Origin of the sequence: Nostoc sp. (assembly GCF_036917135.1) — a bacterium.
Taxonomy (GTDB): domain Bacteria; phylum Cyanobacteriota; class Cyanobacteriia; order Cyanobacteriales; family Nostocaceae; genus Nostoc.
The window spans coordinates 1-56258 of sequence record NZ_JBALEA010000074.1 but is presented as its reverse complement, the minus strand read 5'-3'; the positions used below and the strand labels follow the sequence as shown (position 1 = coordinate 56258).

62 protein-coding genes and 2 pseudogenes (1 of these 64 running past the window's edge) are annotated in these 56258 nt (G+C 42.4%); 32 read left to right on the top strand and 32 right to left on the bottom strand.

Annotated features, from left to right (window positions below; genetic code table 11):
• Both V7K50_RS23275 and pyk read right to left on the bottom strand, forming a co-directional pair.
• A protein-coding gene (locus V7K50_RS23275; RefSeq protein ID WP_334964158.1) for a hypothetical protein crosses the window boundary here: on the bottom strand, nt 1-80 show its 5' end (the start). The gene continues 88 nt to the left of window position 1, outside the view; the window shows 80 of its 168 coding nt (coding positions 1-80); the start codon lies at nt 78-80; the stop codon falls past the left edge of the window.
• A gap of 53 nt (nt 81-133) precedes the next feature.
• A complete protein-coding gene (pyk, locus tag V7K50_RS23270) occupies nt 134-1903 on the bottom strand; it encodes a pyruvate kinase (protein ID WP_334964156.1) in 1770 nt (589 codons plus the stop codon).
• A 379-nt stretch (nt 1904-2282) separates the two neighbouring features.
• Between pyk and crtR the strand changes: the two genes are divergently transcribed.
• Nucleotides 2283-3173, top strand: a complete 891-nt coding sequence (gene crtR, locus V7K50_RS23265) for a beta-carotene hydroxylase (protein WP_334964230.1) — start codon at nt 2283-2285, stop codon at nt 3171-3173.
• Nucleotides 3174-3194: 21 nt separating this feature from the next.
• Here crtR and V7K50_RS23260 read toward each other — a convergent pair whose 3' ends face one another.
• On the bottom strand, nt 3195-3524 hold the full coding sequence (locus V7K50_RS23260; protein ID WP_334964154.1) for a hypothetical protein: 330 nt from the start codon (nt 3522-3524) through the stop codon (nt 3195-3197).
• A gap of 410 nt (nt 3525-3934) precedes the next feature.
• On the opposite strand from V7K50_RS23260, the pseudogene V7K50_RS30810 reads away from it, so the two are divergent.
• Nucleotides 3935-4075 (top strand): annotated as a pseudogene (locus tag V7K50_RS30810) (transposase family protein); the annotation flags it as partial.
• Between the two features lie 56 nt (nt 4076-4131).
• On the top strand, nt 4132-4452 hold the full coding sequence (locus V7K50_RS30805; protein WP_442944656.1) for an ISAs1 family transposase: 321 nt from the start codon (nt 4132-4134) through the stop codon (nt 4450-4452).
• A 591-nt stretch (nt 4453-5043) separates the two neighbouring features.
• On the opposite strand, the gene namA is transcribed toward V7K50_RS30805, so the two are convergent.
• The 15 genes from namA to V7K50_RS23180 all read right to left on the bottom strand — a co-directional run bounded on the left by namA (nt 5044) and on the right by V7K50_RS23180 (nt 17743).
• Nucleotides 5044-6111: an NADPH dehydrogenase NamA gene (gene namA / locus V7K50_RS23250; protein ID WP_334964152.1), complete on the bottom strand. Its 1068-nt coding sequence runs from the start codon at nt 6109-6111 to the stop codon at nt 5044-5046.
• Nucleotides 6112-6378: 267 nt separating this feature from the next.
• A complete protein-coding gene (locus tag V7K50_RS23245; RefSeq protein WP_334964150.1) occupies nt 6379-6600 on the bottom strand; it encodes a hypothetical protein in 222 nt (73 codons plus the stop codon).
• 600 nt (nt 6601-7200) lie between these two features.
• The gene (locus V7K50_RS23240) at nt 7201-7764 is read right to left on the bottom strand and encodes a DUF2808 domain-containing protein (protein WP_334964148.1); all 564 of its coding nucleotides are present in this window, start codon (nt 7762-7764) and stop codon (nt 7201-7203) included.
• A gap of 717 nt (nt 7765-8481) precedes the next feature.
• Nucleotides 8482-8946 carry a CYTH domain-containing protein gene (locus V7K50_RS23235; RefSeq protein WP_334964146.1) on the bottom strand — a complete coding sequence of 155 codons (465 nt, stop codon included), beginning with the start codon at nt 8944-8946 and terminating at the stop codon, nt 8482-8484.
• A gap of 307 nt (nt 8947-9253) precedes the next feature.
• Nucleotides 9254-9940: a DUF6875 domain-containing protein gene (locus V7K50_RS23230; protein ID WP_334964144.1), complete on the bottom strand. Its 687-nt coding sequence runs from the start codon at nt 9938-9940 to the stop codon at nt 9254-9256.
• A gap of 1279 nt (nt 9941-11219) precedes the next feature.
• A complete protein-coding gene (locus tag V7K50_RS23225) occupies nt 11220-11417 on the bottom strand; it encodes a hypothetical protein (RefSeq protein ID WP_334964142.1) in 198 nt (65 codons plus the stop codon).
• Nucleotide 11418: 1 nt separating this feature from the next.
• On the bottom strand, nt 11419-11844 hold the full coding sequence (locus tag V7K50_RS23220) for a hypothetical protein (RefSeq protein ID WP_334964140.1): 426 nt from the start codon (nt 11842-11844) through the stop codon (nt 11419-11421).
• Nucleotides 11841-12221 (bottom strand): hypothetical protein, encoded by a 381-nt coding sequence (locus V7K50_RS23215; RefSeq protein ID WP_334964138.1) that lies wholly within the window; start codon nt 12219-12221, stop codon nt 11841-11843. The genes V7K50_RS23220 and V7K50_RS23215 overlap by 4 nt, the downstream gene beginning before the upstream one ends.
• Nucleotides 12221-12790: a hypothetical protein gene (locus tag V7K50_RS23210; protein WP_334964136.1), complete on the bottom strand. Its 570-nt coding sequence runs from the start codon at nt 12788-12790 to the stop codon at nt 12221-12223. Before V7K50_RS23210 ends, V7K50_RS23215 begins: the two co-directional genes overlap by 1 nt.
• A gap of 126 nt (nt 12791-12916) precedes the next feature.
• A complete protein-coding gene (locus V7K50_RS23205; RefSeq protein ID WP_334964134.1) occupies nt 12917-13774 on the bottom strand; it encodes a hypothetical protein in 858 nt (285 codons plus the stop codon).
• The gene (locus V7K50_RS23200) at nt 13774-15924 is read right to left on the bottom strand and encodes a hypothetical protein (protein WP_334964132.1); all 2151 of its coding nucleotides are present in this window, start codon (nt 15922-15924) and stop codon (nt 13774-13776) included. The genes V7K50_RS23205 and V7K50_RS23200 overlap by 1 nt, the downstream gene beginning before the upstream one ends.
• Nucleotides 15914-16471, bottom strand: a complete 558-nt coding sequence (locus V7K50_RS23195; protein ID WP_334964131.1) for a hypothetical protein — start codon at nt 16469-16471, stop codon at nt 15914-15916. The genes V7K50_RS23200 and V7K50_RS23195 overlap by 11 nt, the downstream gene beginning before the upstream one ends.
• The gene (locus V7K50_RS23190; protein WP_334964130.1) at nt 16472-17068 is read right to left on the bottom strand and encodes a hypothetical protein; all 597 of its coding nucleotides are present in this window, start codon (nt 17066-17068) and stop codon (nt 16472-16474) included.
• Nucleotides 17055-17411 carry a hypothetical protein gene (locus tag V7K50_RS23185; RefSeq protein ID WP_334964128.1) on the bottom strand — a complete coding sequence of 119 codons (357 nt, stop codon included), beginning with the start codon at nt 17409-17411 and terminating at the stop codon, nt 17055-17057. The genes V7K50_RS23190 and V7K50_RS23185 overlap by 14 nt, the downstream gene beginning before the upstream one ends.
• A 2-nt stretch (nt 17412-17413) precedes the next feature.
• Nucleotides 17414-17743 carry a hypothetical protein gene (locus V7K50_RS23180; RefSeq protein WP_334964126.1) on the bottom strand — a complete coding sequence of 110 codons (330 nt, stop codon included), beginning with the start codon at nt 17741-17743 and terminating at the stop codon, nt 17414-17416.
• Nucleotides 17744-17960: 217 nt separating this feature from the next.
• On the opposite strand from V7K50_RS23180, the gene V7K50_RS23175 reads away from it, so the two are divergent.
• The 3 genes from V7K50_RS23175 to V7K50_RS23165 all read left to right on the top strand — a co-directional run bounded on the left by V7K50_RS23175 (nt 17961) and on the right by V7K50_RS23165 (nt 19358).
• Nucleotides 17961-18560 carry a tyrosine-type recombinase/integrase gene (locus V7K50_RS23175; protein ID WP_334964124.1) on the top strand — a complete coding sequence of 200 codons (600 nt, stop codon included), beginning with the start codon at nt 17961-17963 and terminating at the stop codon, nt 18558-18560.
• A gap of 108 nt (nt 18561-18668) precedes the next feature.
• The gene (locus V7K50_RS23170) at nt 18669-18854 is read left to right on the top strand and encodes a hypothetical protein (protein WP_334964122.1); all 186 of its coding nucleotides are present in this window, start codon (nt 18669-18671) and stop codon (nt 18852-18854) included.
• 165 nt (nt 18855-19019) lie between these two features.
• Nucleotides 19020-19358: a hypothetical protein gene (locus tag V7K50_RS23165; protein WP_334964120.1), complete on the top strand. Its 339-nt coding sequence runs from the start codon at nt 19020-19022 to the stop codon at nt 19356-19358.
• A gap of 89 nt (nt 19359-19447) precedes the next feature.
• On the opposite strand, the gene V7K50_RS23160 is transcribed toward V7K50_RS23165, so the two are convergent.
• The 3 genes from V7K50_RS23160 to V7K50_RS23150 form a co-directional block, all read right to left on the bottom strand.
• Nucleotides 19448-20023: a DUF4102 domain-containing protein gene (locus tag V7K50_RS23160; protein WP_334964118.1), complete on the bottom strand. Its 576-nt coding sequence runs from the start codon at nt 20021-20023 to the stop codon at nt 19448-19450.
• 65 nt (nt 20024-20088) lie between these two features.
• The gene (locus tag V7K50_RS23155; protein WP_334964116.1) at nt 20089-20787 is read right to left on the bottom strand and encodes a hypothetical protein; all 699 of its coding nucleotides are present in this window, start codon (nt 20785-20787) and stop codon (nt 20089-20091) included.
• Between the two features lie 89 nt (nt 20788-20876).
• A complete protein-coding gene (locus V7K50_RS23150; RefSeq protein ID WP_334964114.1) occupies nt 20877-21146 on the bottom strand; it encodes a helix-turn-helix transcriptional regulator in 270 nt (89 codons plus the stop codon).
• A 541-nt stretch (nt 21147-21687) separates the two neighbouring features.
• On the opposite strand from V7K50_RS23150, the gene V7K50_RS23145 reads away from it, so the two are divergent.
• The 10 genes from V7K50_RS23145 (at nt 21688) to V7K50_RS23100 (ending at nt 26933) form a co-directional block, all read left to right on the top strand.
• On the top strand, nt 21688-22053 hold the full coding sequence (locus V7K50_RS23145) for a hypothetical protein (RefSeq protein ID WP_334964112.1): 366 nt from the start codon (nt 21688-21690) through the stop codon (nt 22051-22053).
• A gap of 51 nt (nt 22054-22104) precedes the next feature.
• Nucleotides 22105-22320 (top strand): hypothetical protein, encoded by a 216-nt coding sequence (locus tag V7K50_RS23140; protein ID WP_334964110.1) that lies wholly within the window; start codon nt 22105-22107, stop codon nt 22318-22320.
• Complete coding sequence (locus V7K50_RS23135) at nt 22317-22517, top strand: hypothetical protein (RefSeq protein WP_334964108.1); 201 nt, start codon at nt 22317-22319, stop codon at nt 22515-22517. The genes V7K50_RS23140 and V7K50_RS23135 overlap by 4 nt, the downstream gene beginning before the upstream one ends.
• Nucleotides 22514-22636 (top strand): hypothetical protein, encoded by a 123-nt coding sequence (locus V7K50_RS23130; protein ID WP_334964106.1) that lies wholly within the window; start codon nt 22514-22516, stop codon nt 22634-22636. The genes V7K50_RS23135 and V7K50_RS23130 overlap by 4 nt, the downstream gene beginning before the upstream one ends.
• Complete coding sequence (locus V7K50_RS23125) at nt 22626-23837, top strand: ATP-binding protein (protein WP_334964104.1); 1212 nt, start codon at nt 22626-22628, stop codon at nt 23835-23837. The genes V7K50_RS23130 and V7K50_RS23125 overlap by 11 nt, the downstream gene beginning before the upstream one ends.
• 88 nt (nt 23838-23925) lie before the next feature.
• Nucleotides 23926-24108: a hypothetical protein gene (locus V7K50_RS23120; RefSeq protein ID WP_334964102.1), complete on the top strand. Its 183-nt coding sequence runs from the start codon at nt 23926-23928 to the stop codon at nt 24106-24108.
• 117 nt (nt 24109-24225) lie between these two features.
• Nucleotides 24226-24543 (top strand): hypothetical protein, encoded by a 318-nt coding sequence (locus V7K50_RS23115; protein WP_334964100.1) that lies wholly within the window; start codon nt 24226-24228, stop codon nt 24541-24543.
• 34 nt (nt 24544-24577) lie between these two features.
• The gene (locus V7K50_RS23110; RefSeq protein ID WP_334964098.1) at nt 24578-25048 is read left to right on the top strand and encodes a hypothetical protein; all 471 of its coding nucleotides are present in this window, start codon (nt 24578-24580) and stop codon (nt 25046-25048) included.
• Entirely contained in the window at nt 25035-25259 is a 225-nt protein-coding gene (locus V7K50_RS23105; RefSeq protein WP_334964096.1) for a hypothetical protein, read from the top strand. Before V7K50_RS23110 ends, V7K50_RS23105 begins: the two co-directional genes overlap by 14 nt.
• 303 nt (nt 25260-25562) lie before the next feature.
• On the top strand, nt 25563-26933 hold the full coding sequence (locus tag V7K50_RS23100) for an IS110 family transposase (protein WP_334964094.1): 1371 nt from the start codon (nt 25563-25565) through the stop codon (nt 26931-26933).
• A gap of 67 nt (nt 26934-27000) precedes the next feature.
• Here the strand turns inward: V7K50_RS23100 and V7K50_RS23095 are convergent, their stop codons facing one another.
• Nucleotides 27001-28647, bottom strand: coding sequence for an alpha/beta hydrolase (locus V7K50_RS23095; protein ID WP_334964092.1), 1647 nt, complete (start codon nt 28645-28647; stop codon nt 27001-27003).
• Nucleotides 28648-29315: 668 nt separating this feature from the next.
• On the opposite strand from V7K50_RS23095, the gene V7K50_RS23090 reads away from it, so the two are divergent.
• Nucleotides 29316-29768: a hypothetical protein gene (locus V7K50_RS23090; protein ID WP_334964090.1), complete on the top strand. Its 453-nt coding sequence runs from the start codon at nt 29316-29318 to the stop codon at nt 29766-29768.
• A 218-nt stretch (nt 29769-29986) separates the two neighbouring features.
• Here the strand turns inward: V7K50_RS23090 and V7K50_RS23085 are convergent, their stop codons facing one another.
• Nucleotides 29987-31042: a M28 family peptidase gene (locus V7K50_RS23085; RefSeq protein WP_334964088.1), complete on the bottom strand. Its 1056-nt coding sequence runs from the start codon at nt 31040-31042 to the stop codon at nt 29987-29989.
• Nucleotides 31043-31486: 444 nt separating this feature from the next.
• Between V7K50_RS23085 and V7K50_RS23080 the strand changes: the two genes are divergently transcribed.
• The 3 genes from V7K50_RS23080 (at nt 31487) to V7K50_RS23070 (ending at nt 34851) form a co-directional block, all read left to right on the top strand.
• Nucleotides 31487-32713 carry a hybrid sensor histidine kinase/response regulator gene (locus V7K50_RS23080; RefSeq protein ID WP_334964086.1) on the top strand — a complete coding sequence of 409 codons (1227 nt, stop codon included), beginning with the start codon at nt 31487-31489 and terminating at the stop codon, nt 32711-32713.
• Between the two features lie 217 nt (nt 32714-32930).
• Complete coding sequence (locus V7K50_RS23075; RefSeq protein WP_334964084.1) at nt 32931-34178, top strand: urease accessory protein UreH domain-containing protein; 1248 nt, start codon at nt 32931-32933, stop codon at nt 34176-34178.
• The gene (locus V7K50_RS23070) at nt 34153-34851 is read left to right on the top strand and encodes a hypothetical protein (protein ID WP_334964082.1); all 699 of its coding nucleotides are present in this window, start codon (nt 34153-34155) and stop codon (nt 34849-34851) included. Before V7K50_RS23075 ends, V7K50_RS23070 begins: the two co-directional genes overlap by 26 nt.
• 124 nt (nt 34852-34975) lie before the next feature.
• Here V7K50_RS23070 and V7K50_RS23065 read toward each other — a convergent pair whose 3' ends face one another.
• From V7K50_RS23065 to V7K50_RS23055, 3 genes are all read right to left on the bottom strand, one after another.
• On the bottom strand, nt 34976-35323 hold the full coding sequence (locus tag V7K50_RS23065; protein WP_334823719.1) for a cupin domain-containing protein: 348 nt from the start codon (nt 35321-35323) through the stop codon (nt 34976-34978).
• A gap of 133 nt (nt 35324-35456) precedes the next feature.
• On the bottom strand, nt 35457-36455 hold the full coding sequence (gene galE / locus V7K50_RS23060; RefSeq protein WP_334964080.1) for a UDP-glucose 4-epimerase GalE: 999 nt from the start codon (nt 36453-36455) through the stop codon (nt 35457-35459).
• Between the two features lie 154 nt (nt 36456-36609).
• The gene (locus V7K50_RS23055) at nt 36610-36876 is read right to left on the bottom strand and encodes a hypothetical protein (protein ID WP_334964078.1); all 267 of its coding nucleotides are present in this window, start codon (nt 36874-36876) and stop codon (nt 36610-36612) included.
• Between the two features lie 27 nt (nt 36877-36903).
• Between V7K50_RS23055 and V7K50_RS23050 the strand changes: the two genes are divergently transcribed.
• Nucleotides 36904-37560, top strand: a complete 657-nt coding sequence (locus V7K50_RS23050; protein WP_334964076.1) for a hypothetical protein — start codon at nt 36904-36906, stop codon at nt 37558-37560.
• Nucleotides 37561-38081: 521 nt separating this feature from the next.
• On the top strand, nt 38082-39833 hold the full coding sequence (locus V7K50_RS23045; protein ID WP_334964074.1) for an ABC transporter ATP-binding protein: 1752 nt from the start codon (nt 38082-38084) through the stop codon (nt 39831-39833).
• Nucleotides 39834-40000: 167 nt separating this feature from the next.
• Here the strand turns inward: V7K50_RS23045 and V7K50_RS23040 are convergent, their stop codons facing one another.
• Both V7K50_RS23040 and V7K50_RS23035 read right to left on the bottom strand, forming a co-directional pair.
• Entirely contained in the window at nt 40001-40300 is a 300-nt protein-coding gene (locus tag V7K50_RS23040; protein ID WP_334964072.1) for a hypothetical protein, read from the bottom strand.
• The gene (locus V7K50_RS23035) at nt 40278-41207 is read right to left on the bottom strand and encodes an endonuclease/exonuclease/phosphatase family protein (RefSeq protein WP_334964070.1); all 930 of its coding nucleotides are present in this window, start codon (nt 41205-41207) and stop codon (nt 40278-40280) included. Before V7K50_RS23035 ends, V7K50_RS23040 begins: the two co-directional genes overlap by 23 nt.
• 605 nt (nt 41208-41812) lie before the next feature.
• On the opposite strand from V7K50_RS23035, the gene V7K50_RS23030 reads away from it, so the two are divergent.
• The 3 genes from V7K50_RS23030 to V7K50_RS23020 all read left to right on the top strand — a co-directional run bounded on the left by V7K50_RS23030 (nt 41813) and on the right by V7K50_RS23020 (nt 43644).
• A complete protein-coding gene (locus V7K50_RS23030) occupies nt 41813-42478 on the top strand; it encodes a HupE/UreJ family protein (RefSeq protein WP_334964068.1) in 666 nt (221 codons plus the stop codon).
• A gap of 156 nt (nt 42479-42634) precedes the next feature.
• Complete coding sequence (locus V7K50_RS23025) at nt 42635-43198, top strand: leucine zipper domain-containing protein (RefSeq protein ID WP_334964066.1); 564 nt, start codon at nt 42635-42637, stop codon at nt 43196-43198.
• 53 nt (nt 43199-43251) lie between these two features.
• Nucleotides 43252-43644: a DUF2358 domain-containing protein gene (locus V7K50_RS23020; protein ID WP_334964064.1), complete on the top strand. Its 393-nt coding sequence runs from the start codon at nt 43252-43254 to the stop codon at nt 43642-43644.
• Nucleotides 43645-43658: 14 nt separating this feature from the next.
• Here the strand turns inward: V7K50_RS23020 and V7K50_RS23015 are convergent.
• Nucleotides 43659-43826 (bottom strand): annotated as a pseudogene (locus V7K50_RS23015) (CopG family transcriptional regulator).
• Between the two features lie 514 nt (nt 43827-44340).
• On the opposite strand from V7K50_RS23015, the gene V7K50_RS23010 reads away from it, so the two are divergent.
• The 4 genes from V7K50_RS23010 to V7K50_RS22995 all read left to right on the top strand — a co-directional run bounded on the left by V7K50_RS23010 (nt 44341) and on the right by V7K50_RS22995 (nt 49665).
• Nucleotides 44341-44484: a hypothetical protein gene (locus tag V7K50_RS23010; protein WP_334964062.1), complete on the top strand. Its 144-nt coding sequence runs from the start codon at nt 44341-44343 to the stop codon at nt 44482-44484.
• A 59-nt stretch (nt 44485-44543) separates the two neighbouring features.
• Nucleotides 44544-44816, top strand: a complete 273-nt coding sequence (locus V7K50_RS23005) for a hypothetical protein (protein WP_334964060.1) — start codon at nt 44544-44546, stop codon at nt 44814-44816.
• A gap of 113 nt (nt 44817-44929) precedes the next feature.
• On the top strand, nt 44930-46117 hold the full coding sequence (locus V7K50_RS23000) for a TRC40/GET3/ArsA family transport-energizing ATPase (RefSeq protein WP_334964058.1): 1188 nt from the start codon (nt 44930-44932) through the stop codon (nt 46115-46117).
• 251 nt (nt 46118-46368) lie between these two features.
• Nucleotides 46369-49665 carry a GAF domain-containing protein gene (locus tag V7K50_RS22995; protein WP_334964056.1) on the top strand — a complete coding sequence of 1099 codons (3297 nt, stop codon included), beginning with the start codon at nt 46369-46371 and terminating at the stop codon, nt 49663-49665.
• A gap of 332 nt (nt 49666-49997) precedes the next feature.
• Here the strand turns inward: V7K50_RS22995 and V7K50_RS22990 are convergent, their stop codons facing one another.
• The 3 genes from V7K50_RS22990 to V7K50_RS22980 form a co-directional block, all read right to left on the bottom strand.
• Entirely contained in the window at nt 49998-52250 is a 2253-nt protein-coding gene (locus V7K50_RS22990; RefSeq protein WP_334964054.1) for a cytochrome-c peroxidase, read from the bottom strand.
• A 562-nt stretch (nt 52251-52812) separates the two neighbouring features.
• Nucleotides 52813-53976: a DNA polymerase III subunit beta gene (dnaN, locus tag V7K50_RS22985; RefSeq protein WP_334964052.1), complete on the bottom strand. Its 1164-nt coding sequence runs from the start codon at nt 53974-53976 to the stop codon at nt 52813-52815.
• Entirely contained in the window at nt 53973-54125 is a 153-nt protein-coding gene (locus V7K50_RS22980; RefSeq protein ID WP_334964050.1) for a hypothetical protein, read from the bottom strand. The genes dnaN and V7K50_RS22980 overlap by 4 nt, the downstream gene beginning before the upstream one ends.
• Nucleotides 54126-54950: 825 nt before the next feature.
• Here V7K50_RS22980 and V7K50_RS22975 point away from each other — a divergent pair.
• From V7K50_RS22975 to V7K50_RS22965, 3 genes are all read left to right on the top strand, one after another.
• Nucleotides 54951-55382: a hypothetical protein gene (locus V7K50_RS22975; RefSeq protein WP_334964048.1), complete on the top strand. Its 432-nt coding sequence runs from the start codon at nt 54951-54953 to the stop codon at nt 55380-55382.
• A gap of 262 nt (nt 55383-55644) precedes the next feature.
• The gene (locus tag V7K50_RS22970; protein ID WP_334964046.1) at nt 55645-55833 is read left to right on the top strand and encodes a hypothetical protein; all 189 of its coding nucleotides are present in this window, start codon (nt 55645-55647) and stop codon (nt 55831-55833) included.
• A 65-nt stretch (nt 55834-55898) separates the two neighbouring features.
• Nucleotides 55899-56258: FG-GAP repeat protein (locus V7K50_RS22965; RefSeq protein WP_334964044.1), on the top strand; the 360-nt coding region annotated here is incomplete at its 3' end.

Below are 56258 nucleotides of genomic sequence, written 5' to 3'. Positions count from 1 at the left end.
ACGACTACGCTCAGGAACCGCGACTTGTGCCGAGCGGAGCCGAGGTAAGTCGAAGTATTGGACATTGGTAAATCATTCATAGTTCTTCTCCCTCATCTCCCAGTCCCCAGTCCCCAGTCCCCATTCCCCACTCCTAAGACGTTCTCACCGCCCCAGAATAAATCAAACCCCGTTGCAGATCCAACGTTATAATCGCCCCATCCCGAATCACCTGCGTTGCTTGCTTCACGCCGACAATCACTGGTACACCCAGACGTAAGCCAATCACAGCCCCGTGACTTGTAAGACTTTCATCTTCCGTAATAATCCCGGCAGCTTTCCGAATTGCCTCAACAAAATCAGCGCTAGTGCGTGGTGCAACCAAAATGTCTCCGGGATTAAAGTTACTAACATCCATGCCAGTATTCGCCACTCGTGCGCGACCACTCACTAAACCTTGTCCCAGACCAATTCCGTGACCTAGTACCGCCGTCACAACTTCTACCTTAATCAAATCCGTGGAGCCGGAAATTCCCTGGAGTGTGCCCGCAGTCATCACGACTAAATCTCCTTGTGTCAGTAACTTAAGTTCCTGAGCCACATTGATCGCAGCTTGAAATGTCTGACCAGTGGAAGGTAATCCTAGTACTAACAACGGTTTTACTCCCCACACCATCTGTAGCTGCCGTGCTACATTCACATGGGGTGTCACTGCCAAAATCGGTGTACGCGGACGAAACTTAGAGACATTGCGAGCTGTCGCCCCAGTTTGCGTTAGGGTCATGATGGCTGCTGCATCTAGTTGTTCGGCAATTTGACCGACAGCTTGACTAATGGCATTAGGAATGGAGCGGCGAGCATCTCTCGAAGAACGCAAATTTAAGTGTTGGGCTTCTTCCTGCTCCATCCGCTCGGCAATCCGCGCCATCGTCGCCACTGCTTCTACAGGGAAGCTACCCACTGCGGTTTCATTGGAGAGCATCACCGCGTCCGTACCATCTAAAATCGCATTTGCCACATCCGACACTTCCGCGCGAGTGGGACGGGGATTGCTCACCATGCTGTCTAACATCTGAGTAGCAGTGATGATGGGAATCCCCAAGCGATTAGCTGTGGCAATTAGCCGCTTTTGGAGTACGGGAACATCCTCTGCTGGCAATTCCACCCCTAAGTCGCCTCTGGCAACCATTACGCCATCACACAAAGCTAGAACCGCCTCCATTTGTTCTATAGCCTCGTGCTTTTCAATTTTGGCAATCACTGGCACTTGCTTGCCTGTACTAGAAATTAGTTCTTTAATTTCGATCATGTCCTGGGGATTGCGGACAAAGGAAAGTGCCACCCAATCCACACCTTGATCTAGACCAAACATCAGATCCTCTCGGTCTTTGTCGGTCATTGCCTTAATTGACAGGTAAACACCGGGAAAGTTTACGCCTTTGTTGTTAGAAAGCTTACCAGGTACGGTGATGCGACAATGCAAATCACCTTTGTCTCGGTTAATCTCCTCCACCACCATTTCTACTCGCCCATCATCGAGGAGGATTTTTGCACCAACGGGGACTTCTTCGGCTAAATGATCGTAGGTGACGCAGCTAATTTCCTGCGTACCGACCACCGGGCGATTTGTCAAGGTGAAGCGATCGCCTTTTGCCAAAACTATAGATCCGTTGTCAAATTTCCCCAAGCGAATTTTTGGGCCCTGCAAGTCTTGGAGAATAGCCACTGGCTGATTTAATTCAAAGGCGGTTTGCCGAATTAAGCGAATACTACGCTGATGGTCGGCATGAGTTCCGTGGGAGAAATTTAGCCGCAGCGTCGTGGCTCCCGCTTCAATAATCGCCTTGAGCATTTCAGGACTGCTAGTGGCAGGGCCAATAGTAGCAACAATTTTTGTCCGGCGCAGAGAATCTCTTAGTTGCATAGGGGCTGAAGTTAGGGAGCTATCTGGGAAGTCATCGTAACTTAAGTGGCATCTCCTTTTCAGTTACTGCTATATCAATAGATATAAGCAGTTAGAGAGGGTTTATGGGAGAGTGGGGACTGTGGGATAGACTAGATATACTACATCAATTTTGTATCCATCCTCCCCACGAAGGAGTTTATGCCATAAACTTCTTGCCGATTCTCATACCTCACTTATCAGTAAAGACTAGGCTTCGTCTGGAATCATAGCGTTATTCATCTGCTGATATGCGAAGATGTAGATAAATATTGCTATACAAAACTTTGCAAAAGTTTATTATTCCCTAATATTCATCGTATATTCGTAATGTTTGGTAAAGAAGGAGTTAATGTCAGAAATGATCGCATCGGCGGCACAAAAGCCACTGACAATCCCACCCAAGGAATTTTTAGCGCCTCCTGGTGATTTCAATCCCACACTACTGTTGTTTTCTGTAGCTGTGACAATGCTGGTGTTATCTAACTTTGGTTACTGGCTTTGGGAATGGCCGCACTGGCTGTGCTTTAGCGTTAATACCATTGCCTTGCATTGTGCTGGAACGGTAATTCATGACGCCTGTCACCAATCTGCCCATCGTAACCGGGTGATGAATGCGATGTTAGGACATGGCAGTGCTTTGATGCTAGCTTTTGCTTTTCCAGTATTTACGCGGGTGCATCTACAGCATCATGGCCATGTCAACCATCCTAGAGACGACCCAGATCATTATGTCTCTACTGGTGGACCTCTGTGGCTGATTGCGGTGCGGTTTTTATACCACGAGGTGTTTTTCTTTCAACGGCGATTGTGGCGTAAATATGAGCTATTAGAATGGTTCATCAGCCGCTTGATTGTCGGTGTAATTGTTTATATATCAGTGCAGTACAACTTTTTGGGTTACATTCTGAATTTTTGGTTTATCCCGGCTTTTGTGGTGGGTATAGCCCTGGGATTATTTTTTGACTATTTGCCCCATCGTCCTTTTGCCGAGCGCGATCGCTGGAAAAATGCTCGCGTCTATCCTAACCAAGTTCTCAATATCCTAATTATGGGACAGAATTACCACTTAATTCATCATTTGTGGCCTTCTATTCCTTGGTATAATTACCAGCCTGCATACTATGTCATGAAGCCCCTGTTAGATGAAAAAGGATGTTATCAAACTTCAGGATTGTTGCAGAAAAAAGACTTTTTTGAGTTTGTTTATGACATCTTTCTAGGAATTCGGTTTGATCATCACAAAGAATAGAATTGTTGTATGAAGTTCGCGTCAACAATCTGCTATTTCAACAACCACACCCGGAGCGATCGCTACTACGGCACTGTGAACACTAGGTATCAATGGAAGTAAATCAGGTAGACGATTACTAGACGCTACAAGAACAATGACCGCAACTCCAGCCTGTTGCAAGTTTTGCTGATATCTTAAGTTTTGGTCTGTTGTGAGGAGAATTGTGAAATTCTGCTGCATCATCAGTTGCAACAGTTCACCATTCTTTTTACCTGACCATCCCATCTCCACAACTGTGCGTACTTCATAATCAGTGAGTTCACGCCTCAAAGGTCGTGGAACACACTCATCAAGCCAGGGCAAACGCATTTAAATATTGACGAGCCTGAATCAGGATAAAATACACCAAGACTCAAACTACATAAGGCTTTGAGGAAATTAAATCTCAATAAATATGAAAATAATAATCATTATGATGGGGAGTTAGAGGCAGCCGACGGCTGCCTGAATTTTCACGGTCACTTCCCCACTTAATAGCGTAGGTTTTCTCACAGTCTGATTCTCAATAGTTTTAGATGAATGACTAGGAATTACAAGAAGATCAGCCCAAAGAAAAACTCAATTTATGCGATCGCTACCAAGAAGGGCGGTTACGCCATCGAAAACTCTTCAAAGTGACTTATTACAGATGGCGTGAAAAGTCAGGACGGCTGCTTGTCAGAGAACATGGTATTCTCACATTTATCAGAAAGAAGAATTACATTCTCCCAGTTCTTAAGATGAAGCTCAAACCAAAAATCACGATTGCTGACCATTTTTGGGGAATAGAAGACCCACGAATTGACCGCACTAAACGACACAATTTAATTGATATCATGACCATTGCTGTATCTGCTGTGATTTGTGGAGCGGATGGTTGGAAAAGAAGAACTAAGGCAACCTTTATGATGAAGTTGAAAAACTATTCTCTTCAGGCATAGCTACAGGGTTTGAGGGGATTGCACATAGCACATATAAAACAGAAGAAACAGGGCATGGTCGTCATGAAATCCGCAATTACGTAATGTTAATGGAACCTCGGCTTAATCCAGATTCAGTTTGGTCAAAATTTAATCGTGTTGGAATGGTAGAATCCGTCCGTTCATTAAATGGTGAAACAACGGTTGAAACCCATTATTTTATCAGTAGCCTGGAATCAAATGCTAAACAGTTTGGTAATTCTATTCGCAGTCATTGGGGAATTGAGAATTCATTACATTGGAGAGGCAGCGCGTTGCGGGGGTTCCCCCCGTTGTAGCGACTGCCGTTATTAGATGTCGCCTTGAAGGAAGATGACTGTCGCATTAGAAAAGATAATCCTCCACAGAATTTTGCAATTCTCAGACATATTGCAGTCAATCTTTTAGGTCAAGAGAAGCGTGTCAAACGTGGAATAAAAAATAAATAGTTTCTCCCTGGGCTGGATAACAATTATTTATCAAGAGTCTTAGAGCTAGCTTAAACTCACATATCAAAATTTGAATTTGGCTTTTTAGGGAAAATTTCATTTTTCCTTTAGATAAACATACTTTTATAGACTCAAATATTGAATTATTTTAGTATTTATAAATAATGATTTAGCATTAGATAAGCTGAATCATACCTTTCAGAGAGAATTTATTCATTTTATTGATCATTTTATCGATTTTTACAATTATCCATGTCATTTTTAAATCTCTCTTAGATTTTATTAGTAAATAAGGTGCGTTTCCCCTATTGTAGTAAGCACTTTAGGGCTTAGAAAATAAGGACTAAAGTCCTTACTACGAAATTGTTTACCCATCAATTTAAACTTTACAGACTAGTACTGCCAAGTAGCAAGGATTTGGGGGAATTGATGCTGAAGACATCATACCCAAGCTCTGTCGTATTGAACAGGCCAGAGTTTATCGTGTCCCAGTTGTTTAGCTGCCAGATGTGGCCAGTAAGGATTGCGGAGTAGTTCACGTCCCAACAGCACTATATCAGCTACTTCTGTACGAATAATCTCGTCAGCTTGTTCAGGGGATGTAATTAAGCCCACGGCTCCTGTATGAATATTAGCTTCGCGGCGGATGCGTTCAGCAAACTGAGTTTGATAACCAGGTTTAATTGGGATATTAACGCCCGGTATAATACCACCTGATGAATTGTCGATGAGATCAACTCCCAAAGATTTAAGTTTGTCGCTTAAAGCGATACTTTGCTCAATGTCCCAGCCATTGTCTACCCAATCGGTGGCAGAAATGCGTACCCAGAGTGGATGTGTTTGGGGCCAAACCTCTCGGACTGCTTGAACTACTTCTCTGAGGATACGAGTCCGGTTTTCAAAGCTACCACCATAATCATCTTGACGGTGGTTAGAAAGGGGTGAAAGAAATTGGTGCAGTAGATAACCGTGAGCAGCATGGATTTCAACTACCTTGAAACCAGCTTCTAGAGAACGTTTGGCAGCTTGGGCAAAGGCACCAATAACTTGTTGAATTCCCTCTATACTGAGGGCTTCTGGGACTGGGCTATCTTTGCTAAAAGCGATCGCACTACTCGAAACCAAAGGCCGCCAACCTTCCTGAGATTCATCCAGCGTTTTTCCTCCTTTACTCGGTTTGGCAGTGCTGGCCTTTCTGCCTGCATGAGCAAGTTGAATACCTGCAACAGCCCCAAAGTTATGAATTAATGCCACAGTCTTAGCTAAAGTTTCTATGTGTGCATCTGACCAGATTCCTAAATCTTGCGGGCTAATGCGTCCACCAGGTTCTACGGCTGCTGCTTCTGTGAACACGATCCCGGCACCGCCAACTGCACGAGTAGCTAAATGAATAATGTGCCAATCATTAGCATATCCATTTGTACTCGAATATTGACACATGGGTGAAACGGCAATGCGGTTGCGAAAGGTAACTTCACGAATCTTGAATGGTTCAAAGAGGTGTGCCATTGATATTCATTCCTTTTACTTTTGAGATAAGTCTGAGCCAAGACTTTCTTAAATTACAACTTCGGTGCTTTTGACTTTTGCGTAGCCGTACTAGTACAGCACAACGGAAATAAACCACCGGTTCCAAATCAATGAAACACTGACGCTGGATACCTAGTTTGAATTTTGTTAGCGCAGCGTAAAGCCTTCTCTTCGAGAGGCTTCGCCAACGGCATGGTTTCGCTTAGAACGAGTCCGTGTACCCTTACAGAGAAGCAAGCTAGGCTTTTAGCCTCTGTCTGCGACACGCTGCGCGAAGGTAGAGAGCGCCATTTTGAATTTTGAATTCCGCCTTGCGGTACTAGGCTCTTTGGTCTGTAATTCCCAGATATCGGATTTTATTTGTTCTTGATCTACTAATAACTGTAGATGATCTGGTAATTTAGTTTTTTGCCAAAGTGACCAATTTTCTTCATCCAAACATTCTCTTTCAATTTGTCCTAAAAACATGGCTTTACTCTCCAAGAGTACTCTAGCTTAAGTTTAGTAATTTCTAATTTAGAAAAGACGAAATAAAGTTCAACTTCTGAACTATTCCTTGACTCAGATTGATATGTACTCACGATTTTATATATCTCCTAACTTATTGAGTTGGGAATTGGCATTGGTTATTAATTCATCTCCCTCGTTTCCCGTAGCGTTGCTCAGACATAGCTTTCAATAATCCTTGTAATAGAGGCTAAAAGTTTACTTGGCACTAAATTCTGAATTGATCGGATAAACCACCTAATTTACTTATACTACTATAACTTGACCGATATGCCGTTGTATTTAATTACAAGATTTGCACAGATTATGCTAAAAAACAAGAGTGTATTAAAATTTGTTGACATTATTAAGAAAATGCAGTCTGTAGCGAAAACTTTCTCAAAAAAGTAAAGGGCAAGTATAACTTTTGTCCTCAATGGTTAAAATAACAGATTCTGCGTTGAATAGTTGAATAGGTTAAATAGAAGGGACTGGGGAGTGGAAAAAAGTTTTCCCAGTCCCCAGTCCCCAGCGATGCACTGAGCTTGTCGAAGTGTCCCCAGTCCCCAGTCTCTAATAAAATTAATTATCTGTAGTCGTAGGCCCAGAAAATTGGAAGCGTCCAATACCGAGAGATTGGCCAGCAATTTTCTCACCAGAGGGAAAAGCCTTAACGCCAAATAAATAGACACCATCAGTAAAAGGATTGTAGTAAGTTTGCAGACCAATAGTAACCGTCTTTCCCGGTGGTATAGGAGTGTCGAAGATTACTGTAATACTCTGCTGTTTATCGCCACCTTTCACAGCTTTGAGTGCCAACTTTGAACCTTGGTGATTGCGTGTGCCTTCAAAGGCAAAAGTATCTTTCTGATTGAATGCAATCTCTTCAGTCCCCTGAATCTGGTTAAAAGTAACCTGCTGCAAGGCTTCCCCAGCTGTCGCTGGTACTTCCAGAGTGAAATAGTATGTCGTATTTGGAACACTCGTATTGCTGTATGGAGTACTGGCACTAATTAAACGCGGTGGTTCGACAAAAGCGATCGTGCCATTGCTTAAGGTAACTGCATTGGCTACCGAATGAGGTAGTAAATATAGTCCAGTGCTAACAACAAATAGAGTACTAAAAAAATTAGTAACGTACTTCATAATTTAGATTTTTACCTCAATGATTTTTATCTGGGACTCAAATTATTGAGCCTTGCTTCAAATACCCATATTTAAGCCTGAAGAAATAAATGACTCCAGCCTCTTAAATCAGCAAATACAATCAAGTCTGCCAACTATTTATTAGGTAATTTTGCTGTAATTCTAGCACGCGATTTCAAGTTGTCCATGATTAAAAAACAGATATTTGAATTTAAATTTAACTAGTAATTTTGCCGGAATTTTAATTAGTAAGTTTCCTCAAAAGTCGATGATTTTACCGGGCTTTCACTCCGAGAAAACACCTGTAAATTTATATATTTACCGTAGTTAGATACATCTAAAAATCGATACATTTATCGTAGTAATAAATATTAAATTATCTGATAATTTTACACAGGAGAAAATTTATCAATTAAATTACATATTAATAATGTTATTGAATATGTGAATCTAGGACGACTCAAGTCCGATCCAAGAAGTATTGGAAGTGATATTTGATGGTGCGATCGCTAAGAGGTTGTTTGAAAAGTGGTTGATTGTAACTTTTGGTACTGATTGATCCTCCCTAACACCCCTTGGGGGATTTAGGGGATCTAAAACTTTTTGCTACCGATAATAGGACTTTTCAAACATCCTCTAAACTAGATGATCAGACTTTGAATCCAATGTACATTCTGCTTCTGCATTAGGAATTTTTGATCCCCAATATTTCACCAATTACCATTGTGAAAAAGGGTGTTTTACTAAATTGCTGTTGAAATATCTGGAGTCATCAGAAACTTCTTGTCCAATCCAAGTTGGTAGTTCAATTTGTTGATTTTCATCACTGAGTTCAACTTCTGCTAATATTAGTCCTTTATTAACACCATCAAACTCATCTATTTCCCAAATCAAACCACACCACTCTATTTTATATCTGACTTTTTCTATAAAGGGGCGTTCACACAATATCTCAAGCATTTCTTGAGCATCTTCAATAGGAATAGGATACTCAAACTCTAATCTTGAATATTTAATACTCGGACCTTTAATTGTCAAATAACTTTTTTCTCCGGCTACACGTATACGTACAGTCGCTTTGTCTTGTGTGGCAATGTATCCTTGACGATAGACACTACCTTCAGCTAGTCCTCTCCAACTATCTCCTATAACTAAATATTTCCGCTCTATTTCTTTCGCCATTCTATTTATTTGCTTTTATGTATTAAACAAGAGTATTATTATAGATTAAATACTATAGCAATCTTAAATCATCTATGAGAAAAAATATCCCCGACTTATTAAAGAAGTCGGGGATCTGCCGGTTGCAGTTACCACAAATCAAATAGGATTGCGATATTAACAAGCTGTAACCGCGAATTAAGCCTTGGGAAGGATAACTGATAAAAAATTGAGTCAGTAGTATTGTCTGACATTTCACCTAATAGCCTTGCGACAAAGACTTTTAATCTCCCATCCTCAATGCCCAATTCAAATATTTGATATTTATTTATATATAAGAACTCACCAAATTTTCTTGCTTAAGTTGTTCTTTCGATAAATCTAATAGTTGACGAGCATTCCTAATCCTTATTTCATCTGTAAATTTATCACCAAAATGCTTTAAATAAGCTTCCAGATACTGAATACGTAAGTGTGGATCAGTTGGATTCTGAAGAAAGGGGAGGTCAGCTTCAACCATAAACCGGATAGCCAACAAGGGGATAGGGCTACGAAGTGGACGAAAGTTGGGGTTGTGCAGACCTGGACTTTCATTGCGGTTATGAAATTCTCCTATCATCAATCCTGACTCAACAAACAAAGGTTTCAGTTTTTGTTGGACACTATCTATTACTTTAGGAGCGTCTTCTATATGGACATCAGGAAAGATTAGTAAAAAAGCTTTATTAATTGCTAATTCTTGCTCTGGAACATCCATCTCAATAAACATATCTCGGTAGCGTGCAACAACCTGTTCCAATTGTTCTGGATAGAAATCTTTGGTGTGAACAACTGCCAGACGAACACTGTTTGACCTCAGAGAGGAAGGTACAAAAGGGCAAACTGCGCCGGGTCTTCCTAATTTAGGATGAGGTCTTCCTAAAAAGTTTTTTACCCACTCCATAATTTCAATTAAGTAAGGAAGGTCTTCGTTTTGTTCAAGTTGTTCGATTTCACGAGTTGTATAGAGCTGCATAAGCTTAAGTAAAATGGGATAATTGTTTGATTCTGGATCCAAAATTAGTTTTACAATACATAATGTAGGTTAAACTAATTATTTAAGTAAACAAAACAATCCTGATTTTTTTTATTTTTGGTTCATCTGTGCCTTGTAGCAGATCAAATGGTCTACAAAGTTTTTGTCAACTGAAAGTAGTTTACGTCAATACATACACAAACATATCTCGTATCAAACAACTTGTTCTCATTGATTTGGGACTTGGTTTGTAATATATACGTAGAGTGCTTATGTATAATTATTATTACGCATTTGCTCCTACTTTTTTACACTCCTAAGGTTTTGTTATTTTTAATAAATACATAATGAAGTTTATGCCTAAATAGTTATTTTTACTGTAAAAATTTAGTATGGATTTAACAAAAACTATAAAATTAGCATCAAGTAGTATGATTTAATATAAGTGAATACCCCGACCTAAGTCCAGTTTGATAAGCTATATATTACTTAATGCAAATTTCTGCTCTTTAACTTCCATCTCCAGAAAGATATCTCGGTAGCGTCTAATAACCTGTTCTAAACCACATCTATTTTGAAAACCATACTTTTTAAAAGTAGTGGGAGCATCTTGCTACCGTATTGTACTAGCGGGCAAGATGCCCACACTACTCCAGGTTTCAAAATGGACGAGGTTTTGTTGTTCTAGATACAAATCTTTTGTACCAATAACTGCCAGATGAATACTAGACTTCTTGCATAAATCAAAAAAAGAACCCTACCATCCTAAGAGGTTGTTTGAAAAGTCCTCTTTTCGGTAAAAAAACGTTTAGATCCCCCTAAATCCCCCTTAAAAAGGGGGACTTTGACTCCGGGTTCCCCCCTTTTTAAGGGGGGTTAGGGGGGATCAACAAGTGCCTAAAATCACAGCTAACTACTTTTAAAACAACCTCTAAGAGCCAGCTTTTAGGGAAGGGTGGTTTCATAGGAAAAAAGAAAAATATGGAAGTCTTTACTTCTCGTTTAGAACCATAGATTCTGACCCCACTTACAATTCCTCTCCCCGATGCGGAGAGAGGCTTTGAAACCCGGTTTTAGTTTTTCTCTGGTTGTATGAAACCACCCTGCTAAGAGCCAGCTTTTAGGGGGTGGGGTGTTATGGGACTTTTGCAAGAGGTCTACTGTATAAATTATCTATAAATTCAAAATGAGCGGCGACTTCTGCCCTTCCCCGTACCCCTACAATACAAGCAAGCTACTCACCAAATTGGATATTTGTTTAAGCGGAATCCCCAGAGAGTTACTTCTGAGTTGCTGGGGTTTGTGGCTGTTCACCAGTCGCCGGCTGCTGTACCAAGTAGCCGAGGATTGCGGTAGCGATGCCCCCAATGGTGCCAGCAGTTGAATGATTAATCACCCCAGCACTGCCAAGCAAGCTCGAACCACCAGCAATCAAACCGAAAATTGTCGAAAGTGTATTCAAAGTAGATTTAGACATTTTATTCTTCCTCTGTATTTTCTTCGTATTCTCGAATTGTGTAATCGCCCTTCTTCTGTAAAAAGCGCTGAAGATCCCTTGTGTAAAAAAGTAGCCTTTTAAATTTGTGGGTAATTTTCTGATCAAGCTGCCCAAGGAGCATTTGAATAACATCTTTTCGATTTACATATTCAAGATTATGTAAATCCAAAGTTCTTTCTAGTTGACGGACTTTTTCAGCATTCCGAGCGTGTTCTTTCATCCCTTCCTCAATTTGAGTAATTGAAGAGGAAATTTTATTCATTTTGCTGATAATCTGAACAGCGACGCTGGCAAGGACAGAAACGCTAACCAGTATCCCTAAGAAAATACCTGTGCTTTCTAAAGTTACTGTGATTCCAGTAGTGCTAGAAGAGGTAACAGCTATTGTTGATTTTGTTGGGTTCATTGCGGTAAAAAGCCTTCAATCTTAAGCTTCCAACCTGCGAACGATACAGATGGAAGTTTGCCTACCCACTTTGATGAAAACTGACAAGATATCGACCTGAGATAGTACCCTGCTTCTCTCAACTCATGGGGAACTGGCAACTCATACACAATAATTTCATCACGCACCGGGATGTATAGTCGCTTAGATTTGGTATTTTGTTCATCGGGATATATAAATCGGATATATGCACCGCTTTGGATCTTAGTGCTGTTCCATCCTTGGGTGTCAGTGATCGTAGTAGTAATGCGAAAAGTATCGCTAATGGTGTTGTGTGGAAATAATTGCCAGCTATCTGATACTTGAATTTCTCCGAGCAAATCCCATGAAATGCTCATTAGAAACGCGCTATCACTTCTTTTCCAAACTTCAGGAATACTTCACCATGAGCGCCAAGAACATCACGCTTAGTTCCGTTCGTTTTATTAAACAAGGTTCCAAAATTCGTGATGATCGTTGACAGCGTAAACGCTCCAGTAGCAACGGAGAATGGAATACTGTAGTGAGATTGATTCCCGTTTTTGTCATAGAATTTGACATAACGGTTACGCGTTGCCGTAGCAGGTACAACTACAGGAGTGGCATCACCATAGAACCAACTGATAGTAATTAACTTCCGCTTGTCACCCTTGACTTTTGGAATTGATACTGCACCATCTGCAACAGTTGCTAATAAACCAACAGAAGCCAAACCATCAAGTTTTGTGTAAGCTTCTTTTTTAACTGTTACCGCTAAAATCAATCCTGCTTCCAAAGGATCGCGATAGTAAGCAGTATCATAATCTTCAGCAACTTGTGGTGTATATGGTTTGGGGTTATTGATCAGGTTTTGTCTGCGCTCTGCTTCTCTGGCCTTAGCTTTGTCGGCACGCGCTTGCAATTCTACATAACTTAATCGTTTAGTCATACTTGTGAGTTTTTGTACGTGAGATGGTTGTAGCCGCTAGACTAACATCACCTTTTGGCTATTTTTTTCCATAGGAACCCTATAGGGTTCCATAAGTTTTTGACTCATTCTGATTACAGTAAAATCCTATGTAATTTTTACTAGAGACTTGTGTTTATATGTTGTATCAACTAGGAATACATGGTTGTCGTACCCTGGCACTTCAACAAAAGCATATCTAAAACGCACATTTACAATAGGTCTAAATCGTTTTTTGCGCCTTTCTTTACCGTATGAAAGTTGGACAGAAGTATTTGTGTCACTATTTTTTTCTGGAGTACTAATAGTTAGTTTGTTTTCGTCATAAGTTAAATCTTGAATCTCTAGACATCGCTGTATTATATCTACAATATCTGACTTGGTGTTGCCATAAATTTGCAAGCGATAACCGTGAGTTTCATCTCTATAAAGATGAATATTTTTACCTTTAGTAAAGACTACGCCTTCATTTCCTGTAACAAAGTGCAGTTTGACTTTTTCAGCTATTGTTAAAGCGTTCCCTGGAGTGAATGTTGCTTGTGTCTCAGTCATGAGCCGAAAAGAAATTTCAGCGTCTATGCGTGATTCTCCAGGTGTTATCGATTGTTCATCTTGTGAAAAATATAATGTTACCTTTGGATGTCCTGTTGCTACTGGTGCAAGTCCGTCTTTAGCTCCGTGGTAAATGATTAAATCAGACTTCCCGTATCCGAGTAAATCAAAAAGTAAATGATGCCTTAAATTCATCATTAATTGATTATCAGAATCTTGCATCGTGCAAGCGACACGCAAGCTGCTACGAGCGGTTGCAATATTTGGTTTCCAGTCACTTGGTAAATCTTTAAAGTAAAGCGCTACTACCGCATTGTGCTGTGGAATATACACATTTTGTAAATGCTCAAAGGGATCGAAATCTTCTGGTAAAGAGTCCCCTGGTGGGGAAGCGGGTACAATTGTGTCTGTCATTAGTCATTCGCATTAAAGATGTCGTCTAGTGTTGCCTGGATGATATTCGTACTATCTGCTTTGGCTTGTAGCGCTGCATTAGTAGTCACTTCTGGGGCTGGTTGCTCTAAACCTGGTTTATACTTTATTCGTAAACCTGTTTTTTCATCGAAAATTGGATTCCCATGCTCATCAACAGGGTCTTTTTGGTCAAGTGTTTTCTTTAATTCGACCACACTACTACTCAACTCTGCTGCCGCCGCAGTAATCCCTATTGGTATAGCGATAACCATTGCAATAGCTTGCAGCTTCTCGTTTGAAGTATTTAAGTACTCAAAGAATTTACCTTTCAGATTTGGTTGTGGGTTCATGAAGTTATAAGCCTTTTCGCCAACAACTCCCCAGGTCTTTAAAGCATTCCCAACCTTCCCGACATTCCCTGCTACTACTTCCAACCCTGCGGTAATTAATCCACCAAGGTTTGATATTTGATTAAATACATTACTCGCCGCTTGATATATTCGGTTAGCCTTAGCCCAATCCTCACTCATTGTTTGATAGTTAGCTTCACCAATAGTGTCAGCTATAACTTCGTGCATTGCTTTACCAAGAACACTGCTAAAGCTTATTGGTGTGCCATCAAGTCCTTTTGGCAGGATGAATCCAGTTACTTGGTCAACAATTTGAATGAATGTTTGTCCCAAGTTATTCGATAGCATCAATGCATTATGCACCGTTGCAGCAAATGTGAGTACAGTAAGAGCTTTTTCGATATAAGTGTTCTCGGCGACTGATTTTATTAGCCCAGATATTCCGCCAGTCACCTGAGTACCAAGCTTACTATTAATTGTATTTAGCACTGCTAATTGAGCGGCGTTGCTGACAGTGCTAACTAAAGTTAATATCTGTGTACATATCGCAAATATTGGTGCTAATGCAGCCGAGATTTTAGCTCCTACACCAACTATTAAAAACTTGATCTCTGCATTTTGCTGAACTATCAAAGCTTTTAAGCCCGCATCATTATATGGCACTGCATCTACTCCATCGCGTCCTTTTATTCCCGGTAATCCCCTTTGCCCAATACGTCCTGGTGCGCCTGCTACACCTGCTGCGCCTGTTGCACCCATAGCACCCGGTATTCCCGGTGCGCCTACAGCCCCAGGTGCGCCAGTTGCTCCCCTAGCCCCAGGTGCGCCAGGTATTCCAGGCAGTCCATCTAAACCGCGTATATACTTTATTCCTTGCACTAACGTAAGCGCTGTGGATGCTATGGTTAACGCAATTCCGGCTTTGTTTAGTGCATCGCCGCCTATCCCTATTCCTTTGTCCGCAGCCTTTTGTGCTGCGATCGCAGTTTCGTGGGCAATTATGGCGTTGGCGTTTGCGGTTGCAGCGTTGCGTACAGCACCATCAGCAGTGAGTTGAGCTTGTTTTGCTTCACCCAAAGCAGTATCAGCCGTGTTTTGTGCTGTCCGCGCCGCCCCAATTGCCGCTCCTGCTTTCAGGTCAGCAGCTTCACCGATGCCCTTAGCATCAATCGCTATTCCCCTTACTTGCCCGATCGAGGTTTCGTTGGCAGATAGTCGATTCTGTATCCCTAGGAACCTGCCTAAGATACCAGAAACACTAGACCCTAACGATACCAAACCGTTTTCTACCTCATCAATACGGGAACCAAGAGTTTCAAGCAGTTGAATGGTAGCAACTATATTTGCAATCGTACCAATGAGATTTAGTAATGGTAGTATTTCTGCTGCGAGTGCCCCTACCTTTGAAAGCGCTTCGCCGCCTATGCCTAGCGCGTTGGAAGCAACCTTTAAGGCGTTTGCTATACCTGCCTCTACTGCTGCAAGAGACCCATTTATTACTCCTACTAAGTCTTCTAATGCTGTTAGGCTAGCCCGCAAAGGGTTGATTCCCTGTGCAATGGTTATACCTACGGCTGGAAGGATCAAGTTTTGAGCGCCAAGTATCGATTGTTGTACTATTGCTGGTTGTTGAGAAGTATCAAGTTTTTTTCCTATCTCTGTTCTTAAAGGAGCGACTACACTCTCTGCTACCTGTTGAGCTATCTGCCTTACCTGTAGTTCGGTGAGTATATTTAATCTTCCGACTTGTGAATTTAAGGCTGATATTTGTGCCGATAATTCACTGCAATTATCTGCCATGATTCTTCACCCTCATTGTATTGGTAATGGCTTGTATTTGTGCAGCAGTAGAATTGCAATCGTTGCAGCAATATCCTGGGTAAGCGTCAGTGTGACATTTGCAAGTGCCCAGTGGACAGTCATCCTCGCAAGTGACAACAAATGTTGGTCTACTGTTAAAACCTCGTGTAAAGGCTTTACCTGTTGCATCCGTGACAGACAACGTGTAACCCTTACTTTTTACGAGATAAGAACAATTGCCAGTATTGTCAGGGTAGTAATTATCAAAATCACTGAATATACGATTATCGATAATACTTGGTATCGGACAAGCCCGTGTACCCGCACCGTTCTCGTAAGTTTGCCCGGCAGGTGAAACAGTGACACTTTCTACAGCGAAATCAAATGTTTGGTCTATCGGTGAACCCATTTGATGTGAATAGGATACCGTGTACCGCCCTTCCAATACTTCCACATCAACGGGCGGATTATTTGAAGTGAAAACAATTGTATTGCCATCACCAGAAATGGTAATCTTGGCAGTTTTAGAGCCATCGCAACTTCCCATTTAGCCTACCTTCCATAAATCAATCGAAGCGTATTTTTCTGGCGAGCCATCTGACACACTACCGCCGTAATTATAAATACTTGATACACTTATAGTTTTCGCCCAATACTGTAGCGATATCTGCTGTCCTGCTGCTACTGTAAATTTTCCACTCAAGAATATCGGCAAGGCTACGACACCATCACGATTTACCCATGCATTTAATCCCTGTATTAAGCTTGTATTTGAGGTTTTATTAAACAACCTAAGTTTGGCATCAGCAAAACTAAAAAATGTAGATTTTGCCTCCATGCAATAGATACCACTTGGCAATACAAAAGTATTACTTGAGAGTGTTACGCTACCAGTTTCATCGGTATCTATTAAGTTAATTGGTCTATCAGTCCAACTACCAAAGTTTGCATTCCCACCGTTTACACCCGATGCTAGGGTATGGGTTAATTGGATGAATGGAAGGTTTGAACCAGCACCAGCAATTCCCGACAATAAATTAGCTTTGGTGATACGACGTGTTGCACCATCAGTTTGCTGAATTGGTATCAGATCGCTATCATCTGGTATCGTTTTTTCGGTTCCCAAATCTTTAATTTGTGACATCTAGTGTGTACTCATTAATGATTATTTGATTATTGATGTACTTGGTATTGCTTCTATCGAATTGAAATGGTTGCCAGAGAAACATTTTTAACAGTAAGAATGCTTCTGAATTATCAAAATCAATTGGTTGATTGTTTTCATCGGTAATAGCTTGATTATTCTCATCTGTGATTACTCCCTGAAAAGCAGATAGAGCAGTAATCAATATTCCTACCAATAAACTCTCAGCAGTATTGGTAGACAAAGGAGTTAATCCTAGCAAGGAAGCTTTTTGGATTACCAGCATATTGGCATCCTGGTAAGCTCCCTCACCAAATATTTGAGTAAGGGAGAGTAGCTGCATGATTAATAATTATCAGGGTCAATAATGGATGATGTGTCTAATTTGGCAAGACTCACAGTTAAAGGATCGATGCGATAGGAGTCATTATTTGTGCCGCGAAAAGCAAAGCTAGAGAAGCTACTTTCAACATAAATGCTTTGGTCGATATTGCTATCGAAATTAGTTTTAGAAAGCGCTGGTTGTGCAGTAATTAGAATGCCCGTCAATAGACTTTCGCCAGTGTTCGTAGACGATGCTGTAAGTCGCAGCAAGTCAGCTTTATGGATCGTGAGTGTTGTTGCGTCTTGAGTAGCATTAGCACCAAAAATTTGTTGTAAGGTTAGTTCAGCCATGAATCGGATTTGATGAAGTGAATAAATCCGTTGTATGCCTTAATCAAATTTGTGTAAATGTTCTACTTTTATGTAAAACAAGCACAATCACTGAAGACGCGAAAGCCTTGCAGTGAATAGCATTAAGCCAGGTTTTGTTAATAGCTAAAAATAGAAATATTCCGGTTTAGCCATTGTGCAGGGTTAAACCGGAATAGTTAAGAAGAGAACAGATCGAATGAAAAATGATAGAGAAGGTCAAGCAGCTCTTCTGACTCATGCGGATTGCTCAAAAATTCGTACACAGATCAGGAGCCGCAAATACAAGTTGCTTTTTGATTTAGGTTGTTACACAGGTGAGCGCTGGGGTGCTTTAGTGCAGCTACGAGTGTCCGATGTATACGCTGAAGATGGCGCTCCCAGGGAGTATATCAATTTTCGAGCCAGAACGCGCAAGGCTAAACCCAAAAGTAAGGCACAAGATTCAGCTAAACGCAAAAATCGACAAGTGCCAGTCCATCCAGTTCTTCGGGAGATATTGCTTGGATACAAGCCAGAGTTAGATTCCCCTTGGCTGTTTCCTTGTCGGGAAGGGGACAAACCGATCGGGCTGCGGTGGGCAGACGCAATTCTACGCGCTGCGGTTGAGAAATCCGGGTTGTCAGCTAAGGGAATTAGTACCCACAGCACTCGCCGGACTTTTATCACCAACTTGGCCAAGAAAGGTATTAATTTGGCGACTATCAAAAAAATCACCGGACACACTGATTTAAAAGTGCTTTCAGCATACATCGAGGTGAGTGATGACGACGTGAAGAGCGCGATCGCAACTCTCTAAACTCCATAGTGACAAAGTTTACTCTTGAGGATAAGCTCAACTCGGTAGATGCGTCACAACGCGATCGCACTTCAACTACTGCGGTCGCATTTTTAACTTGGAGAAAATATGAATACTGCAATCAAAGAAATCACAGTTAGCGACCTGATCCAAGAACTACAAAACCTTCCTGGCGATGTACCAGTTACCCTCAAGGACAATTACGCTGAGACATTACTGATCGTTGGCTTTGAGGCTGGATCTGATGGCGTAACTATCTTCATCTCTGACGATAGCGAAAGCGAACCAGCTTAAAATTTGCTAGATTTCACCACTATGGTTTATTTTTGCGATCGCACTAAAGATAGCGCGATCGCTTTTCATTAGTCATTAGTCATTGGGCATTGGGGAATGGGGAGTAGGGAGTGGGGAACGAGGAATGGTAATATTGCCGTGTAACACGGCACTTTATATAAATGCATGGGACGGACTCGGACAACCTGGGAATCACGCAGCACTTGGAACGGTGGTAAAACAACATTAATCCGTGTGCCGATTGTGCTGAAGAATGACGTTTTAGCTTACGCTAGAGCGGTAGATTCCAAGCTGATAACCGACAAATCTAGAAATATCCCCTTACTGCCAGGAGATTTTTTACAAGAATTCACCCTTGGGCTGATTGAGCGGTACATCGAATTTAAACGGCTCAATTATCACCCTAACCAGAATTCAAGAGTTCTGGACACTAGCACCCGTGCATGGGATGAACTACGGAAGTTTCAGAAATTGGTTCAGGAGTCTCCTGAATTATTGGGTTGAACCCCTTGCGGCAAATTTGACAAAACCAGCGCTGCACAACATCGCCGTTGACCAAGGTGTAGCTACCGTGTTTGAAAACGAGGATACTTTCACATTTTGGGCATGGGGGGCGATTCATTCTTCCAGCCTTGGATTAACTGTTTAATCTCCACTGGTAATTTACCATTTGCGATCCAAACTTCCACATCTGCCTTTTTACGTCTGGCAATGATGCTGGTTACACTACCCAAGTAGATGCGGTTTTTCTTCCTGCCTACCATCCAGCAATAGCGGTAGTACCAATATTTATTACCTGACCGCTCTACCCAGTATTTCTCTACCCAGTGGGTATCGTGTTGGGGCGCAACTTTTTGGGTAATGTGTGATACCTGCGCCCCAACACGTATTCTCCACTCAGCCCAAGCAAGCGAATAATCATCCAAGTTTTTATAGTCGTCTGGATCTGGTCGCTCGTCGCTGTCATCAAAGAAAATTGTCAGTTGTCCGTTGTCACTTAACTTGCGGGGTACTTCCCCAAAGTCGGACGGATTCCAGTGATTATCTTCTTGTTGTTGGGGCGCAAGTATTTCATCCCAGTAAGGATCGTGAATGGTAACTCTGGTTTCACTTGTTGGGGTAACAGTGAATAATGCTAATTGCCCTGGCACATCAGAATTATGTTTCATAATGTTTGTGGATTATAAGAATTAGCGGACGTTACAGCGTCCGTTTTTTTATACAAAATCATCAACTAGTAGGGAATAGGAAATAATTCATCCCACTCTGTAGAGTTCCCAAACATTTGAAGTAAAAGATTGTAGTTGCGCGGGAACTCCCACCAACGCTCACGTAAACATCGGCGTATAAAACCTTCTGGATTAAGAATTTTATCTAAACCACCACGGAGATTAAACATTAAGAGTCCTAACTTAATCTCATTAGTTGGACGTTCAAGGACTTCTTTTTCGCTGGAGTCATAATGTATACCCGCTTCTGCCAGAGTCTCTAAGTTGATATCAGAATTAGAATGCTGCTGCTGTATATCAACCGGAACGAGACAACTATCATTTGAAGGGTCTAAAGTGTAACTTAAATTATGGCTTTGTAAGTTTTTTTCTCGCTTCTTTCTCGGTGGCTTCAACCATTCAAGGGGTCTTACAAGTAACTTAAATATCTTCCAAGAGTACTGCTTAACGACTTGGATAACTCTGTTTTCTACTAGCTGGTCAAATATCTGTTTGAGGTAATTATGTGAGTATCCTTTACCTCTTGCTTTGGCTACTGTGGCATTGAATTCTGATAAATCTGGCTCGACTTCTTCAGAGATTACACCCTGCCTCATTAGCCATTGCCAAAGTGATTTAGCGGCGGGGCAAATATGATGTTTGTAGCAGAATGCTTCATGTTCTTCCGTCCAAGGAAGTGCATTTTTAAGTGAATTTTCTGGCATAATACTATTAGTTACTTTTCAGAAAGCCACCACCGACTTCGACAATCTGGGTGGCTTTTTGGTTTTTTTAGACTTTGTGTTCAGTTTATCTATTCATTCAACTGTCCCTTTGGTGGTCCAAAGTCATCAGGTAAATCCTGGATAGTTTTACCCTTTGATCGCAGTAATCGGTCTAAAGATTTCATTTGAGTCACCGTAAAGGTAGGGACACTATCTCCTGCTTCCCAACGGCTAATAGTTCTAGCTGTTGTTCCAATGGCGCGTCCAAACTCGTCTTGAGACATATCTAGCTCAAGCCTCAGACTCCGCAATGGGGATTCTCCTTGTTGTTCGTTTCTACTCGGTCTTTTCTTTATCATGATACACGTTCTAGACACGTTGTCTAGAACGCTTGACAAATATCATGCGTCTAGACATAATGTCTGGTTAGAGGACAATAAAAGACCAGCCAAAAACCTGACTTGGCTAAGAACAGTATTTGGCTGATCTTTTGCTAGTGTCTCATCCAGATGTAAAGCTTCTGTGATCTCGCTCCCCCACGCCTAAACCTTTGCGTGGCAAATATGGAGCAAGCACCCACGCCATTGCCCTAGTGCCCCGGCGCGGAAACACCCTAAAACTGACTCAAAACCCAAGATTAATGGAGGTAAACCCAACTCAAAAAAGCTAAAACCCAGTCATAACAAGCATTTTACAAAAATAACTGGACTGCGATCGCAGTACTAAAGCCCGACTTAAGTGCCACATAAGAGGGACTATAACCCTAGTATTCAGGGACTTAAGTGCCACATAAGAGGGACTATAACCCTAGTATTCAAGGACTTAAGTGCCACATAAGAGGGACTATAACCCTAGTATTCAAGGACTTAAGTGCCACTATAACCCTAGTATTCAAGGACTATGGAAGCACTAGAAGCCACTAGTAATGGCACTAAAACAGGTTCTAAAACCGAAGAGAAGACCGAGGCAAAGCCCAAAAAAGAGAGAGCAAGGCGATACTTGCCATCTTTACCAAGTGCCGCATCTGCCGCAGACATGAACCAAGTTGAGTATTTGGGACTGTGCGATAGAACAGCCGTCGAATGGGATTCCTTGAGAAATTACGAAATGTTCAGTCTTTCACCAGATGGTTCATTTCCGATGATGAAAGTCAGCCGTAGCAAAGCCGTTCGCCTTGCAGATCGTGAGGTGATGATGGTTGGCGGTGGTCGCTGCTTTCGAGTTTCGTTATCTAACCATCCAAATCAAAACAAGCCCCAGTCTTGACCTGGAGCTTGTTTTAAAGAATCATCCGTCTCTACTTAACCAAAACTTACCATGATTAATGACCAACCGTTAACACCCAAAGAACAAAAAGTAGTTGAGGAATTTGAAAAGGCGCGTCCGGGACTGGGTGCGATCGCAGAAACCAACATCCGTAACAATGACAAAACCGGCTGGGCTGACATCATCGCCGACACCCCAGAAGAAGATTTGGTAGCCCGCCAGGGTTCCGCGTCTAATTCCTTCATGTACCGGAGGATCGGCGGATGAAAACACTCTCCGAGCTAATAACTGAAGGCTCATTACTATTGACCCAAATCAGCGATCATCCAGACTACCGAGCTTTAGTAGATGAGGGGTACAGCGCGGATTTAAATATTGCCGATGCTTGTACAGCGCTGGTGTACCTTTCTTGGGTGGTCGATCCGTTAGCAACAGTCCATGAAGTTCTTGAGGCTAAAGGATGAACCAAATTTCTATTCTTATCCTCACCCTAGCAGCGCTAATCATTGGCATCATTGCACTTTGCAAAGAGCAAAGCCAGCACCCTTTTTACTTGAAAATTGAGGTGCAGTATGGGAAATGATCTAATAGATATCAAAGTTTCAGCCCCTCCCAAAACCGCCAACGCGCACACCTGGGTAGAGATGCACCTACCCAATGCCAAAACCCTTGGGCGTTATTGTGCCTGGGGTCTGGGTCGTGTAGTCTTTTCCCTTGGGCTTTTCAGCCTTTACGGTGTCACAGCTGCTTTGAAGCTGGGCATTACCATATGTCAAGCAACAGAAAACGCCGTCAAAAAACTCCTGAAAGTCTACGATGCCTTGCCATACGCGGGGGTTCCCATGTCCCAAGTCATTGAAGCAAGCGCGGCTGTGATTGAGGAACCACTGGAAATCATCACCGATATCATCGCCGCCATTGAAGGTAAGCAGGTGATGATCATCGGCGAGATGGGCACTGGCAAGTCCACCCTTGCCCAGTACCTCGCTTACACCATCGGCGGCGCGGTGAAAGTCTATGAGTGTGAAGGTACTCCAACCGACTGGTCAGGCTTGGAAGTCATTGGCCGCGGCGAAAACTGGGTGGCAATCGACCAAGGAATGCTTGAGGATCTAGACGATTTGAGCAACCAAATGAAGATCCGCAACGAACGCGGGGACGCTGCATTAGCCAGCACCGAGCGCGTAATCATCGTTGAGGAGTACCCCGAACTGGTTTCAAAAGTAGGCAGTTCCGGCGAATGGCTGGAGCGCCACGCCAGGAGGGGAAGAAAAGCGCGGCGCTTCACGATCCTACTCTCGCAGTATGACCGTGTAGCCGCCTGGGGGCTGGAGGGTAAATCAGATTTAGCCGATGCTTTCTTCCGTATTCGCTTGGGTAAAAAGGCTTTAGCCCACGCCAAATCATTGAAAAACGAGCAGCTTATTAACTGGTTAAAACAAGACCAGTCACACTGCTTACTTGACGATCAACCCTTAAAACTCCCGCCATACAGGGAGATGAAAGCCGCAACAGTTCGCGGTGGTTCAACCATAGTCCAACCTTACTATGACAACGCGATCAACCCCCAAAAACGGGTTGAAAATGACCTCAAACCCGCTCTAGAAGCGGATTTAGGGGAAAATTGTTCTGATAACGACCGGGTACTTTGGCGGGTAATTCAACGCCTGGGAGGTGAGAAAAGTGATAGTGCGATCGTGACGGAGGTGCTTGGCTTCACTGGTAAGCGCTATGGCGAGGGGGCAGCGCTGCTGGAGCGGTTGCGGAAACAGTTCGGGGGTTAAATTTGCGATCGCGTCAACACTGACGCGATCGCAATTGATCCAAGCACTTCAAACTTGTACAAGTAAAAAATAGCACACAATCAACCTCATGAACATACAAGAATTTCATGTGCCAGAACCGGGAAACACGCTTGAGGCAATAGAAAAAACTACTCCTGAAATGCCGGCGTGGATAAATGTAGATCATCCTGAATTTCCCCGATATTTCATCATTTCACTTTTGGATAAAAAAGGAGAAGTAACTCACTGGTGGCAAAGCCTCCCTGTTTAACAAATGTATGAATCCTTAAGCATTAATGATTTTCGTCACATTTTATACATCATCAGGGATAACCATAAAAAGCACGATTCACTAACTCACAAACAAATTCGGGTTTATTTGAACTGCATGCACGAGTTATGGTCATCAGAAGAAATGTCATGCATTCCTGATTCCTATTACCTGCCATCCATCAAGTTCCACTTTTATGCAATGTCATGCCAACTTTCTCATGAAAAGCGTTCATTTCTTGCTGAGGAATTAGTCAAGTTGCTTTTGTTGTTAGACAAGCCCAATACCAATAACTCAAAACAACAGGATAACTTAACCCAGGTGGAATCAGAGCCAAAACAAAAGCTGACTGAGGAGGAGCCTGATCCGGATGATATCCCTTTTAAAGCTGGGGATACGAGCAGAAGTAGCCGTGGTATCCCCGACGGGTTTTGACTGAAATTTTTAGGAGATCGTGCCCTCAGTGGAAATGAATAAATACGCTATCAAACAAAGGCGGGAATACATCAAAGAGAAAATCCTTGATGCAAAACCAAACACAGCGATAACACTTGTTTCTCACTACGAAGAGGACGTAATGCTTTTGAGAAAAGCTTTTACCAAGGCGCTCAAGTCCAAAGCTGCGGCGAAAAACTTCACTTTGCATTTTTTACTACATATACCGCCTGATAAATCGCAATTGAAAAATCAATCCATGACTAACGTTGTAAATATCTCTCAACCAGATCCAGATTGGGATTATTACGAAACCTGGCAATCACTACAGACTATCAAAACTAAAATTGAAGCCGGAATAAAACTTATTTCCGGTGAAGAGACGGGAGACACCAGAACTGATAAAAAGCTGAAGGAAATACTAGAACCAGCCTTAGAACAACTTGAATCAGTCATCGAAAATGACTTAACAGACTACTCAGAGGATGCTGATGACTATGAGTGATTTTTCAGAAGATGATTTCATTTGTTTGCCCAAAGATACTTTGATTCTGAATACTTTAGCTATGGGAATAGCTATACAAATACTTGCCAAAATAACTGGGGAAACCATAGAAGCATGGAAGGACTATATAGGGGTAAAAGCTCATGAGCAGCATCGTCAATTATCCACCGAGCAAATTGAGAAAATACTTGGGGAGCTTAAAAACTTATAGAGTGCCTGATGAGGCTACCTGACACAGTAGCCGAAACGGTGGCATTGTTGCCACCGTCGCGGGTTGTGTCCAAAGCAGTTCCGCAAGTTAATTAGTATTGTGCAGCGTTTATATAGAATTGCGCCACTGAACTGCGGCGTTCCCCACTTCATGCGCGACACTTCTCTAATTAATTCCCCGAATGCGTTTACTCCTGAATCGCGCCCCTCAAGTGTGGGGCGTTAGGGTGATTCGTGCGCTATTAAGTTCGGGTAGCTCAAAGGATGCCAGTCCTTGAAACCACCACTTATTTTTCGCTGAACCATGACAATAGAATTAACAATTTTGGGAATTGATGTTAGTAAGTCAAGTGTTACAACTCACATTTTAACACAGTATCCCAAGGGCGGATTACAGGCATATTGGAATAAAACAAGAAATAAAGCATCTACTTTATATCCGGCTTTTTACTCCAATCCTGATGCTAAGAAAAAGCAAAAATCAGCTTTTGACTTTGCTGATTACCTAGCAGAAATCAAGCCAGATTACGCAATCCTAGAACCGACAGGGAATCACTATTCAAGACTGTGGGCATCCATCCTCAATAAGTTAGAAATTAAAATTCTGTGGGTTGGTCACGTCGAATTGCGGCGTTATCGCGGCGGAAAGAATCTACCCAACAAAAGTGATCCGGCTGACGCTTTAGCAATGGCCGCTTACGGACACGATCCAGATCACTGGTTGGAGGCTGGGGACTTAAATCTGAGGTATTTTCTCATGCACCGCCCGGAACCTATAGATGAACTCCGCGGCCTCTGCCAGCAACTTGAACACCTTAATCGGGTGCAATCGCCAATTGTGAATTATGCTAGACAGCTTCTCGCTTGGCAATTCCCAGAAGTTGCCCACACCAAGAGCGCATCTACTAAACCAGGATTTCTCCCGCCGCTCTGGGCATGGTTGGCTAAAAGGCTCGAAATTTCTCCCGCCGGGAAAACCAGGATAGAAAATCGCTATAAAATATCCATTGCCAAAGACTACGGCATTGAAATTGACCCAATTCTAGAATTACACGCCGAATGGATGTGCGATATCTCACTCTATGAGCAGCGCTTGGAAGCAAGAATCACCGAAATGTTGTCTGAGTCAGCATTCAAGCCTTACATGAGCGTGTTTGACAAGTTCGGTTTTGGGCTAAGAGTGCGATCGCGTTTGCTTACCAGAATTTACCCCTTTGAGTCGTTCCTGGGTATCAATGGCAAGCCCATAATTGAGTACGAAGTTAGGGAAGTGAAAAAAACGGAGCGCGATCGCAAAAACGGAGAAACCACCGTGAGGCGGTTAGCAGGTGAGACGAAACGGATTAAACGCAACCGCAGCCGCGACACTTTCAAAATGCGTTTGGGTATGGGCACCGTTCTAGAACAGTCCGGCGATGGTTTAGTTGAGAAACCAAGCGGTTCGTCGCTCTGCCGAATTAGTCTGTGGCAGTATGTCCTAACTGGTGTAGAAACTGGCAGACTACCAGAGAACGAACTGACCAAAGAATTGATTAACTACCGTGACTTACTCAAAGCCAACGTCACCGAACAAGGTGAAAAGCTGTTAGGTGGTAAACACATCCAGGGAAAGCTGATGAGCAAGGTAGTTAACTTACTGTTCCAAGAATTGTGTAAAATAATTCCCGTGGACTGATGCGAAAACCCTTCATCAAAATGAAGGGTTGATAAATCTCTGAAACTTTCAGTTACCCTGAAGTTACTTATTTATCAACAAATTCTTTTACTACTGTCATAGCGTCAGGAGTAATCTGGGTAATTAGGCGAAATGGGAATGCGGAAGTTGAAGCAAACTGGGCGTAATCTGATGTCAGAAAGACAGCGTACTTTTTAGCTTCTGGAGTCATCTGGAAAGCAAAGGCCAAAGCTATAGCTTTAACGTACTTGCGAACATCTGCTGCTTGTTCACCCACAACTTCACCGCCACTAATGGGTGTATTTGGTTTTCCGATCTGATCCAATGTGGTGTTGGGGTCTTTTACACTGAGATGAGTACCCCCAACTATACCAACTAGCCATTTTGGGGATGGGATTTTGGCAAATCCCGCAATCTGTTCAGTTAAAGCTGGGGTGGTTTTATCTGCCGAACTTGCTAGCACTAGGGTAGGAATTTGCACCTTAGTTAACCCAGTTTCGCCAAACATCAGAGAAGTTGTCGGATTGAGAGCGATCGCCTGTTTGATTCTAGTATCCCGTAGTTGATAGCTATTTTCTGGTAGTTTTTGAGCGATGCACTGCATAACTTCTCCCTCACTGAAGATAGTCAAGTTCTTTTGACAGCGTTGTTTGAGTCGTTCTAGTTGTAACTCGGCTCCAGCAATTTCTAAAGCTGTACCACCACCAAAAGAATGGCCAATGACCATCGCGTTATTGGTTGCAAGTTTCCCTTGTAGCGGCTGATTAGCCGTTTGGTTGAGCTTTTCTAATTCGTCGAGAACAAAACTAATATCTTTAGGGCGATCCAAAAACTCCTGAGGCTTCATAACACTGGTTTTGCCTTGTAATGCTGAGTCAGTATTTGTCTGGTTACTACCGGGATGTTCTAAAGCTGCTACTACATAACCGTGGGATGCTAAATGTTCTGCCAGGTAATGCAAGTCTGTGCGGACTGATGAGAAGCCGTGAGAAAGGACAATTAAGGGTTTGTCGGGAGTTACAGCAGTTGACCAATAAATATCAACTGGAATTTGACGATTCCGCTTTTGGTCATTCAGGCTTAAGTTGAGTATTTTTACTTCAGCATTTCCTGGTTGGCTGGGGTCAAAAGGGAAAGCAATCTGCGGTGTTTTGGGGTCAATTTGGGGAGCGATCGCTAGCATAAATTGCTGGGTACGCCAAAAAGCTGTATTTAAACTCCCTGCAACTATAAAAGCTTGTGACAAATTAATTTCTAGGCGTTTACTGGGATAAGCGGTAATAAAACTCAGTATAGAAAGACCCTGCGGTGCAGTAGAGCCTAATACCAATGCTGACCTCAGTGCTTGGACTCCAGCTTCGTCTTTTCGGATTAAGGCTGTGGCGAAATCATTGAGAATACTTGTACCAATCTGAGTATTGAGTAACTTATCAACGGTGACAACATTCATTGGTATATTCATCCCCAGCGCCCCCAAGAGGAAGCGGCGTTGTTGTTCAGATAATCCTTGAGCGTAAGGCTGCAAACTCCCAGACAATTCGCCAGTTTTTGCAGCCTTTTGCAACTCAGCAACAGAGACGGATTCTGTAAATAAACCCAAATGCACAACAACGGTGTCAGCTGCGATCGCCGAAGTATTTGCGCCGAACTGTGTAAGTACAATTGCGCTAAATAAACCCGCAACCGTCTTAAGACTTCTCCAAGTTTTTCTCATAAAAATTTATACCAACTGTTACTTACGGGAATATAACTAATATTTGTGTATTTGACTACCCCATTAATTGCCTAGAAATCAGAGCAGATTTTTTCCTAAACTGGATGGCGATGTATACGAGGTGCTATTGGGCGTCGCCCTGATATCCTCAAAGCATCTGCTGCTGTGAACAGATACCATTTCTTTGTGAGGCTGCGCCAAATTTTCTCTCTTTGTGTCCAACTCTTACGAGAAGCTGCGCGTAGCTTGCTTCGACCTAGGAGTATGCGCCCTTTGCGGTTCGTTCCTCATGTAGTTTGGCGCATCTTCATACAGAATTGGTAAGAGTGAGATCAAAAACATCAGAAAAGCAACGGATTGTAGAATTCATCACAGCTAAAAAATTGAGCATAAATCAGTGTTAACAGCCACAAAAGCCCGATTGTTTCTGGGCTAGGTTTAAGACTGTAACGGAGCTACTAGAACACGCATCTACAATCTGCACTTTTTGAGGGCTGATATCTTAACTACAATTTTTTGGAGAGAAAAGTTTAACCGACCGCTTAATATTTTGTCTTTGCTCTTGACAACCTATTGCAGACATATCGCATGGATAGTCTTACTGCTGTAGCTGCAATATCATTACTCCTCAAATTTTACCAGCCGCATCAACAACTTCTCTTGGCTTTATGCGTCGCAGACTCCGCTATATTTTAATTTTGCTGCTCTCCCTGAGTATTATTACACTGTGGTGGCCTGTGAATGATTCTGATTGCGATTTCGAGGCTTTTCTCGCATCAAAAACTCCAAAATTTCAACTACAGGCTACTAAGGTTGTTGTTCATCCCTGGCGTGGTCGTCACCATGTATATGGAATTTTTATGATTCCTGATCAATACAAACAAGCTCCATTTTTTGTGGTAACAGTCCAAGGTGCTGGCAGCTATTGTGCCAAACAATCTGGTTATCAAAAAAACTTTGATGATATCTTTGCTAAACCAGGAACTTATCTAGTAAGGAAGTTTATTAGAACTCGAGCAGCTCTGCGGCTCATTCTCCAAGGTTTGTACTTTCAGGTCAATGATAAACAGAATTGGACGTTGACTTTCCCAGAACCAAAAGTTAGTCAACCTAATTCGTAATTATAGCCCCATCCTCATTGTTCTGTCCTTGAATTGTTTTGACGTAGCACTGCTAGGTCTCTACAAGGGTTCTGGGTAACGCATATTTAATTTCTGGAGATGTCTATTACAGCAGTTTTCATGTATTTGAACCACATCTGTCGTAGGGGCACAGCATTGCTGTGCCCCTACCGCGTGGCCTATTTACCTGAAAATAGCTGTAATTACGAATTATTCACTCAGCTTGGTGGTTGAGTTTCCAAAACCTCCGTTTTCTCTAATAAGGCAGTAGTAGCATTGACTACAATTTGTGCTGCTCCTGTGAAAAAGGATCGCTCGATAGTTGCTGGAACATCAGTAGGTTGATGATAGTGCGGAGTACGTAAATTTGCGGTATCTGTCACCAGCACAGCGCCCACACCCTGATACCAAAAGGGTGCATGGTCGCTGCGTAGGGTATCGGGTGTCAGTAAACCTTTTAGAGGAATCGGCAGTGTCAGTACTAATGGCAGATTTGATTCTTCTTTATTCAGGGCGGTTGAGGGAATATTTTGTGAGTTTTGAAAGGCATTCAGTAAAGGCAAATGTTCTGTATCACCGACTACTGCCAAAAAGTCGCCCTTGTCGCTAGGTGGTGTAAGAGGCAATCCGGGGGGGTATTTTTGACACCCTGAAGTGTAACAAGCATAACCCACCATATCCATAACGATCGCTCCGCCCAAATTTTGCAAACGTGCTTTCTTGCTCACGAAAGCCTGACTCCCTAAAAGTCCTGCTTCTTCTTTGTCAAAAAAAGCTAGTTGTAATGTCCGTGGTGTAGAACGGGAACCGAGCAACCGGGCAACTTCTAGCACCACAGCTACACCACTGCCGTTATCATCGGCACCAGGGGACAAGAAAACAGTGTCGTAATGCGCTCCTACGAGAATTGCTTTAGCAGCTTTGTTAGTTCCTGGGCGTTCGGCAAAAATATTCACACCTTCAGAGAACTTTTCCAATTTGGGGTTCCAGCCTAATTTTCTCAGTTCAGTTGTGATGTAAGTGCGAGTAAGCGATCGCTCTGTTGTTGTGTAGCGCTGAAAATTTAACTTTTGGATATGGGTTAACAGCTTGTCAGTAGACACTTGCAGGCCAATATTAACTTTTCTTACTTCTGCCCGTGGTTGGGCTGTTTCCAGTGGAATGCGCTCAACAATTGTCGGTGAGGGACGCTGTTCAAAAAACGTGCTACCTCTACTACCCACCACGGCAACTGCCATCAGCGCCAACAGCATCAGCCAAATCCATTTTTTCATGTGATTTATCCTTGGCTCATCGGAGTTGTAGTAAGTTCAATTTGGATATTTCGATTTGTTAGCTGTTTGCGGTGTACACAATACAATTAAAGAGTGTATAGAGATATGATTTTTTCGGGAAAAACTGTGAGTTAATTAGGTTATATTTATTGAGATAATCTACTAGATTAGCTGCAAATTTTGATCCAAAAAATTAGAATGCTCAGTATCTTTTTTGTGCAAAACTTAGTTAATTAAGCAGCTAGCTCGAAGCTTCAGTATATATTATCTATTAGCATAAAACAGAGTTTACGGAGATGCAAAAAATAAAATACCCAGGAGTTTCAAGGATATTTTTAATAAAGCTACAATATTTTAGCGCTTTCGCCAAGAAGGTCAAAAGCTAGGTTCATAGTATTTTATTATTTGTAGACACCTCAAAATTCATTTTATAAAAAGCAGCTTATGAACGTGACCAGCATTTTATCAAACACACAGACAACAGAGAAAATTCGGGTTCTGGTTGTTGAGGATGAGTATATACTCGCCATGAATTTACAAGAAATTTTAGAATTGCTGGGATACACTGTTTCAGATATTACCGATTCGGCAGAAACGGCAATTGATAAAGCTGGTGAACTACTCCCAAACTTGGTTTTGATGGATATCCGGTTGCGGGGTGAGATGGACGGTATTCAGGCGGCGGAGCTAATCTGGAATCGTTTTCAAATCCCTGTCCTCTATATTACCGGACATTCTGACAAAAGCACTGTAGAGCGGGCTAAAATGACATTTGCTTTTGGTTATATCCTCAAACCTGTCAAGGAGCAACAACTTTATGTTGCTATTCAAACAGCACTCAATCGCTATCAACGTGAGAAATTGTCACAATCCCAACGGCTCAACCAGTTGAAAAAGAATTTTTTGGGAACCGCCTCTCATGAAATGCGAATGCCTTTATTGAACATCAAAATGACAATTTCCGTGCTAGAAAATCTTCTGGAGCGAGAGGGCATTTTAAATTCAGAGCTACTTTCTCCATTTGAGTCTGTAGCTAGCTACCTAACTATTCTGCGTCAACAGTCCGAAGAAGGGTTAGATTTAGTGAACAATTTGCTGTCTCTGCAAATGATTGATACAGATACATATCCATTAGAATTAACTTCATTTCAACTTCAAGACTGGCTTCCTCAGACAGCCTTGTATTTTCGAGAACGCGCTCGATCTCAGCAACAAATTTTCCAGGTTAGTATCCCCGAAAATTTACCGCCTATGGTTTCAGACTTAGGTGTTGTTACCAAAATCATCTCCGAATTACTCAATAATGCCTGTAAATATTCTCCTCCTGATGAGGAGATTAGATTAACTGTCAAAATTATCTACATTACAAAAAGTGCAATCAATAAAGATGCTCAATCTGGTATAATTACCAATTCTCAACTGCCCTTCTTTGAAATTACAATTAGCAATTCTGGCGTAATAATCCCCAAAAAAGAGCAATCTCGAATCTTTGAGCCATTTTACCGAATTCCTCACAACGATTTCTGGAAAATTGGCGGGACAGGATTGGGCTTGGCATTAGTTAAGAACCTTGTAGAATATATCCAAGGCACGATAGAAGTTACCAGTATTCAAGATTTGACAATATTCACAGTTTTACTACCGTTAAGCCTGTCAGATTTATCACCTTAAACGAAGATTATATTTATTCATACGTGTATTTTAAAAATCAAATATGAGTGCTACAGACTTTTCTAGAGTAAACATCAAGTTTTACGCTTTGTCTTTTGACAGCGATCGCAACTTAACTTACACTTCCGCACTAGAGGAGTGCTGAGTACTAAGTAAAAAAGAAAAAACTTCTGATTCTGACACTCAGGACTCATGACTCAGAACTCAGGGCTTTTTTATGGTAGATTTATTGCTGATCGCGATCGTGGGGTTCCTGGGGAGTTTTGGACATTGCTTTGGGATGTGTGGCCCTCTAACAGTGGCATTTTCTCTGTCTCATCAGCCGAAACAGACATCACCCTTAGAAAAGTCTGAAAGTTGGCAACAGCAATTAAAATTTCATGTCTTGCTAAACCTAGGGCGGATGTTGAGCTATGCTCTAGTCGGTGGTGGTATTGGGGCGCTAGGTTCAGTATTGCTGCAAGGTGGACAGCTAGCGGGTGTTGGTAGCGACTTCCGGCGCTGGATGGCAATTCTGACTGGTGTGATGCTGATTTGGTTTGGCTTAGGACAAGTAAAACCCGATTTGCTGCCGCGTATTCCCGTGTTACATCCCCTATTGCAAGGTAGTTTACACGATCGCCTCAGCACCGGAATGGTTAAGCTTTCCTTAAAAACCAAATGGTGGACACCAATGCTTTTGGGGATGACTTGGGGTTTAATGCCCTGTGGTTTCCTCTATGCTGCCCAAATTAAAGCTGCTGAAACTGGCAATTTATGGATGGGTGGGGCAACGATGCTAGCTTTTGGCTTGGGAACCCTGCCGACGATGCTAGGTGTCGGCGTTTCCACATCTTTGGTAAGTAAAGACAGGCGCAGTCAGTTATTTCGATTAGGTGGTTGGGTGACACTCACCATTGGCGCTATCACCTTGTTGCGGACTGGTGACACAATGGTAGATTACACCGGACACGCCGCTTTATTTTGCTTAATTTTGGCGTTAATTGCGCGTCCCATTAGTGGCTTGTGGGCTTCACCACTGCGTTACCGCCGCGCCTTGGGAGTGGGATCTTTTGTGCTTTCTGTGGTTCACACCGCCCACATGATAGAACACTCATTGCAATGGAATTTTGCCGCCTTTGATTTTATGCCGCCAGAATTTCAGTGGGGTATGGCTGCGGGTGCTGTAGCATTGGTATTAATGTCCCCCGCCGCTTTTACGAGTTGGGAATCCTTGCAGAAATCTTGGGGTAAGCGTTGGCGACAGATTCATCTATTGGGTGTGCCAGCCTTGCTCTTGAGTGTCATTCATACTGTGTTGATTGGTTCCCATTACTTGGGTTCCTTGCAATCAACTTGGGGAAATAAATTAGCGGTAGTAGTGATGGGAATTATTACCCTCGGTGTCTTGCTAGTACGTTCACGCTTTTTTTGGTCAAAGTTAGCCGTAGAAAAGTTTTATGTTCCCCCAACCAAATCACGGTAAATCATCTTTGTTTTCTGGCTCCATTTCAACGAGTCAAAAACAGAGGAATTACCTATTTAAAGGCATTTCTTGGCAGAGTCAAGGAACAATAAAGTATTTATTATTCCTGAGTTGCTTAGTTATATCAATAACTAATCTTAACCCTGCGTCTGCTCATAAAGTAGAAGTAGCTGGAGATGTCGGCGGCACCCTCCACATTGAACCAAATGATAATCCCCGTGCTGGAGAACCCTCCCAAGCCTGGTTTGCACTTACCCGCAGAGGTGGAAAGGTGATTCCCCTGTCACAGTGTAATTGTCAGTTGGCTGTTTATGCCGAACCATATCCAGCCGGAGAACCTGCATTGCTGGAACCAGAGTTAAAACCTGTGGCAACTGAACGCTATCAAGGTATCCCAGGTGCGGAAATTGTCTTTCCCAAACCAGGTATTTATGAGCTGCAACTAAATGGTAAACCAGTCTCAGGGGCAAGATTCAAACCCTTTAAGTTCAAATTTGAAGTTACTGTGGCAGGAGGATCTACGCAAGATACACAAAACCAGCGAGATGTCAATGGTAATTTAGTAGATGGTGAATCTCAGAAATTACCAACTTGGGCGATCGCACTGCCAATCTTCGGATTTATCGCCATCTTAGTTGTAGTACTGCGAAGTATGGGAGGAGGGAGGGAGTAGGGAGTGGGGAGTGGGGAGAAACAACAGAGCAATTTTTCTCCCTCATCCCCTGGGCTAGTGGTTGAGGTTGTCGAATTGAAACAGTTGTTCAATTCGGGATTGCATTAATAGAAAATTTGCACCCTTACAAACCGGAATCGAATTCAAACATCCCCATTGCTCCCAGGCGAATTGTTAGGAGTTCAACGTCTGTTATGGCTTTGTGGGGTCCCTGGCGAGTGTTACCAGGGGTAAACCAAAATGTTCCCGCAGACGATGTTGTTCCTCCGGTTTCTATTACCCCAGCAAGCACGTAAACATACTCATCACACGAATGGATGTGAATCGGAATTTCAGTGCCAGCACTCATTTTTAAACGATGAATTGACCCCTGTGGAACAGGTTCAGCCAATGGTAAAAACTGAGTTCCTGGAAATTGAGTCAACTCAATCCAGGGCTGATCAATTGTGTTGATAAATATTTGCTCAGGCATAATATGTATCCATGAATAATATTCACTCGCCTCAGATTATCACCACTTGGTTATTTAGAGCAGCTTCGATGTTAATAATACAATGAGTGAAGGGGGCACAATTCCCCCAGCACATATACTTATTTAGTTTTTTTTACTTATGTCGCTTTTGATGCCACTGCCATGCATGAGCGACAATATCTTGGATGGATGGATACTGAGGTTGCCAGCCTAAGATTGTTCTGGCTTTCTCGCTGGTGCCAATGAGAATTGGGGGATCACCAGGACGGCGATCGCGTTCCTCGATTGGTATGCTAAGTCCAGTCAGTTGTTCGGCTGCTGCAATGACTTCTCTGACGGAGAAGCCGCTACCATTGCCCAAATTGAAAACTTCGCTATCGCCACCTTTTAATAAATATTCCAATCCCAAAATGTGGGCATCTGCTAAGTCGTTAACGTGAATATAATCACGAATACAAGTACCATCGGGTGTGGGGTAATCGGTGCCGAAAATTGAGATAGATTCTCGTTTACCTAAAGCTGTCATTAGCACCAAGGGAATCAAATGGGTTTCGGGGTTGTGATCTTCGCCCAGTAAGCCATTGGGATTAGCACCAGCAGCATTGAAATACCGGAAACGCACTGATTGGAAACCGTAAGCAACATCAAAATCAGAAAGAATCCTCTCTACCATTAGCTTTGTAGCGCCATAAGGATTAATCGGATTTTGGGGATGGGTTTCGGGAATGGGTACAAATTCCGGTACCCCGTAGGTGGCACAGGTAGAAGAAAAGACAAATTTCTTCACAGATGCCGTCAGCATTGCTTCTAACAGGGTCAAAGTACCAACAACGTTATTGCGGTAATATTTAGCGGGGTCAGTCACCGATTCTCCTACGTAGGCATAAGCAGAAAAGTGCATGACAGCCGCAATATCGTGGGTTTTAAATAGGTGATCTAGCAAGGCGCGATCGCCTGTATCCCCGACAATCAGTTCTACCTGTAAAACCTTTTCTACCAGGTCACGATGCCCATAAACCAGATTATCAAGTATAACAACGTTATAACCCGCTTGCTTCAAAGCAAGCACCGTATGGGAACCAATATATCCAGCTCCCCCCGTTACCAAAATGCTAGGCTTTTCAGGCGACATAGTTTTTCCTTTTGAGTGGATTACTCAATTAATTTAGTTTACCGGTGCCACATTACTCTTCTGGAAAATTATAAATAATAGACGCAGTGTTAAAAATTTGAACTAAAATCACTACGACGGTAGTCTTTGGGTGTGAGGTTTGAGGTATTTTAAGTCAAACAGTGCGATTACAATTTGACAATAAAATAAATCTATTTCCCGAAACCTCTAGGTTGACCCTTACGGGTGACGCTCCTAGCGTCGCTACAGCTAAGATGTCGCCAGTTGTTTTATACAGGGAAATCATGCAACGCAGTTCCTCCTGGGGAGCCAATGTGTTACCGGGGTTCTCTCGGTTGTTAGCACAAAGGCGATCGCCGGAGAACCAGGTGGCGTCGAAACCCCAATTAAAGCGGACTGCCTCACCACCACACTGGCTCATTGCACCAGAAAATTTGAGAGTTAACCTATGTTTCTATTGTTAAGCCGGGTACTGCTGTGGCTGCTGATTGGCACTATCGTATATTCTCTGTTCCAGCGATTTTATCCCTCTGGAACTTTTGTAGGGCGAACAATCTTAGTCGTTATTTTGGTAATCGTAGCCCTATCATTTCTTAACCCCAGTGAACCAGCTGTGGCCTCGTTATGGAGGATGCTGTCTTTTCCACTTAAGCCTCTAGGAGCCTCTGTTTTGCTGATGATTTTGGCAGCTCAGAAAATCAAAGGAGGTGGGATCGAGAAACCAGGAGGATTCTTGATCGGTTGGGCACTGACAATTTTGCTGTTGGCAAGTACGCCAGCAGTCGCTTATTTCCTTTATAGAGCGCCTTTAGTAGCAATGGCAGGTAATACCCCTGTAGCAACTGCTGCACCAACATCTGAGACACTCGTGGCATTAGGGCAACAAACTACTGCACTGGGTATCTCAGATGTGACTAGCGATCGCATTCTTTCTTATAATTTGAAAGTGCCTCCCTACCTATTACAAGGAAGTTCTCCAGCTATTCGCACAGGCGGTTTACGACTTGAAGACTTTGTACCAAACGCGGATACGTTGCAATTTACAACCAGAACTTGGGAAAGTTATCTCGCTTACCTTTACAACTTCTTGCGGGTTCAACGGTAATAAGGCAAGGCAACTTTAATGAGTTCGTAGCGCTTGAGCGCTCAAACCAAGGACTAAAGTCCTTACCCGTTGGGTGAGGCTCGATGACTCGCTAACGCCCTTAGCGTGTCGTAGACAAGACTCGTCAAGATTGCGCTATTAGGTTAGTCGCTCATGGGGGAAACCCAAGCTCGTGGACTCGCTAACCTACGCTATCGCCAAGGGAGAAGACCGCGCTAACTCACTACGAACTTATTTCTTCATTAAAGTTGCTGTGCTGGACTACTAGTACCGAATGGCAATAACTAACTATCAGTTGAAAGAGGTAACAAAAGCTGGTGTTGCTGAATCGAGGTATGAATTTTAATGTAGAGACGTTGCAATGCAACGTCTCTACAAGGATTTTGAAATAACGCAAAATTATTTTTCATACCGCAATCAGCAACGCCCAAAAGCTGAATTTACAAGGGATATTCCCTCCGCATAGCTGCCTTGTTGGAGTAGCAGTTAATCTAGGATGATAAAGTTGCAAAATTGCTTGAATGGCAAAATCTCGACGACTCGCTAAACTCAGTGCTTACTTACGACCCCATTGGCGGGAGGCGTCTTTAGGCATTCTCGCTTTGTTGTCTGTCAATGCACTGGGCGTTTATATTCCTTGGTTGATTCGTGCTGGTGTTGATAAACTCTCGACAACCTTCAGTTGGAACCAAATACTACATTATGTAGTAATTATTGTCTTGCTCAGTTCGGCGATGTGGCTAATGCGGATGGCATCACGCATTTGGCTATTTGGAGTCGGGCGTCAGGTAGAATTTGATCTGAAACAACGAATTTTTGAACACTTACTCAAGCTGGAGCCGGCTTATTTTGCTAGTAATACTGCTGGCGATTTGATTAGTCGGGCTACCAGTGATGTGGACAATATCAAGCGGTTATTGGGTTTTGCGGTTTTGAGTTTGGCAAATACGGTGTTTGCCTACGCCCTGACACTGCCAGTCATGCTGGCAATTAGTGCGGATCTCACACTAGCAGCTCTGGCAGTGTACCCTTTTATGCTCTTGTTGGTAAGTCTGTTTAGTACTCGCTTACGCAAACAACAAGCAGCAGTCCAAGAGCAACTCTCTGATATCAGCGAACTCATCCAAGAGGATATCAGTGGCATTGCCTTAATTAAAATCTATGCCCAAGAAGCAAACGAGCGTCGAGCCTTCGCCAAGAAAAATCAGCAGCTATTGACTGCTAACTTAGAATTGGCAAAAAGCCGAAATACACTTTTTCCGCTAATTGGCGGGCTAGCTAATATCAGTTCGCTGGTGATCATCTGGCTAGGGGCGGCGCGGATGTCTTCTGGAACCCTTCAGGTTGGTGATTTTTTAGCATTGTTAATTTATGTAGAGCGTCTAGTTTTCCCCACAGCCCTTTTAGGATTCACAATTACTGCCTACCAACGGGGTGAAGTTAGTATTGATAGGCTTGAATCTATTCTCTCTGTCACACCGAAAATTAAAGATCCAGCCGATGCCATGCATCTACCGGTGGCTGAACTTCAAGGGGAAGTGACAGCTAAAAATCTCACGTACACTTACCCTGGTTCCACGACTCCAGCTTTACAAAATGTTAACTTTACCATTGCAGCTGGAGAAACCGTGGCCATTGTTGGGGCAATTGGTTCGGGGAAATCTACTTTGGCCAATGCTTTGCCGCGCTTGTTGGATATTGAATCAGGGCAATTGTTTTTAGATGGACTGGATATTACTAAAATCGCTTTGGCAGATTTACGAGGTGCGATCGCCTATGTTCCTCAAGATAGCTTTTTATTTAGCACCACCATCAAAAATAATATCCGCTACGGTGATCCAGTTAGCGAACAAGAGCAGGTAGAATCTGTTGCTAAACTTGCTCAAATCGAATCAGAAATTCACAATTTTCCGCAGCAATACGAAACTCTTGTTGGTGAACGCGGCATTACTCTTTCTGGCGGTCAACGACAACGCACTGCTTTGGCTAGGGCAATGCTGGTCAATGCTCCAGTGTTAATTTTGGATGATGCCCTCTCTAGTGTAGATAATCAAACAGCCACGCAAATCCTCAAAAATCTCTCCGGTGGTACTGAACGAAAAACAGTGATTTTTATTACGCACCAATTATCGGCGGCGGCGGCTGCTGACCGAATTTTTGTGATCGAAAAGGGAAAAATTGTGCAGATAGGCAAACACTTAGAACTTGTACAACAACAGGGTTTATACAGAACCTTGTGGAGCCAACATCAAGTTGAGGAATTACTGCATTAGTACAACATTGAACATTAAGGACAATTTTCGATCCCGCGTGTATAATTTGCCATTCAATATTTGACAAAATATACACACTGGATAATGTCTGCTGGAATTCAAACAACCTCTAAGAATTACAGTATGCCCGTTCTGCTAATGTGACATCTAGCACTAATGGATTTTCATTACCTTGAAAATTGGCGATCGTAATTCAAACTTTTGCTTGGCGTATACTCCTTAGCTAGTTCTTTAACTAGAGCGACTTTGAATAATTCAGGCAATATAATTGCCGAATCACTTGCAGAAGTGGGTTGCACAACAGGAGGAATGGTGTCAGAGGTGGACTGGTTAGCAGGTAATGTAAACGCTGCAATCACAGGATCGTGGTCGCTGGCCGGTTGACGAAAGCCAACATTGACATGTACAATGTCAATCTGCGGTTGAGCAACACGAGAAAGATTTTCACTGACCAAATAAATGGTCAATAAGTTCAGGATTTCCACGGAATTTGAAACTAAAGCGATCGCTAACAGGTAAACGATCGGTCAGATTTTCCAGAATATTACCCTCCAAGGTCTTCAGAGGTAAAGAATCTGGTAAATCATTTAAATCACCCAGTACAATTACTTTGGCTTGGGGGTCAACTTCTAGTAGTTGCGCTACGAATTCATTAACGATTTCGGCTTGTTTGACTCGTTTAACATCGCTGGGAGAACCTCCAAGCTTGGAAACAAAGTGATTAGCAATAATAAACAGTTTTTGCTCGTTAAAAATAAATTCTGCTGCCAGTGGCTTGCGGCTTTCATCGAAAGCAGGATTCGTGGGGTCAATCCGACCTGGATTAAGCGAGAGATCAAGACCATTTGAACCTTGAGTAATAGCCACAGCATCTAATGAACCGCCTTTTTGGGGCAGTTTTGCGAGAGTTATTCGGCTGGGTTGAAACAAGAAACCGACACGAATATTGCCTCCAGGTTCTCCACCATCTTGATCGTCGCTGGGCGGAATATCAACAAACTCGTATGCTGGACTACCGATATTTGTGAGGGCAGCAATCAGTTTTTGGTAAGTCTGATTGGCGTTAACAACGTCATCATTGATTGGCCCGTTGTTATCCTGAACTTCAATTAAACTGATGACATCTGGTGCGTTCAAATTATTGCCAATAATTTTGGCAATATTATCAAAGCGTTGGTCTTTAGGGTCTAAATTCTCTACATTAAAAGTTGCAACAGTTAATATATCCTGTGACTTTTGCAGAGATGTTGTTTCCCGTTCTGCAACTAAAGGTAAAGGAGTTGGCAATTGAGCTATTGGACTAGCTTGCAATGGACTAATCCATACAAATAAGATGAGAGTAATACTAAGTAGTAGCAATTTGATGAATTTCATTCTCTCTTTCAATGAAGATATTTTCTAGATTAGTCTTCTTCTTGATAGAGTTTAGTTAAGATAAGTTTTAAGTTGGGTAAAGGGGAACATTCCACTTGAGAATAAATACCAAGTTAAAGAATCATTCACAAGTCACAACAAGAAAGTGAGAGATTTAGAGGTGTCACTAATTGTATCTCTTTGGGTAAGCAAGCTACACACTTGGGTCATATTAGCGCAGCTTTTTGTAGAGAAGTGAAGACCACTAAATCTTTTCTGTGAAACACTGTGCGAAGGATTGAATGGGGGTCTTGAACATAGCTTTACATAACTTGATAAATCTAGTGTCAACAAAAGGGTGTAGGGTGTGGGGTGTAAGAAAAATTAGTGGGGGCTTGTACCCACCACTAATTTAAGACCACCAAATCTCCGATTTGGTGGGGGCTTGTACCCTATTGGTTCCGGGGCGGGGTGTACACAAATACCAAGTTTTCTCTTCTTGACACGCAACCCCACACCCCAATACCTGCAACCCTAGTTTTGGTCATCTAGCGTGATTATTTCGTTAGTTTTTTCGGGTATGTGGGTAGTATAAATTACCGAAAAAACTAATTTGGCATATAGCAATGTTCAAGACTAAATTATCAGAATCTCGTGCTTCGGGGGAACTTTATACCTCGAAATTAGTGCATCGCCAGATTGGGGCGATCGCAGCTTTAATTTTAATTAGCTTACTGAGTTCATTGAGTGGAACACCAGATCACCATAGCATCTCTAACGGCTGGGAAGGCTTTCTCTGGGGATTGGCAGATCCAGTAATTAGCTTAAATTGTTTAGTTGGGATTGTTGCGATTGGCTTACTCTCATCTGTGTTTGTCCGTGGCGCTGCGATCGCTGGATGTTTTATCTTCGCAACAGTTTTGGGCATTGTAATTCATTTATTGCAGCTAAATTTACTAGGTGCAGAAATAGCGATCGCTATTTCTACCATTGTTTTTGGTACTATGCTGATGATGCCAAATCAACTAAACTTCCTAGTCCTTACGGTGGTGGGTGTCAGTGCTGGTTTATTTCAGGGTTACGCTGATGCTGAATCTATTATTGGGGCAGAAATGATCCCACTAGTTGCATATATACTAGGCATTGCCTTAACTCTGTTTGCGGTTGCTATGAGTGCCAGAGAAATTGGTGTGGCAATGGGTATGGGAGAAATAAACCGAATTTCACCTTGGAAAATGAGCATTGCTGGCTTTGCTTTGTGTGCGATCGGCATCGTGTTTTTAAGCAATTAAATCATTTTTGAATTCAGTGCAATACATTCATTCCTGGGGGCGCACAGTTAGGTGTACGCCCCCACTGCGTTTTCAGACTGGACAAGCAAGCATTTTAGTGAATAAGTTGATGCACCTCTGCGCTAATCTAGAGGCTATCTATATAAATAAAGGGTTATGACACCTGAAGAAATTGCGGGTACACTCACAGAACTATTTGGCACATCGGCTGTTGGTGCAATCGGTCCTGGATCGTGGCAAATAGATACTTCTACTTTTCGGCTGTTGGTGCTGCTTTCCGAAGATAATGCTTGGCTGCGAGTTTTACTGCCTATTGTGCCCATCCAAGAAGCCCAACCATTTTTAGAACAGTTCCTCGAAGCCAACTTCGATGACACTCAAGAAGTACGTTACGCTTTGTATGAAGGCGGAATTTGGGGGGTATTTCAACATAATAGTCACACTTTAGTGAGTGCAGATTTGTCCAATGCAATCAACCGACTTGTATCTCTTGATCAGGCTGGATTAGATAATGTCTTTAATCGACTAATTGAAAGCCGCATCCGGCAAATTATTCAGGCAGCAAAACAGCAAGGACAATCTCTGCAAGCTACTATGCAAAGCTTAGAACGCTTTTATGCCGAAGGATTGATGGGTGAAATCAATCAAACTTCAGAGGGGCGAGAAGAAGTGCTGACTGCTTGGCGGCGTCAGTTAGAACGTTTATGGAATGAGGGTTAATTTCAACTTTTAATTTTTCAGATTAAACCAATTTACAGATATATTTATCGATCATGGATATTATTGAAATTCTCAAAGAAGACTATCAAAGATTCCCAGTAAATCAAACTTACAGCATTTACGCTCCAGATGTTTTTTTTCAAGACCCGTTGAATAAATTTCGTGGCGTTAAACGTTACAAAGAAATGATTAGTTTTATCGAAACTTGGTTTTTAGATCCCAAGATGGACTTACATCATATTGAACGTTTAGGAGAGACAATAAAAACTGAGTGGACACTCAGTTGGAATACTCCTCTCCCCTGGAAGCCAAGAATATCTATTCCCGGTTGGAGTGAATTAGGTGTTAACTCTGATGGGTTGATTGTATCCCATATTGATTATTGGAACTGTTCACTTTTAGATGTGGTGAAGCAGCATTTTTTCTCTCGAAAAAGTCATGATTAAAAAGATCAGATGATTTAACCGTCAGACGTTAAGGTAATTGGACTTTTGTCAAGAGAGCGAATTAACTCCCGAATCACATCAGTTGCTCCTCTGCCTGTGATTGCACAATATTATTCAAGTTTTTCGTTCTCAGTCGCTGCAAGATTTATGGTGATTCGTTTGACAGCCCATTTTTTATTCATCACTTGTTCTCTTAATCAAATGACAAGATGTATTGAGCCAAAACTACCTGTTAAGCCTGTGGTTTAGTGGTTTTTAGTTGAGAACCAATAAGTTGATGCTTTTTTTAAATCTTCTAATCGATAATCAGCTTTCCAATTACATCTTGAACAACTAAATTCAAAGGTGATATTTGTTATGTATTCAACATACTTCAACTTAACTGAGTGGCAATTTGGACAGAATCCCCCAATTACCAGTAACTCTAATTCTTTATCTTTTTCTGCATTTAACATTTATTGAAAATTGAGTAATTTGCTTGATTAGTTAAAGTCTTAACTTTTACCAATAGTTCATATAACATTACATTTTAATGTTTGAGTTCAAGTCTTACCAAGGTTTGAGATGTATGAGATAACTCCATAAAGTTTGACTTTGTTACAAAAATTAATAAAATTAGAGTAGACTGTTGGATTTTGTATAAGTTTAAGCGTGCAGAATGATAAATAAAAATTTAAGTACTTTGCAATAGACTTCTTGCATAAATCAAAAAAGGAACCGCACCCCGCCTTTGATTTACGTCAAAGTCTCCACTCACCGCCTGTGGTGAGGGGCTATTTTCAGCTAATTAAACCATCGCAGCGACAGCTTGGCACAGTTCTGCTACCTACTGGAGATTGAAACAAAATCCCTGAATACTTTAAAGTGAATAATAAACTTAACTCCCAAGTGCGATCGCAATGACTGATAAAGAACTAAAACATCTCATTGAGGGTAATGCTAAAACAGTCCAAGCTATGTTAGATGAAATGGCGGAAGCACGACAGGAACGCCAAGAACTTCGAGAAGGAATGCTTCAAATTCAGAATGCAGTGGCACAATTAACCAATATCCAAGAGAGAATAACCAGTTTATTAATTTCTCTTGATGGCGATCGCCCCACAATTCTCAAAAAACTCTCAGCACTGGAAACTAAGCTTGATCAGTTGTTGCAGCAAAACCCAACAGAATAGCTAGTGTAAATACTTATAATAATGCCTAGAGGTGTTGAAACGACATTTATTTTCCTTAAACAGTCGATAATAGTAAATAAATGTAAAAATCCTCAGTCAGGACAGAAGCATCTATGCGTGTAATTTTAATGACCGGTAAAGGCGGCGTGGGCAAAACTTCCGTCGCTGCTGCAACTGGACTCCGTTGTGCGGAACTAGGCTATCAGACATTGGTTTTAAGTACAGATCCTGCTCACTCCCTGGCAGACAGTTTTGATCTAGAACTGGGACACGCACCCCAAAAAATCCGCCCAAATCTGTGGGGTGCTGAACTGGATGCGCTGCAAGAACTGGAGGGAAACTGGGGTGCTGTGAAACGTTATATTACCCAAGTTTTACAGGCAAGGGGTTTAGACGGCATACAAGCGGAAGAATTGGCAATTTTACCAGGCATGGATGAGATTTTTGGCTTGGTAAGGATGAAACGCCATTACGATGAAGGGGAATTTGATGTCTTAATTATCGACTCAGCCCCTACGGGTACGGCATTGCGCTTACTGAGTTTACCTGAAGTCGGTGGCTGGTATATGCGCCGTTTTTACAAACCATTTCAAAACATCTCGGTGGCACTTCGGCCTTTAGTTGAACCTTTTTTTAGACCGATTGCTGGTTTTTCCCTACCTGACAAAGAGGTGATGGATGCACCTTATGAATTTTATGAGCAAATTGAAGCTCTGGAAAAAGTATTAACAGACAATACTCAAACCTCAGTGCGTCTAGTCACCAATCCCGAAAAGATGGTGATTAAAGAGTCTCTCCGGGCCCATGCTTATCTGAGTTTGTATAATGTTGCAACAGATTTAGTCGTGGCTAATCGCATTATTCCCAGCGTTGTCCAAGATCCATTTTTCCAACGTTGGAAGGAAAGTCAGGAGCAATATCGCCAGGAAATTCATGACAATTTTCACCCTCTCCCTGTGAAAGAAGTTCCGCTATTTTCTGAAGAAATGTGCGGATTGGCTTCATTAGAACGCCTGAAAGAAACCCTTTATCAAGATGAAGATCCAACTCAGGTTTATTACAAAGAAACAACTCTAAGAGTAGTGCAAGAGGAAAACCAATACAGCTTAGAACTTTACTTACCTGGTATTCCTAAAGACCAAGTTCAACTAAGTAAAACTGGAGACGAATTAAACATTACCATTGGCAACCACCGTCGTAATTTAGTTTTGCCACAAGCCTTAGCAGCACTACAACCAGCAGGGGCAAAGATGGAAGATGACTATCTAAAAATCCGCTTTGCTGACCAGACAAAAGTTTAATTTTATTGAACGTTCCTCGGTCAACAAAAAGTTAAAACGACAAAGCCAGAACTTCTCTTTTAGCTAGTACAGACGCGATTCTTTGAGCGTCTGTTTTTATGATTTTTGGGTGAATTTATCTAAAAGGGAAATAAATATTTTTACTAGTAATTTGACCGTAGTTTTACTGAAGACAAATTCCTCAAATAAATTTCAAAATGTCTATTTAATTATGTCAGTTTGCAAACTACTAATTTATTTTGCTATAAACAATGACCTCCAATCCTGAACAAGATTTACCCTTATGTAGTCATGAAGAAAGTTTACTACGCCGGATTACAAACCGTATCCGACGAAGCTTAGAGTTGGAAGAAATTATCACAGTGACGACGGCAGAAATACGATCGCTCTTAAAAACTGACCGAGTGATAATTTACAAATTTCATCCCGATGGTAGTGGTCAAGTGATTGCTGAGTCAATTTATGAAAATCGCTTACCGTCGCTACTGGGGCTGAATTTCCCTGCTGACGATATTCCCCTCACCGCCCGTGAACTATTTATCAAATCACGGGTGCGTTTTGTTGTGAATGTTGAAACTCAACAAATTGGTCAAAGTTACCTGCGTGATTTGGATAATGGAGAAACGATTTCAGAGGAGATCCGTTACCGCCCTATAGACTCCTGCCATATTGAATATTTGACGGCAATGGGGGTAAAGTTCTCTGTAGTAACCCCTATTCTCTATCAAGATGAACTTTGGGGGCTGCTGGTGTCTCATAATTCCCAAGCGCATTTGATTTCAGAATATGAACTAGAAGCATTACAGATGGTAGTAGATCAGTTGTCAGTGGCGATCGCTCAAAGTACCCTTCTGGCTCAAGTCCGCAAAACAGCCGAACAAGAAGCGATCGTTAACCACATTACGACCCTACTACATTCACTCCCGACGATTGTATTACAACCAGCCCTAGAAACGGCTGTTGCTGCCTTTAATGGTGTTGGTGGTAGACTTTGCATTAGAAATGCAGCTTTTAATTTCGACAATGGCAACCTGAGCAGCTTAACAGAATGCTTAATACCAGGAAATAGTTGTATCAAGCTTTATATCTGTGGACAGCAACCTGTGATGCCAGAAGAAACCATATATCCACTTATAGAGCAATATAATATCTGGCAGGAACACTACAAGTCTAGTAATTACGATGTTTGGGCGATTTCAGATATACATAACACTCCTGGGTTGCGAAGTTTAGAAGTTGCTTTTCAACCAACTAAAATTCGCGGCATATTAATGATCCCACTCCAGTATCGTCAGCAGTTGTTGGGCTACTTAAGTATTTTCCGCAACGAAGTAGATACAGAAATGCTATGGGCGGGGCAGTATGACAGCGATCAAAGGCAGTTGTACCCCCGGAAATCCTTTGAGGCTTGGCGCGAATCTAAAAAAGCACAAGTTCAAAAATGGACGGATGAAGAGATTGAACTGGCTAGAAACCTCGGTAAATACTTTGCTTCGGCAATTCAGCAGTGTGAACTCAATCAACAAGTACAAGTCTTCAATGAAAATTTAGAAAAACAAGTTAAAAGACGCACACTTGAGTTAAAACGGACAGCTGAACAAGAACAGGCTGTGTTTAAAGTTATTGCCGAGATTCGGGAATCTCTGGATACAAATACGATTTTTCAAACCACAACTAAAGAGGTTTGTCAATTAATCAAAGCCGATCGCGTTTCTGTTTATCGTTTTGATGCTAATTGGGGTGGTGAATTTGTCGGGGATTTTGAGGCTGCTAGCCCATACTGGTCGAATGACTCTGAACTAGGTATTAATACAATTTGGAATGACACCTATTTACAAAATACAGAAGGAGGACGCTACCGCAACAATGAAACATTTGCAGTCGATGACATCTACAAAATGGGATTTAATCAGTGTCATATCGACAATCTAGAGCAGTTTCAAATTCACGCTTTTGTGCTTGCGCCGATTTTTATTGGGCAAAAACTTTGGGGTTTGCTGGCAACTTATCAACACACTGGATCTCGGCAATGGAAAGCTTCTGAAGTTAACTTTCTTAGTCAGATTGCAGCTCAAATGGGGGTAGCACTCCAGCAAGCTGAATTACTCACTCAGACACGACAACAGACCTTAGATTTGCAACAAGCAGCAGAACAACAACGGGTATTGTTTGAAGTGGTTGCGAAAGTTAGAGAATCTTTGGACTTAGATGCAATTTTTCAGACAACCACCCAAGAAATCTGTAAATCACTACAAGCGGATCGAGTTGCAGTCTACCGCTTCCAGGCTGATTGGAGTGGTGAATATATTGCTGAGTCTGTGGGCGATCGCTGGGTAAAATTAGTAGGTTCAGATACCAAGACAGTTTGGCAAGATAGCTATTTGCAGGAAACTCAAGGTGGGCGATATCGTCACAATGAAACCTTTGCAGTTGATGACATCTATCAAGTTGGCCACTCTCAATGTCATGTTGCAGTTCTAGAGCAAATTCAAGCCAGGGCTTATGCGATCGCACCCATATTTATTGGACAACAGCTATGGGGCTTGCTAGCAGCTTACCAGAATTCTGCACCCCGTCATTGGGAAGCCTCAGAAATTAAGTTTATTACTCAAATTGCCAATCAGCTGGGAGTTGCACTTCAACAAGCCCAATTACATAATCAAACCAAAGAGCAGACTCAAAAACTAGTTCAAGCTTTGCATGATTTACAACAAACTCAAACCCAACTGATCCAAACTGAGAAAATGTCCTCACTAGGTCAACTCGTAGCTGGTATTGCCCACGAAATTAATAACCCGGTAAACTTCATTTATGGCAACATTAATCATGTCAACGATTACACCCAAGATTTACTTGGTATACTAGACCTCTATTTGCAAAATACCCCTAACCCTAGCCCTGAGATTCGCGATCGCGCATTTGAGATCGACTTAGAATTTCTCATCGAGGATTTGCCCAAAACTTTATCTTCCATGAAAGTGGGAATTGATCGCATCCGGCAAATTGTCTTGGGTTTACGGAATTTCTCGCGCCTTGATGAGGCAGAAAAAAAGCCAGTTGATATTCACGAAGGCATTGATAGCACCTTACTAATTTTGCAGCATCGCTTGAAAGCAAAACCAGAAAGTCCGGCGATTAAATTAGTCAAAGAATACAGTGACCTTCCCTTAGTAGACTGCTATGCAGGACCACTAAATCAGGTATTTATGAATGTTTTAAGCAATGCCATCGATGCTTTAGAAGATTATAGGGAATCTCAATCAAAAACTTATAGCAGTCAAATTAGCATCCGTACTGCTGTCGGAGAACTTGAAGGCAATGTCAAAAGCGTAGTAATTCGCATAAGAGACAATGGCCCGGGAATACCGGAGCTTCTGAAGGCGAGAATCTGCGATCCATTTTTTACAACTAAGCCAGTGGGAAAAGGCACTGGCTTGGGGTTATCAATTAGTTACCAGATTGTCGTTGATAAACACGGTGGAGTTTTGAAATGTGATTCTCAGCCGGGGTTAGGTACAGAATTTTGGATTGAAATTCCCATTAGATAAATCACTAAATCGCACCATTAATATCAAGTCCGCATAATTAGTTATGATTCCCACAGTCATTGCACCCCACCCCCAGCCCGCCGGCGGGCTGGGGTTCTTCGAGTTTGATAAGTAATCAAGCGGACATGATATGAAATGTCTTTAATTTTGAATTTTGTTAGCGCAGCGTTAGCGAGTCCGCGTTCGCTTTTAGCGTCTCGTAGAGAGCGTCATTTTGAATTTTGAATTGTTAATGTGGGGTGGGCGTCTCGCCCGCCCATAGTCCAAGACGCTCATGTTGCCCACCCCACAAGATTGGATAATTTAATTCTTGTCAGTCCCTTATACGCTATTTACCACCGTCTGGAAGTCACGAGGAAATTTGGAGTGCCATTACCACCATGACTACCAACAGCAGGAATTTCCAGTAGACTATCTGTGGCTTTGCCAGTACCATCATTGATCACGTATGTAGAATCACCCGGATGTCCATTTGGAACAAACAGTTGTGGGTGATCAAATGGCGCCTTTTCATAGCGGACTCGCTCATCAGTGAGCGATTTGAGGAAGGTTACCAAGTCATTTTTTTCGGCTTCAGTTAGTCCCAACACGGCAAGGGCGCTTTGCTGGCGGAAGTCTCCGCCACGACTGTATAAGTCTACCACTTGCTGCAAAGTTAAAGAACCACCATTGTGGAAATAAGGGGCAGTCAGTTCGACATTGCGGAGTCCAGGAGTTTTAAAACTACCATCCGCAAGTATTATGTCCTTAGAGCTAACTGTGGTGTTGGATGGGGAACCGAGAAGTTGCTGGAAAGTTCCCAGTAGAGCCAGTCTCGTTTCCGAAAGCGGATTCCCAAATGGGTCATTACCTCCAACACTAACATCTTCTAATGTCGGTCTGATGCCGATATTGAAAAAGCCATTGTCAAAGACGAATCTACTGAAATTAGGGATGTTAAGAATCCCAATCCTTTGTTTCTGCACAGAACTCACAGAAGCACTGCTAAGTTCTGCCCCATTATGACAAAGGTTGCATTGAGCTTTACCCTCGAACAGTTGTTTCCCCCGTTGCTGTTGCCCAGTTAGGGCAGTGGTGTTTCCTTCCAAGAAGCGATCAAGTGGGGTATCGTTAGCGATGAGCGTAGATTCGTACATTTGAATTGCCAGCCCAAAAAATAGCGAGAAGTTGTACTCTATTAACCTGTACTCATTGGTTTCTAAAGAGCGATCCGGTTTATTAACAAAAGTTCTCACACCCTTAGCATCAATTTGAATGAGTTGATTAGACTTCCACCACTCCGGCTTGAAGGCATCTTTAATTAGGCGATCATAGCTTTTATTTCTCAGTCCAGGTTCAGGCCATCTGCTATCTGTACCTAAAACACTGTCCTGTGGATGCACAAGTTGTTTCCCTAACGGTCTCAGAGGAAATAACTTTTTAGCAAGTTTTCTGGGGAGCTTCTTACCCTTGCCAACGCTGGTGGATTTGTGATCAATTGATCCGAACTTATCACCTATTTCTTGAAAGGTAAGACCATCAGAAGATTCCTCGAAGGAGCTAAGTGGTGGATCGACTGCTTGAGAAGCTAAAGACGAATTATTGAGGCTGACTTTGACAAATTTTAGCTGATTTGGAGTCTGTGCTTTGACGACAGAAGCATGAGAATCTCTCAAACCAAAGGAATTCACTCCATTAAAGATGTTTTGCGCTCTACCGTCCCAGAAGTTGCGGAAGTTAAATACTGCATTAATCGCAGTTGGCGCGTTACGTGGCTCGACGCGACGTACATTTATACCTCCCACGTTAAACACGGGATCTGGTTTAAGCGTTACTTGGTCTTCTGCATTGCCAGGTATTACATCAACAAACTTGGTATTGATAACTCCTTGAGAGGAGGCGATATCATTCCGGTCAGACACAACTGTTGTCGGATCATTTGGATTTGACAACTTGTGAAAGGGAAAATCTTCTGGCTTAAGCTGGTAGTTCGGCCCACCGCCGACATTAAAAACCGGATCTGGGTTTTCTGTGCCATCGGCGTTGATCCGCATCAGACCAGGAGATATCTGATTTTTTGATCTGTTGTCGGCTCCGGCATGGAAATGGCAAGTAGCACAGGAGGTTTTTCCATCGCTACCAACTTGCATATCCCAAAAAAGAGCCTTTCCTAACTTAATGGCGGCTACTTTGTCTTTTATAAAGTCTCCAAGATTATCAGGCTCTGGAACCGAAACAGTCTTGAGAGAAGCTAGAGGTGGTAACGTCGTAACCTGAGCAGATACAGTATTTCCAGCTATTACTGCTGCCACAACGATCGCAGCAATTGTGATAGTTTTTGACAGTCTTGATACCAGCCCGTTAGGTTTTAGATAACCAGATTCCCCCTTTTTAGGCTTTAGATCAACTGGAAATTTAGATGATGCTCCACGATACTCTTGGTCATTAAAAGACCATAATTTGAGATTTTTTAGTAAACTCCGAATTCCCTGCTTGATCTGCACTACCATCGATTTGAGCAAAAATCGACCTTTGCCGGTTAGCAGCAAAAACATTGGAAAGGTAGCAAAAAGCAATCCCAAACTGACTATGCGTAAAATTACCATGTTTCCATGTCAGAAAAGAATCAGGTGATTATACGACTTATTTAAAGTTTTCACACACTCCTTTAGGCTGATCTTATTTGATTGATCAAGTTAAAATTACACCAAGTTAGATCAGCTTACCCTGTCCTGACGAACATCCCTCTCCTTACCAAGGCTAGGGTGTACACACAAGTCTTATAACCTAGCCCCACAAAGTTTTGATCCCCCCTAACCCCCCTTAAAAAAGGGGGGAAAAGAATAAACCGTAAATTCTGTTAAGAGAGATAGGACTTACGCACTGTACAAATGCATCGTGATGTGCATTAACTAAAATAGGTTGTTTCAGGCTTTTGTTAATTATCCTGTTATCGTAAATAGACCATGCTGTAGGGGCACAGCATTGCTGTGCCCCTACGAAAGATATGGTTTTTAACCTTTACGCATATTTGGTATTTCTTGTCAATGCGTAAGTCCTAAGAGACTTATGTGTATACAGTAGCTTTTTAAGGAGGGTTAGGGAAGATAAAATCTTAACCCAAGCGTATTGGGTAATAAATCATTTGTTGGGTTTATATCATTCTTTTTAACTTCTAAGTTGCACCGGCATAGCTAAATAGGTCATTTTCAAACCGCCCAGTGGCGTAAAAATCACTGGAGTTAGGCTTTGATTTAAATGCATTTGAATTTCGGAAGATGGTAATTCTTTCAAGCCTTCCATCAAATATTTAATGTTGAAAGCAATTTCAATATTTTCACCAGAAATCTGTGCCGGCATTGACTCTCTACCACTGCCCACATCTTGAGCTTCACATGATAAGGTAATTTCTTGAGCTGCACTATCAATACTTACCTTGACAATATTATTTTTCTGATCGGCTAATACAGCAATCCGTTCTAAAGTACTCACAAATTGTCGGCGTTCAATTGTTACTTGTCGCTCAAATTGGCGCGGGATTAGTTGTCGATATGCAGGATATTGCCCTTCTAATGTGCGACTAGTCAAGCGTTGATTTTGCCATGCAAAGACAACTTGACCTTGATCGAAATATAAAGCTACAGGTTCATCTGATGAGGCGCTATGAGCTAGCATTCTTTGTAGTTCGCGTAATGCTCTAGCTGGTACTGTCACTTCTAGTTGACTAGTTCCACCTAAAGGACGTTCGTTATTAGTTTCTACCACTGCGAGGCGATGTCCGTCGGTAGCTGCAAATTCTAAAGTATCTTGTTTAACTGTTAAATGTACTCCAGTGAGTACTTGCTTAGTTTCATCACCACTGGTAGCAAATAATGAACCGCGTAATCCCTCAATTAATGCGGTGGTGGTGAGATTAATGACTTCGGTATTTTCAATTACAGGTAGTTCAGGAAATTCTTCTGGCCCCATTGCTCGGACTTGATAATGTCCACTCTTGGGTGTGAGTGTAACAATTAAACCTTCTCCACCAGATGTTGCACCTGTGAGGGCTGATTCGTCGTCTAGAGTGATTTCGCCCTCTGGAAGACGAGAGGTGATATCTACAAGTAACTTAGCAGGAAGTGCGATCGCACCACTTTGCCATACCTCTGCGTTAAAGCTGGTGCGGATTCCCAAGCTGAGATCGAAGGCTGTTAAGCTTACTTGGTTAGTTTCAGCATCGGCTTGTAACAGCACATTGGCAAGTACGGGATGAGTTGGTCGTGAGGGTACTGCACGACTAACGAGTGAGAGGTTTGTACTGAGATCGCTTTGGGAGCAAACTAATTTCATAAGTCAGATGCAGCTAGTGAAAGATATCCTAACATCCTTATGTTTATAGGCGATCGCCCACAAAGTTGCTTAAGGGTAAAAAACTCGTTTAAACGGTTGGTTACAATAGCGCCGATAAATATAGCGGTTCTCGCTTGGATGTAATACATTTTGACCTCTCTCCAAACCTCTCTCCTCTTAGGAGAGAGGCTTTGATCTTACTCCCCAACGCTAGTAGGGAAGGGGCTGGGGGTTAGGTCTGTGTTGCACTCAATTGCCTCAATACCAACAGGACTTCATTTATCACGTTAACAGGCTTCGAGCGGCAATTCTATTGTCAGATTTCAGGTAAAAGCGATCGCTGTTTGGGGACTGACAAATAAAAAAAACACTCAGCTACTTCTTGTCAGTTCCTTGTCTAATTAGTACATCAGCATAGCCCATACTCTGGCAAGCTCTGTCACTACCGCAAACATCGCTCCTACGCTTTACAGCAGTTTTCATGTATTTGAACCACATCTGTCGTAGGGGCACAGCATGCTGTACCCCTACCGCGTGGTCTATTTACCTGAAAATAGCTGTAAATTATAAAAATTTAAACCTTTGCAACAAATGCTCGGTGATGTATAAGAGACGCTTAAGTATTTCTGACAAATGTATAATCACTTGCCGCAAATGCTTAATACTTTGCAACAAATGCTCGGTGATGTATAAGAGACGCTTAAGTATTTCTGACAAATGTATAAGCAGTTGCAGCAAACGTTTAATACTTTGCAACAAATGCTCGGTGATATATAAGAAACGCTTAAATCATTGCAGCAATTGTTGCAATGAACTTATGACTTTATTGGCTACCGCAAACATAAAAACAACTACGTGAAACTAACCAAGATATTTGATGTGTAATCGCACCTCAAATATGTTGTATTTTCCCATGACGAGCAAAGATAGTTTGGTATAAAACAGTACTATAAACCTAGTAGCAGAGATGCATTATGGCACGTCGTAAAAGAAATTCCAGCGTTTTAGAACGAGCCAACCGCCGGATTGAAAGTTTACAATCTATCAGTGTAGAACTTGACTTTGGGGCAGGACTGACTATCCAAGCTTATAATCTGACAATTAACGATCTCCGGTCTAAGCTTGCTGCCTACAACACTGCTTTATCCTCCATTGACAAACTCACAGATGACGTGAAGAACGCAGAACAGGTTGTAATCGCAATGTCAGAAAAAATGTTACTAGGAGTTGCCAGCCGTTACGGTAAAACCAGCCAAGAATACGAGATGGCGGGTGGTGCTAGACGAGGTAATACCAAAAAGAAGCGAGGCGTAGTAGACAATTCTCAAGTCACCAATCCTTTAGCAGCTGATTCTGTTCAGGCTTCTTCTGTAAATAGAGCTATGAATGGGGCTTTGGGTGCGTAGGCGTAGCCCGCACTTCGGCTGCGCTCAGTGACCGTCGTAGACATCGCAAATTAGCTAAAATCCAATAGGTTTAGGTCTGTATTGGACTCAACCGAGAAGCCATATATATAGATCGCGAGATCGCGCGGTAGGGGCACAGCAATGCTGTGCCCTTACTTACAATTTTGTAGCCGCGAATTATCTTTGCCTGGTGTAATATCTATAGCTCAAAAAATATTACAATCTACCAGAGATACTGTTAACACCACTGAGACGCTTCATAATGGCAACCATATCTAATGTTCAGGTGACTATTTCCCTGTCGGAACCGGGTTTAGACAAAGAGGAATTGCAAGCAGAAGTGCAAAATTTGCTCCCACAAATTAAAGAAGTGGATGGAGTAGAAGATGCAGATTTATCGCAGTTACAGAAGCCCCCCAAGGTTCAAAGGCTTTCGGGGGTTTTGAATTAGGGACATTAAAAGCTGTAGTCAATCCAGCCCTCATCAAACCTTTGTTTGGGTTTCTGGGCAGAGTATTGGGCAACAAATCAATTAAGGTGGGAATCAAAGCAAAAGAAAAGATGTTCCAGAGCAACCCGAAAATGAAGCTATTGACATTGTGTGGTTCATATCTTGTTCACGCTTGGAGTAACACGTCTATGTGTACAAGGATTGTCAACGCCGCTGCAATTACGTCCGTCCTCTGGGCTGGCGCGCTCGCCAGCGCCGCGCACGCGCAAGCCTGCCAGTGGCTGGTCTCGGACGGCGGCACGTCCAACTTCCGCAAGCTCGCCGTTGGACCGCCACTCGCTGGTCTCAGGTTTGGCGACTTCAACGGTGACGGTGTAACCGACGTCTTCGCGACAGTCCCCAGATCAGACGGCAGTGGCAGCCAG

Coding starts and splice junctions, on each gene's coding strand:
- pyk (WP_334964156.1), bottom strand. CDS start 1,903: ATGCAACTAAGAGATTCTCTGCGCCGGACAAAAATTGTTGCTACTATT.
- crtR (WP_334964230.1), top strand. CDS start 2,283: ATGATCGCATCGGCGGCACAAAAGCCACTGACAATCCCACCCAAGGAA.
- V7K50_RS23260 (WP_334964154.1), bottom strand. CDS start 3,524: ATGCGTTTGCCCTGGCTTGATGAGTGTGTTCCACGACCTTTGAGGCGT.
- namA (WP_334964152.1), bottom strand. CDS start 6,111: ATGGCACACCTCTTTGAACCATTCAAGATTCGTGAAGTTACCTTTCGC.
- V7K50_RS23245 (WP_334964150.1), bottom strand. CDS start 6,600: ATGTTTTTAGGACAAATTGAAAGAGAATGTTTGGATGAAGAAAATTGG.
- V7K50_RS23240 (WP_334964148.1), bottom strand. CDS start 7,764: ATGAAGTACGTTACTAATTTTTTTAGTACTCTATTTGTTGTTAGCACT.
- V7K50_RS23235 (WP_334964146.1), bottom strand. CDS start 8,946: ATGGCGAAAGAAATAGAGCGGAAATATTTAGTTATAGGAGATAGTTGG.
- V7K50_RS23230 (WP_334964144.1), bottom strand. CDS start 9,940: ATGCAGCTCTATACAACTCGTGAAATCGAACAACTTGAACAAAACGAA.
- V7K50_RS23225 (WP_334964142.1), bottom strand. CDS start 11,417: ATGTCTAAATCTACTTTGAATACACTTTCGACAATTTTCGGTTTGATT.
- V7K50_RS23220 (WP_334964140.1), bottom strand. CDS start 11,844: ATGAACCCAACAAAATCAACAATAGCTGTTACCTCTTCTAGCACTACT.
- V7K50_RS23215 (WP_334964138.1), bottom strand. CDS start 12,221: ATGAGCATTTCATGGGATTTGCTCGGAGAAATTCAAGTATCAGATAGC.
- V7K50_RS23210 (WP_334964136.1), bottom strand. CDS start 12,790: ATGACTAAACGATTAAGTTATGTAGAATTGCAAGCGCGTGCCGACAAA.
- V7K50_RS23205 (WP_334964134.1), bottom strand. CDS start 13,774: ATGACAGACACAATTGTACCCGCTTCCCCACCAGGGGACTCTTTACCA.
- V7K50_RS23200 (WP_334964132.1), bottom strand. CDS start 15,924: ATGGCAGATAATTGCAGTGAATTATCGGCACAAATATCAGCCTTAAAT.
- V7K50_RS23195 (WP_334964131.1), bottom strand. CDS start 16,471: ATGGGAAGTTGCGATGGCTCTAAAACTGCCAAGATTACCATTTCTGGT.
- V7K50_RS23190 (WP_334964130.1), bottom strand. CDS start 17,068: ATGTCACAAATTAAAGATTTGGGAACCGAAAAAACGATACCAGATGAT.
- V7K50_RS23185 (WP_334964128.1), bottom strand. CDS start 17,411: ATGCAGCTACTCTCCCTTACTCAAATATTTGGTGAGGGAGCTTACCAG.
- V7K50_RS23180 (WP_334964126.1), bottom strand. CDS start 17,743: ATGGCTGAACTAACCTTACAACAAATTTTTGGTGCTAATGCTACTCAA.
- V7K50_RS23175 (WP_334964124.1), top strand. CDS start 17,961: ATGAAAAATGATAGAGAAGGTCAAGCAGCTCTTCTGACTCATGCGGAT.
- V7K50_RS23170 (WP_334964122.1), top strand. CDS start 18,669: ATGAATACTGCAATCAAAGAAATCACAGTTAGCGACCTGATCCAAGAA.
- V7K50_RS23165 (WP_334964120.1), top strand. CDS start 19,020: ATGGGACGGACTCGGACAACCTGGGAATCACGCAGCACTTGGAACGGT.
- V7K50_RS23160 (WP_334964118.1), bottom strand. CDS start 20,023: ATGAAACATAATTCTGATGTGCCAGGGCAATTAGCATTATTCACTGTT.
- V7K50_RS23155 (WP_334964116.1), bottom strand. CDS start 20,787: ATGCCAGAAAATTCACTTAAAAATGCACTTCCTTGGACGGAAGAACAT.
- V7K50_RS23150 (WP_334964114.1), bottom strand. CDS start 21,146: ATGATAAAGAAAAGACCGAGTAGAAACGAACAACAAGGAGAATCCCCA.
- V7K50_RS23145 (WP_334964112.1), top strand. CDS start 21,688: ATGGAAGCACTAGAAGCCACTAGTAATGGCACTAAAACAGGTTCTAAA.
- V7K50_RS23140 (WP_334964110.1), top strand. CDS start 22,105: ATGATTAATGACCAACCGTTAACACCCAAAGAACAAAAAGTAGTTGAG.
- V7K50_RS23135 (WP_334964108.1), top strand. CDS start 22,317: ATGAAAACACTCTCCGAGCTAATAACTGAAGGCTCATTACTATTGACC.
- V7K50_RS23130 (WP_334964106.1), top strand. CDS start 22,514: ATGAACCAAATTTCTATTCTTATCCTCACCCTAGCAGCGCTAATCATT.
- V7K50_RS23125 (WP_334964104.1), top strand. CDS start 22,626: ATGGGAAATGATCTAATAGATATCAAAGTTTCAGCCCCTCCCAAAACC.
- V7K50_RS23120 (WP_334964102.1), top strand. CDS start 23,926: ATGAACATACAAGAATTTCATGTGCCAGAACCGGGAAACACGCTTGAG.
- V7K50_RS23115 (WP_334964100.1), top strand. CDS start 24,226: ATGCACGAGTTATGGTCATCAGAAGAAATGTCATGCATTCCTGATTCC.
- V7K50_RS23110 (WP_334964098.1), top strand. CDS start 24,578: ATGAATAAATACGCTATCAAACAAAGGCGGGAATACATCAAAGAGAAA.
- V7K50_RS23105 (WP_334964096.1), top strand. CDS start 25,035: ATGACTATGAGTGATTTTTCAGAAGATGATTTCATTTGTTTGCCCAAA.
- V7K50_RS23100 (WP_334964094.1), top strand. CDS start 25,563: ATGACAATAGAATTAACAATTTTGGGAATTGATGTTAGTAAGTCAAGT.
- V7K50_RS23095 (WP_334964092.1), bottom strand. CDS start 28,647: ATGAGAAAAACTTGGAGAAGTCTTAAGACGGTTGCGGGTTTATTTAGC.
- V7K50_RS23090 (WP_334964090.1), top strand. CDS start 29,316: ATGCGTCGCAGACTCCGCTATATTTTAATTTTGCTGCTCTCCCTGAGT.
- V7K50_RS23085 (WP_334964088.1), bottom strand. CDS start 31,042: ATGAAAAAATGGATTTGGCTGATGCTGTTGGCGCTGATGGCAGTTGCC.
- V7K50_RS23080 (WP_334964086.1), top strand. CDS start 31,487: ATGAACGTGACCAGCATTTTATCAAACACACAGACAACAGAGAAAATT.
- V7K50_RS23075 (WP_334964084.1), top strand. CDS start 32,931: ATGGTAGATTTATTGCTGATCGCGATCGTGGGGTTCCTGGGGAGTTTT.
- V7K50_RS23070 (WP_334964082.1), top strand. CDS start 34,153: ATGTTCCCCCAACCAAATCACGGTAAATCATCTTTGTTTTCTGGCTCC.
- V7K50_RS23065 (WP_334823719.1), bottom strand. CDS start 35,323: ATGCCTGAGCAAATATTTATCAACACAATTGATCAGCCCTGGATTGAG.
- galE (WP_334964080.1), bottom strand. CDS start 36,455: ATGTCGCCTGAAAAGCCTAGCATTTTGGTAACGGGGGGAGCTGGATAT.
- V7K50_RS23055 (WP_334964078.1), bottom strand. CDS start 36,876: ATGAGCCAGTGTGGTGGTGAGGCAGTCCGCTTTAATTGGGGTTTCGAC.
- V7K50_RS23050 (WP_334964076.1), top strand. CDS start 36,904: ATGTTTCTATTGTTAAGCCGGGTACTGCTGTGGCTGCTGATTGGCACT.
- V7K50_RS23045 (WP_334964074.1), top strand. CDS start 38,082: ATGGCAAAATCTCGACGACTCGCTAAACTCAGTGCTTACTTACGACCC.
- V7K50_RS23035 (WP_334964070.1), bottom strand. CDS start 41,207: ATGAAATTCATCAAATTGCTACTACTTAGTATTACTCTCATCTTATTT.
- V7K50_RS23030 (WP_334964068.1), top strand. CDS start 41,813: ATGTTCAAGACTAAATTATCAGAATCTCGTGCTTCGGGGGAACTTTAT.
- V7K50_RS23025 (WP_334964066.1), top strand. CDS start 42,635: ATGACACCTGAAGAAATTGCGGGTACACTCACAGAACTATTTGGCACA.
- V7K50_RS23020 (WP_334964064.1), top strand. CDS start 43,252: ATGGATATTATTGAAATTCTCAAAGAAGACTATCAAAGATTCCCAGTA.
- V7K50_RS23005 (WP_334964060.1), top strand. CDS start 44,544: ATGACTGATAAAGAACTAAAACATCTCATTGAGGGTAATGCTAAAACA.
- V7K50_RS23000 (WP_334964058.1), top strand. CDS start 44,930: ATGCGTGTAATTTTAATGACCGGTAAAGGCGGCGTGGGCAAAACTTCC.
- V7K50_RS22995 (WP_334964056.1), top strand. CDS start 46,369: ATGACCTCCAATCCTGAACAAGATTTACCCTTATGTAGTCATGAAGAA.
- V7K50_RS22990 (WP_334964054.1), bottom strand. CDS start 52,250: ATGGTAATTTTACGCATAGTCAGTTTGGGATTGCTTTTTGCTACCTTT.
- dnaN (WP_334964052.1), bottom strand. CDS start 53,976: ATGAAATTAGTTTGCTCCCAAAGCGATCTCAGTACAAACCTCTCACTC.
- V7K50_RS22980 (WP_334964050.1), bottom strand. CDS start 54,125: ATGTATTACATCCAAGCGAGAACCGCTATATTTATCGGCGCTATTGTA.
- V7K50_RS22975 (WP_334964048.1), top strand. CDS start 54,951: ATGGCACGTCGTAAAAGAAATTCCAGCGTTTTAGAACGAGCCAACCGC.
- V7K50_RS22970 (WP_334964046.1), top strand. CDS start 55,645: ATGGCAACCATATCTAATGTTCAGGTGACTATTTCCCTGTCGGAACCG.